The organism is Actinoplanes sp. NPDC023714, assembly GCF_040639855.1.
In the GTDB taxonomy this organism is placed as follows: Bacteria; Actinomycetota; Actinomycetes; order Mycobacteriales; family Micromonosporaceae; genus Actinoplanes.
The window spans coordinates 91,613-148,272 of record NZ_JBFAAR010000004.1 but is presented as its reverse complement, the minus strand read 5'-3'; the positions used below and the strand labels follow the sequence as shown (position 1 = coordinate 148,272).

The window sequence follows — 56,660 nt, the reverse complement described above, 5'->3', positions numbered from 1 at the left end:
GAGCACCAGCGCGGCGATCAGGCCCACCGCCATGGCGAGGTATCGCGCGGGGCGCAGCTCGGCGTGGAACCGCCGGCCGCGGGCGACCCTCTCGGCGTCGAGCCGGCCGAGCGCGTCGAGCTGGTCGGCCCGGGGCGCCGGGGCCCGCCGCCACGGCACGCGGGCGTAGGCGAGGGCGGCCAGGGCGACGAGCAGCACGGCGAGCGCGACGACCGCCCACTGTCTCGGCGTCATCATTCGATCCTAGTCATGATCACGCAACGTGCTTGCGGACCATGACCGGCGGGGGCGGGGTCTCCAGCAGCTCCACCTCGAACCCGGCCAGCTCGAACGTCTCGATCGCCCGCAACTCGCCTGGTGTCAGGTCGGCGAGGCCGTCCGGAGTGTCGATCAACGCGCTGACGAGACATCCGTTGCACTCGTCAGTGCGTTCGGCGCAACGACCGCAATCAATGATCATACGGTCACGCTAAGCGAGGGGTATGACAGTTTTACGTCCGCGCGAGCCTTCGCAGCAGGGAATCCGCTCCCATCGGGTACGCACCGTGCCGCCGCACCCCGTCGGCGACCTCCCGGTCGGAGGAGACCACGACGACCGGCCGGCCGGGCGGCTCGGCCCGCACCAGCTGGCGGATCAGCTCGTCGGCGGTCATCCCCTTGCGGGAGAAGAGGACCCGTACCCCGCGCGGCGCCGGCGGCAGGCCGTGCACCCGCTCGGCGCCGTCGAAGACCACGGTGATCTCGTCGCCGGTCTGCGCCGCGATGCCGCCGAGCCCGGTGATCAGCCGCTTGCGCTGCTGCTCCAGGGACATGTCGGCGAAGCCGCGCTTGGTCACGTTGTAGCCGTCCACGACCAGGTGGGCGCGGGGCAGCGCGAGCAGCTGGTCGAGCCGGCCCGGGTCGTCGGTGTCCTGGGCGCGGGCCCGGGACCGCTCGGGCGCGCCGGGCCGGTCGGCCTCGGCGTCGGCCACGAAGTCGGCCGGGAGCTTGTCGGTCGGGCCGAGCGCGAGCTCGCGGCGCAAGCCCGAGGCGGCCTGGCCGATCGTCTCGAGGAGCAGCCAGAGCCGGGCGTCGTCGACCGCACGCGCGTCCTTGACCGCCTGCTTGCCGGTGGCGGCCGCGGCCTCGGCGTCGGCCAGCCGGCTCCGCAGCCGGCGTACCTCGGTCTCGTGGTCCTGGGCGGCGCGCGCGGCGCGGCCCTTCTCGGTGGCGAGCAGGTCGGCCGCCCGTTTCTGGGCGGCCTGCGCCTCGCGCAGCGCCTTGCCCGCGGACCGGGCCTCCTCGCGCACCTGGCCCAGCTCCTCGCGGACCCGGGCGAGCTCGTCGCGCAGCTTGTCGGCCTCGACCCGGGCCACCGTCCGGTCGTGCTCGGCGCGGACGGCGCGCTGCTCGGCGGCGCGCACCTGCTCGGCGATCGCGGCGTTGTCGGCCTCGGCGCGGACCGCGTCGCCGGCCGCCTCGATGAGGTCGCGCCAGCCGTCCGGCCGGGCCAGGTAGGCCAGCGCCGCCACCTCGACCGGCTCCGCGGCGGCCGGGGCGACCCCGCTGGTCACGGCGGCGCCGAGGTCACCGGCCTCGTCGATGATCCGGGCGCCGATCCGCTGCCGGAACAGCGGGTCGGCGACGAGCTGGGCGGCGATGTCACGCCCGCCGAGGCGGGCCCGCCGGTTCGGCGCGAAGCGGGCCACCCGGCGCAGCGGCACCGGAACCTCGTCGGCCGGGAGACCGGGCAGCGCGGCCGCCGCGAGCACCATGATCCGCTGCCGGACCGCCTCGGGCAGCACCGGCTCAGGCACGAAGTCTTCGGGCCTGTCGTCGGGTACCTGCGGGGCGGACATCTCCCCATTCTCACACCGGGCAAGACCGATTGGCCTCCGGAGAAGAAGTGATCTTTTCAAACGGGCTTGTCATACCCCCCGGCTAAGGTGTCCGCCCGTGACACAACCGGCCTACGTGCAGGGCACTCTGGACACGCTGCTGACCGCCGACGGATCGGTCGACCCCGCGGCCGTGTCCCTCGCGGACACCACGTTCGTGGTGCTCGACCTGGAGACCACCGGAGGCGCCCCGGACGGCGCCGGCATCACCGAGATCGGCGCGGTCAAGGTGCGGTCCGGCGAGCGGCTCGGCGAGTTCGCGACGCTGGTCAACCCCGGTGTCCCGCTGCCGCCGTTCATCACCGTCCTGACCGGCATCACCGAGGCGATGCTGCGGCCCGCGCCGCCGATCGAGACGGTGCTGCCGGCCCTGCTCGAGTTCCTCCGCGGCGCGGTCCTGGTGGCCCACAACGCGCCCTACGACGTCGGCTTCCTCAAGGCCGCCTGCGCCCGCCACGGCTACCCCTGGCCGCAGATCCGGGTGCTCGACACGGCGGCCCTGGCCCGCCGGGCGCTGACCAAGGACGAGGTGCCCAACCGCAAACTCGGCACGCTGGCCCGGTTCTTCCGCTCGTCCGTGGAGCCGAACCACCGGGCGCTCGACGACGCGAAGGCCACGGTCGACGTGCTGCACGGCCTGATCGAGCGGCTCGGCAGCTTCCGGGTGCACACGCTGGGCGACGCCGTCGAGTTCGCGAAGGCGGTGACCCCGGCCCAGCGCCGGCAGAGACACCTGGCCGACGGCCTGCCGCACGTGCCGGGGGTCTACCTGTTCCGCGCCGCCGACGACCGCCCGCTCTACGTCGGCACGTCGAAGGACATCGCCACCCGGGTCCGGAGCTACTTCACGGCCGCCGAGAAACGCGCCCGGATCTCCGAGATGCTCACCGCCGCGGTCCGGGTCGAGGCGGTCGAGTGCGCCCACTCGCTCGAGGCCGAGGTCCGGGAGCTGCGGCTGATCGCGTCACACGCTCCGCCGTACAATCGAAGGTCGAAATATCCGGAACGGGTGGTCTGGCTCAAATTGACGGCGGAGGCCTATCCCCGTCTCTCGGTGGTGCGCCGGTTCGCTGAGGACGGTGCGACGTACCTCGGGCCCTTCTCCTCCCGCCGGACCGCCGAGCTCGCCGCCGCGGGCGTCTATGACGCCGTTCCCCTGCGCCAGTGCAACCACAAGCTCTCGCTCAAGACCAAGACGCCGGCCTGCGCGCTGGCCGAGCTGGGGAGATGCCCGGCACCCTGCGAGCACGAGATCAGCCCCCATGCGTACGACGTGACCGCCGCCCTCCCGTTCCGCACGGCCACCTCGGGCGATCCCGGCCCGGTCATCGACGCCCTGATGTCCCGGATCGACGTGCTGTCCGGCGGCCAGCGCTATGAGGAGGCCGCGACCGTCCGGTCCCGCCTGGTGGCCCTGCTGCGCGCCCTCATCCGGATGCAGAAGCTGGAGGCGCTCACCCGGATGAGCGAGGTGGTGGCGGCCCGCCGCGACGACAAGGGGGGCTGGGAGATCGCGGTGGTGCGGCACGGCCGGCTCGCCGCGGCGGCCACCTCGCCGCCCCGGGTGCACCCCCGGCCCACCCTCGACATGGCGCGGATGACGGCCGAGACGGTCCTTCCCGGACCGGGCCCGGTGCACGCCGCGTCGGCCGAGGAGACCGAGCGGATCCTGGCGTGGCTGGAACGCCCCGACACCCGCTTGGTGGAAACCGTCGGCGACTGGGTGTCACCGGTTCGTGGCGCCGCGCGTTTCTCCGCACTCCTCACCAGGGCCGAGACCGCATCTTCGGCATAAGACTCGTCCGTTCGCCTATCGGTAACTGACCGTTCGGATGACGCTCGCTCGCTTAGGCTGTAAGGCACGCGCGACCCTCGTGGTGATTCACCTCATTTGGCGGCTTGATGCCTTTGGCGATCAGCCGCCTCGGTGCTTCGCTATCGGGGACGGGCTTACACGATCGGTGAGGGGGTGTCCGGGTGGACGTCGACGCCGGCCACGGCGCCGCTCTGGGGCGTGCCTTGCCGACCACGCCCTTCACCCGGCGGTTGCGCTCGATCTTCAGCTTCCAGAGCAACGACGACGATCCGGTCGCCACGCTCACCCGGACCCACCGCAGCATCCACCCCTCGGCCGACGTGGCGGTGGTCCGCCGCAGCTACGCGATCGCCGAGAGCATGCACCGCGGGCAGTTCCGGAAATCCGGCGATCCCTACATCACCCATCCGCTCGCCGTCGCGCAGATCTGCGCCGAGCTCGGCATGGACACCACGACGATCGTCGCGGCGCTGCTGCACGACACGGTCGAGGACACCAGCTACACGCTCGAGGCGCTGCACGGCGACTTCGGCCCCGAGGTGACCCACCTGGTCGACGGGGTGACCAAGTTCGACAAGGCCTACTACGGCAAGGCCGCCGAGGGCGAGACGATCCGCAAGATGATCGTCGCGGCCGGCAAGGACGTCCGGGTCCTCGTCATCAAGCTGGCCGACCGGCTGCACAACATGCGCACCCTCGACGCCCGCTCCCCCGCCTCCCGGGCCCGCATCGCCACGGCCACGCTCGACGTGCTCGTCCCGCTCTGCGACCGGCTCGGCATCCAGGCCCTCAAGCGCGACCTCGACGACGTGGTGCTCTTCCACCTCGAGCCGGACTCCTACGCGCGGATCGACGAGCACGTGAAGAACCGTCCCGGCTGGGACGAATACCTCGCCGACGTCTCCGCGAAGGCGCGCACCGCGCTGCGCCGCTCCCGGGTGGACGCCGTGGTGACCCCGCGCCCCCGGCACTACTACTCGATCTGGAAGGACACCGTGGCCGGCGGCCACAGCGTCCCGCTCGACCTGCCCCGCATCGCGGTCGTGGTGGACGGTCCCGACACCGACTGTTACGCCGCCCTCGGCGCGATCCACGGCCGGTGGCGCCCGGTGGCCGGCCGGTTCAAGGACTTCATCGCCTCGCCGAAGAACAACCTCTACCGGTCGCTGCACACCACCGTGGTGGGCCCCGAGGGCAAGCTCGTCGAGGTGCTGATCCGCACCGAGACGATGCACCGCTACTCGGAGTACGGCGTCGCCACCAGCTACCGATATCCCAAGGTGGCCGACGAGCCACCCGGCGCCGACCAGCTCACCTGGCTCAAACGCGTACTCGACTGGCAGCAGGACACCACCGACGCGGCCCAGTTCCTCGACTCGCTCCGATGTGATCTCGCCGAGGGTCAGATCACGGTCTTCGCCCACGGCGAGGCGCACGAGCTGCCCAGCGGCTCCACCCCGGTCGACGTGGCCTACGAGTTGAGTCCGATGAAGGGCGACCAGTGTCTGGCCGCGACCATCAACGGACGCCTCGCCCCCCTCAGCTCCCCCCTCCGCGACGGTGACGTCGTCGAGATCTTCTCCGACACCGACGCGCAGGTCGAGACCGAGTCCAACGCGCCCCGCGGCCCCCGCCGGGAGTGGCTCGGCTTCGTCAAGTCCAGCCAGGCCCAGATGCAGATCAACCGGTACTTCGACGAGAAGAACGAGCCGGGCATCAGCATCGCCGACAAGGTCCGCCTCGGCCGCGCCACCATCGGGCTCACCCTCCGCAAGCACGACCGCGGCCTCGCCAGCGAGGTGCCGCTGCGCCGCCTCGCCGAGGAACTCGGCTACCCCGACCTGGAAACCCTCCTCGTGGCGGTCTGCGAGCGCAGCCTCGAACCGGACGCCGTGGTCGAACAGCTGATCGCCCTCGTGGACCATCCGGATTAGTCCCCGTTAGCCTTACCGGCGTGAAAACTCCTCGGCAACTGCGCGGCCTCGCCTATCAGGTGTTCTACGGGCTGCCGTTGCCGGTCCGCCGGCAGCTCGCCCGGGCGCTCTCCCCGAAATACCTGGTCGGCGCCGTCACGATCATCCGCGACGCGGAGGCGGAGGCGCCGGGCCGCCTCCTGCTGCTGCGGCAGCCGCCGGGCCGCGGGTGGGGCCTTCCGGCCGGTCTGCTCAAGCGCCGCGAGCTGCCTGCGGCAGGTGCGGCGCGCGAGCTTTTCGAAGAAGCGGGCGTACGGGTGAAGCCCGGCGACCTGGCCCCGGGCAACCCGAACGCCGTCATCCACCCGAACGGCGGCGTGGTCGACACCGTCTTCTTCGGCGCGGTCCCGGCGTCGAGCACCCCGCTCGTCGTGGACGGCGGCGAAGTCCTCGAAGCACGCTGGTTCCCGGTCGACGACCTCCCGAAGCTGACCTGGCCGACCGAACGTCTGCTGGGCATCTACGGCATCGGCCCGCGCGCCGGCGAGCTGCCGCCGTCGGTGCCGGCCTCGGATTCGTACGGTCCCCCCAGGGAAGGTGCCCGGTGAGCGTCGACGTCTGCGGTGTCGTCCTGGCCGCCGGTGAGGGCCAGCGCCTGCGCCCGCTCACCGAGCTCATCCCGAAAGCCCTCTGCCCGGTCGGCAACCTGCCCCTGCTCGACCACGCCCTGCGCCGGCTCGCCGGGGCCGGCCTGACCGGTCCCGATCGGGTCGCGGTGAACGCGGCGTACCTCGCCGAGCAGGTGGTCGCCCACGTCGGCGACCGCACCCACCTCTCGGTGGAGCCGGACGGCCCGCTCGGCACCTCCGGCGGCGTGGCCCGGATGAAGGACTGGATCGCCGGCCGGGGCGCGCTCGTCGGCAACGCCGACGCCTACCTGGTCGACCCGTTCCGGGACCCGGGCAAGGACATCGCCGCGCTGCTGGAGGGCTGGTCCGGCGAGACCGTACGAATGCTGACCCTGCCCTGCCGCGACGGCGAGAAAGGCGGCTTCAGCGGCCGCCGCTTCGCCGGTTTCTCCCTGCTGCCGTGGCGCTGGATCGCACCACTGGCCGACGTGGACAGCAACCTCGTGCGCACCGTGTGGCGCCCCGCCGAGGCGGCCGGCGAACTCGAGCTCATCGACTACGAAGGGTTCTACCTGGACACCGGCACCCCGGCCGACTACCTGGCCGCCAACCTGCACGCGGCCGCCGGCACCGCCCTGATCGCCGAGTCCGCCACGGTGACCGGCACAGCCACCAGCTCGGTCGTCGGTGCGGGCGCCCAGATCCACGGCACGGTCACCGACTGCGTGATCTGGCCGGGCGCCACCGTAGCCGCCCACGAATCCCTCACCGGCGTGATCAGAGCCCACAACGGCCTGACAGTCCCCGCCCTCTAACCCTCCGCAGCCCGGCCTCCCCGCCCTCCCCCGCCCCACTTTCCGCGATCTTGTGAAACAGGGCAGTCCCGCCCCTGCACAGATCATCAAGATCGGCGGGAGAGGGCACAGGAAGGCCGACCCCGCCCCGCTCCCCCGCGATCTTGTGAAACAGCACAGCCCCGCTCCCGCACAGATCACCAAGATCGGCGACGGGAGGCAGGGGAGCGCACACCCCCACCCCGCCCCCTCGCGATCTTGTGAGACGGGACAGCCCCGCCCCTGCACGGATCATCAAGATCGGCGACAGGAGGGCACCGGAGCGCCCACCCACACCCCACTCCACCGCGATCTTGTGAAATAGCGCAGCCCCGCCCCCGCACGGATCATCAAGATCGGCGGGAGGGGGCGCGGGAATCTGGGAGCGCGAGCCGCGTGAGCTGCGTGGGTGCGCGGGGTGGGGGTCAGTCGGCGTCGGGGAGGCCGATGGCGAAAGCGTCTTCTAGGTCGTGCTTGGAATAGGCTCGGAAGGCCACGTAGGTTTCGGTGTTGACTACGCCGGTGGTCTTCGAGATCTTGCCGGCGATGACTTCGGCGATGTCGTCGAAGCGGGGCACGCGGACGATGGCGATGAGGTCCGCGCCGCCGGCCACCGAGTAGACCTCGCTGACCCCCTCGAGCGCGGCGAGGGCCTCGGCCACCTCGGGGATCGAGTCGGTGGCGCAGTCGATGTGGACGATCGCGGTGTTCACCTGCGGGCTCCTCAACGTTGAGCGAAAACCAGTGCCGCCATGCTATCCACGGCGGCGGGCGGTGCTTCCCCTCGTACCCGAGACCCTCGTACCCGAGAAGGAAGCGCAAGCGAAAAGCCCGCCGCAACCAGCGACGGGCTTCTCACAGTGATCGTGCGACCTAGCGGCCGGACTTGATCTCTTCCTTCTTGACCGGGCCGCCCACTGCCGGAGACACCGGGGTCTCGGCGGGCTTCTCGACCGGGTAGAAGAAGCCCTTCACCGCGGGCGCCAGGGCACCGAGGCGGTTCATCTTCTTCGGTACGACCCAGCCGGCGTACTCGAGCGGGACCGGGTGGCCGTGCTCGTCGACCGGGCCGAGCGGCTGGTGCACCTCGACGAACTGGCCGTTCGGCAGGCGCTTGATGATGCCGGTCTCCACGCCGTGCGCCAGGACCTGGCGGTCGTGCTGCTGGAGGCCCAGGCAGATCCGGACCGCGATGTAGTAGGCGAGCGGCGGCAGCAGCACCAGGCCGATGCGGCCGCCCCAGGTCATCGCGTTCAGGCTGATGTGGAACTTGTCGGCGATGACGTCGTTGCCGCCGGAGATGGTGGCGATCAGGAAGAACGTCAGCGCCATCATGCCGATGCCGACGCGCTCCGGGTTGTCCCGGGGACGCTCGAGCAGGTGGTGGGTGCGCTTGTCCTTGGTCTTGCGCGCTTCCAGCCACGGCCACGCCATCGGGAGGGTGAACAGCGCGCCGAGACCGACCACCGCGGGCCAGAACATCGGCGGGATGCTGTAGCCGTTCCCGATCGGGATGTAGATCTGCCAGTTCGGCATGAGACGGACCAGGCCGTCCATGAACATGACGTAGAAGTCGGGCTGCGAGGCCGAGGAGACCTCGGACGCCCGGTAGGGGCCGAACAGCCAGATCGGGTTGATCTGGAAGAGGCCGGCCATCAGCGCGATGACGCCGAAGACGGCCATGAAGAAGCCGCCCTGCTTCATCGCGTAGCGCGGGAACATCCGCTCGCCGACCACGTTGTCGTTGGTCCGCATCGGGCCCGGCCACTGCGTGTGCTTCTGCTTGAAGACGATGCCCAGGTGAGCGGCGATCAGGCCGAGCAGGATGCCCGGGATGATCAGCACGTGGGCGATGTAGAACCGGCCGATGATCAGCTCGCCCGGGAACTCGCCGCCGAAGATGGCGGCGGAGAGCCAGGTGCCGATGACCGGGAGGGTCAGCATGATCGCCGAGGCGATGCGGAGACCGGTGCCGGAGAGGCCGTCGTCCGGGAGCGAGTAGCCGGTGAAGCCGGCGAAGAACCCGAGCAGGAACAGCAGGACGCCGATGACCCAGTTGATCTCACGGGGCTTGCGGTAAGCGCCCGTGAAGAACACGCGGGCCATGTGCACGATGATCGACGCCATGAAGAGCAGCGCCGCCCAGTGGTGCATTTGGCGCATGAAGAGACCACCGCGCACCTCGAACGACAGGTGCAGCGACGACGCGTAGGCGGCCGACATCTCGGTGCCGCGCAGGCCCAGGTAGGACCCTTCGTACGCGATCTCCTTCATCGACGGGTCGAAGAAGAGCGTCAGGAACGTGCCGCTCAGCAGCAGCACGATGAACGAGAAGAGCGCGATCTCGCCGAGCAGGAACGACCAGTGGTCGGGGAAGACCTTGTTCAGCAGGGCGCGCAGCGGGGTCGCCGCCTGGAACCGGTCGTCGACGCCCTTGGCGAAGGTGACCGGAGCCTCGGCGAGGTCCATCTTTCGGCGCTTCACGGCCGCTCCCAGAAGTCAGGTCCGACGGTGTCCTTGAAGTCGGACGCTGCCACGAAGAAACCTTCCTCGTCCACTGTAAGCGGCAGCATCGGCAGACGCCGAGTCGCGGGCCCGAAGACCGGCTGCGCGTTGTCGGTGATGAGGAACTGCGACTGGTGGCACGGGCACAGCAGACGGTTCGTCTGCTGCTCGTAGAGGCTCGCCGGGCAGCCGGCGTGCGTGCAGATCTTGGAGTACGCCACGAAGTTGCCCCACATGGAGCCGACGTTGCGGCCGTTGCTGTCGGCGTCGGCGTTCGCGCGGGTCACCTCGGCGTCGTCGGCGCGGAGGTGGATGAGCAGCGTCGGCGAGTCGGCCCAGTGGTTGGTCGCGCCACCCGGGATGCCCGGGTAGACGGTCATCTGGCCGCCGGTGCTGACGTCCTCCGGGCGGATCGGGCTGCCGTCCTCACGGGTGAGGCGCACCAGCTCGCCGCCGTTGTTGCCGGGGTTGAAGCCGGTCGTGTACATCATCGGCAGGTCGCCCTTGTGCGGGTCCTCGATGAGGCCGCCGACCAGTGGCGCGGCGACCGCGAGGCCGACCGGGGCGAGGCCGAGGGCGATCGCGCCCTTGAGCAGCGGGCGGCGCTGCACCCCGAGCTCGTCGGCGACGAACAGCGCGGTCTGACCGGTGATCAGCCGCTCGTCGTCCGGGGACGGGTGGCTGTGCCGCTGCTGGATCGAGAGCTCGTGCGGCAGCAGCTTCTTGGCCCAGGCCAGGATGCCGAAGCCGAGCGCCAGCAGGCCGAGGCCGAGGCTGATGCCGAGGATCGGCGTGTAGTAGTCGCTCATCGTGTGGCCGAGCTCGAACTCCCACGGCCAGACGATGTAGAAGACCACGAACGCCAGGGTCAGGATCCCGGAGATCGCGAACAGCAGGGCGATGTTGCGGACGACCCGCTTCTCCGCCTTGGAGTTCTGCCCGTGGAACTGGGACTCGTACGTGACGATCTCGATGTCGTCGCGGCGGAGCCCCTCCTTCACGATGTCGAATCGCGACAGGTGCGGGTCGTTCACGTCGACCGGCGGGGTGCCGGCGTCGCCCGCGTGATGCACAGTCGTCATGACTTCCCCGCAATCCAGAGCGACGTGAAGACCAGGAGGACGATGCCGACCAGGAAGATCGCCACGCCTTCCGTCGACGGGCCGTAGCGACCGAGGTTGAACAGGCCGCCCGGGTCCTTGTCCTGCTGGAGCTGCTGCGTGATGTAGGTGATGATGGAGCGCTTCTCGTCCGGCGTGAGCTGATTGTCGCCGAAGACCGGCATGTTCTGCGGACCGGTCAGCATGGCCGCGTAGATCTGCTCGGCCGTCGCGTCGTGCAGGCTCGGGGCGAACTTGCCGGACGACAGGGCGCCACCGCCACCGCCGAAGCCGTGGCAGGAGGTGCAGTTGATCCGGAACAGCTCACCGCCGCGGGCCAGCGACTCCGGGTTGGTCTCGAGGTTGTCCACCAGCGGACCCTCGGGGATCTCCGGACCGCCACCCAGCTCCTGGATGTACTGCGCGATCTGCTTGGTCTGGTCCTCGTCGAACTGCGGCTTCTTCTGCTCCGCCTGGGCTTCCTGGCGCGTCATCGGCATGCGGCCGGTGCTGACCTGGAACTCGACGGAAGCGGAACCGACGCCGATCAGGCTCGGGCCGCGGTCCTCGACACCCTGGCCGTCCCGCCCGTGGCAGGAGATGCAGGAGTTGTCGAAGAGAGCCTTGCCCTCCTGAGCGGCAGCGGAGAGCTGGACGTTGTCCTCGGCGAACGCGCCGGGGGTGAAGGCGGTGTACACGCCTCCGGCGAGTGCCAGGGCCGCGATCATGCGAACCGCTGCACCGAGCCGCCGGCGTGCCCGGCTCGGCGCACTGCGCCTCCGGGAGAACACCCGGGCACGCCTGCGGGCGGGGGTGTCAGAAGTCATCTGCTATGTCCCTCTGGGTTTTGTTGAGATCCTCGCCGTCGGCGCTGGGTCTCACTGCAGCCAATAGATCATGGCGAACAGCGCGATCCACACGATGTCCACGAAGTGCCAGTAGTACGAGACGACGATTGCCGACGTCGCCTGCGCCGGAGTGAACCGGCCCATCGTCGTACGGATCATGTAGATGATGAACGCGATCAGGCCACCGGTCACGTGCAGACCGTGGAACCCGGTGGTCAGGTAGAACATCGAGCCGTACCCGTCACCGTTGAGCGTGACCCCGTCGTGGACCAGGTGGCGGTACTCGTTCGCCTGCCCGAGGACGAAGATCAAGCCCATCACGAAGGTGATGGTGAACCAGCGCCGCAGCGCGAACACGTCACCCTTCTCCGCCGCGAAGACCCCCAGCTGGCAGGTGACCGAGGAGAGAACCAGGATCACCGTGAACGTGGTGGCGTATGGGATGTTGAGCGCCTCGGTGTGCTTCTCCCACATGCTGTAGTCCGCAGCGCGGATGGAGAAGTACATCGCGAACAACGCCGCGAAGAACATGAGCTCGCTGGAGAGCCACACGATGGTCCCGACGCTGACCATGTTCGGTCGGGTCAGCGAGTGGATCCGGCTCTTGTCGATGGCTGCCGCTGTCACGGCCTCATTATTCATCCGAACAAGGTCCAAGGTCCCCCGGGGTCCCCAAACCGGCACTGTGTACAGCCCGGAATATTCTGTGACCAGCGGGTAGGTCTAGCTTCGAGGGGTGCGTCTCGACGAAATAGCCCCACTCGCGGCCTCCGGCGGGGATACTGGACTCCCGCCTTTCAGCCCGGCGGCCATCTTCACCCAGTTCAACCCGATCAGCCTGATCGCTCTGGGGTTGGTGGTCTCGGCGGCGCTGTACTGCTATGCCGTGTGGCGCCTGCGTCAGCGTGGTGACCACTGGCCGGCCGGGCGGACCGCGGCCTTCGTCGCCGGTGGACTCGGGTCCATCGCGGCGGTGTCGGTGACCGGCATCGAGGCGTACGACACGACCTTGATCTCGGTGCACATGGTCCAGCACATGGTGCTCTCCATGGTCGGGCCGATCTTCCTGGCCCTGGGCGCGCCGACCACGCTGGCCCTGCGGGTCCTGCACGGGAAGCCCCGAAAGACGGTGCTGGCGATCCTGCACAGCCGGTACGTCCGGGTGCTGACGTTCCCCCTGGTCGCGTTCGGACTCTTCATCGCGAACCCGTTCGTCCTCTACTTCACCGGCGCGTACCGGCTGACCCTCGAGCACGTCTGGGTCCACGAGTTCGTGCACCTGCACTTCATCGTGACCGGCTGCCTCTTCTTCTGGCCGCTGCTCGGCCTCGACCCGCTGCCGAACCGCTGGCCCTACCCGGCCCGCGCGCTGCTCATGGTGCTGTCCGTGCCGTTCCACACGGTGCTCGGTCTGACGATCATGCAGAGCAAGGAGCTGCTGGGCGGCGACTGGTACCCCAACCTGGGCCTGACCTGGATGGATCCGTACGCCGACCAGGTCACCGCCGGCGGCATCCTCTGGGCCGGCGGCGAGATCGTCAGCGTCACGATGCTCGGCATCCTGGTGGTCCAGTGGGTCCGGCAGTCGGAGCGCGAGGCCAAGCGGATCGACCGGGCGCTGGACCGCGAGGAGGCCCTGGCCGCGGCCGAGCGGACCGCGCAGCGACCGGACCCGGACACTCGATAACAGATTCGGTACGATCTGCGGGACCTGAGACGTGAGGTGGGGCACAAGATGAGCGAGTACACCGTTCTGCTCTACAGCGACGACGCCGCCGTGCGAGACCGGATCCGGCTCGCCATCGGCACGCGGCCCGCCGCCGACCTGAAAGTCGAGTTCGCGGACGCCTCCTCCTGGGAGGAGTGCCGCCGGCTGCTCGACGACTACGAGATCGATCTCATGGTGCTCGACGGCGAGGCGACTCCGGCCGGCGGCATCGGCATCGCCCGGCAGGCCAAGGACGAATACCTCACTCCCCCGCCCACCTGCGTCGTGATCGCCCGGGCCGCCGACCGGTGGCTGGCGGCGTACGCGCAGGTCGACGCGACCCTGCTGGCCCCGCTCGACCCGGTGACCACCGGGCAGACCGTGGCCGGCCTGCTCCGCGCCCGCCGCGCCGGGGCGATCCCGCTCGGCACCCAGGCTCAGTAAACCCCCTAACCGAAAGGGCCCCGCCATGGCCGCACGTACCTGGCCCAACCTGACGAGTGCTCTGCTGCGCGGCGAGGAGCTCGCCACCGCGGACACCGCCTGGGCCATGGGCGAGATCATGGCGGGCAACGCGACCCCGGTGCAGGTGGCCGGGTTCGCGATCGCACTGCGCGCCAAGGGCGAGACGCCCGCCGAGCTGGCCGGCCTGGTCGAGGCCATGCTGGCCAGCGCCACGCTGGTGGAGCTGCCGGAGAAGGTGCGCAACAGCGCCGTGGACGTGGTCGGCACCGGCGGCGACCGGGCCAACACCGTCAACATCTCGACGATGGCGGCGATCGTGACGGCGGCGGCCGGGGTGACCGTGGTGAAGCACGGCAACCGGTCGGCGTCCTCCACGACCGGCACGGCCGACCTGCTGGAGCACTTCGGCCTCCCGCTCGACCTCGGCCCGGCCGGGGTGGCCCGGACCGTCTCCGAGGCCGGCATCGGGTTCTGCTTCGCGGCCCGCTACCACCCGGGCATGCGGCACGCCGCGGTGACCCGGCGTGAGCTGGGCGTCCCGACCTTCTTCAACGTGCTCGGCCCGCTCACCAACCCGGCTCGCCCGACGGCGGCCGCGGTCGGCTGCTTCGACCCGCGGATGGCGCCGGTGATGGCCGAGGTCTTCGCCCGGCGCGGCGACTCGGCGCTGGTGATGCGCGGCGAGGACGGCCTGGACGAGTTCACCACGGCCGCGCCGACCCGGGTCTGGGTGGCGAAGAACGGCGAGGTGGAGGAGCTCCTCGTGGACGCGACCGAGCTGGGCCTGCCGCGCAGCGCGCCGGACGCCCTGCGCGGTGGCGACGCGGCGTTCAACGCCGACGTGGCCCGCCGGACGTTCGCCGGCGAGACCGGCGCGGTCCGGGACGCCGTCGTGCTCAACGCGGCGGCCGCGCTCGCGGCGCAGAGCGGCTTCCCCGGCGACTTCAGGGACACGCTGCGGGCCGGAATAGCCCGGGCCCAGGACACGATCGACTCCGGCGCCGTGACGGCCCAGCTGGACCGCTGGGTGGCCGCGGCGCAGGCGGCCAAGGCCGCCGAATAAATGAAAATCCGCAACACGCCGAGGCGCAACAATCGGAAATGTCCGAAATGCATGACATCGTCTGAATGACATTCGGGTAATACAGCTCCAAGGCAAAGGCGGAAGGAGACTCCCGTGCGCGAACGTGAACTCCGCTGCGTCATCTGCGACGGCGACATGCTCTTCGAGGTGCCGCCCTGCGACGACGGGCACGAGGACTGTCCCGAGCTGGTCTGCACCCGCTGCGGCGCGGCCGAGGTGGTCGCCCCGATCGTCGTCCACCTCTGGTCCTCGAAGAGCCACAAGATCGCACCCGAGCAACGCCGGGCGGCGTAAAGCGAAAAGGCCCGCTCCCCCTGAGGGGAGCGGGCCTTTCAGCGTCAGCTCAGTGGTGCGACGACTCCGGGTGCCGCGTGCCCGAGTAGTACTCGAACAGCATGCCGCAGGCCGTGAAGATCACGCAGATCAAGCCGAAGGCCAGCAGCCACCACATCCAGAAGACCAGGCCGAGGCCGGCGATCGACGCGGAGAGCGCGATGCCGAACGGCCAGTAGCTGCCCGGGCTGAAGAAGCCGACCTCGCCGGCGCCCTCGGCGATCTCGCCGTCCTCCCGGTCCTCCGGACGCAGATCGATGCGGCGGGCGACGAACCAGAAGAAGCCCGCGCACATCAGGCAGAGCAGCCCGGAGAGGATCAGCGCGACGACGCCGACCCACTCGACGCCGCCGGCGTACGCCGAGCCGCTGCTGACCGCGCCGTCAGTGGCCGTCGCGTGCGTGTAGAAGCCGTAGACCGTGGCCGCTCCGAAGAGGAAGACCGCGACGCCGGCGAAGATCTTGTATTCGGTACGCATGCCGGACCCCTACTTCCCCGCCGCGACGGAATCGGACTGGTTCCAGCTGTGCGTCTGCCGCCGGGTGTTGAACGGCGACGTGGTGGTCGCGTACGACTCCGCACCGGTGAAGCCGATCGCGGCCATCGCCTCCTGCGTCGAGGCGCCGCCCTTCTTCGACTCCAGGAACGTGTTGAACTTGTCCTCGGAGACCGTGACCAGCTCGAAGTTCATGAAGGCGTGGTACGTGCCGCAGAGCTCCGCGCACCGGCCGACGTACCGGCCCTCCTTGTCGAGGGTGACCTCGAAGACGTTGCGCACGCTGCCCGGGAACACGTCCCGCTTGAACAGCATCTCCGGCACCCAGAACGAGTGGATGACGTCCTTGCTGGTCTCCTCGAAGCGGATCTTCTGACCCACCGGCAGGACCAGGATCGGGATGACGTCCGAGGAACCGACCGTCGAGGCGACCGTGTTCGCATCGGCGCCCATGCCGTCGCGGTAGTTGAACTGCCAGTTCCACTTGAAGGCCACGACCTCGACGACCTGGTCGGGGTTCTTCGACAGCTTGTCCACGCTGGTCTGCACGATCGCGGTGTAGTAGAACAGCACCGCGACGATCAGGACCGGTGTGACCGTGTAGAGGATCTCCATCGGCATGTTGAACCGGGTCTGCACGGGCAGCTCGTCGCCACGCTTGCGGTACCGGATCACACACCAGAAGATCAGACCCCACACCCCGATGCCGACGGCGAGTGCCGCGATCACCGACGCGATCCAGAGGTCGTACATCTCGTGCGCCTGCAGGCTGATGCCGTTGCTCGGCCATCCGAAGTGGCCGAACGCGTCTCCCCAGTCCTGCAGCGAGCAACCCGAGAGCAGCGCCAGCAGCGTCGCACCGCCGAGACCCAGCCCGGCCGCTCGGCCTACTGCCCGCGGCCGTGTGGCCGAACTCCTTGCGCCCACCTGCTTCTGCCTCCTTAGCAGTTGCCGCCTGCCGAAACCGGACACCTGGCGGCAAGGCTCACCGACGGTCGCACACTACTCGACCAAGACCGGACCGCCCGCCACCGGGGGGCCGACGGGGGCCGGAAAGCAAACTCCCGGACAACCGGACGATACCGTTCCCTGTGTGGATTACACAGGCGATCCGGCCGCGCAGCCGGTCTACCTGGACGCCGCGAGCGCGGCGCCGCTCCATCCGATCGCTCGGGAGGCCCTGCTGGCGGCCCTCGCGGACGGATGGGCCGACCCCGCGCGGCTCTACGCGGCCGGGCGTCGGGCCCAGCAGCTGCACGAGGCGGCCTCCGCGGTGGTCGCGGAGATCTTGAGCGTACGGGTGGACGAGCTCTCCTTCTGGCATTCCGGCACTTCCGCCGTCCAGGCCGCTGTCCTGGGTGGTCTGAAGGGTCGCCGGCGAGCCGGGTCCACCCTGGTCCGCTCGGCGATCGAGCACTCCTCGGTGGTCCTCGCCGCCCCGGAGGCCGTCGAGGTGGGTGTGGACCGTCTCGGCCGGCTGGATCTGGCCGCCTGGGGACAGGCCGTGTCGGCGCCCGGCGTGGCCCTGGCGAGCCTGATCAGCGCCAGTCACGAGGTGGGGACCGTGCAGCCGGTCGAGGAGGCCGCCGCCCGCTGCGCCGAGGCGGGCGTGCCGCTGTTCGTGGACGCGGCCCAGACGGTGGGCCGGTCCCCCGTACCCCCGGGGTGGTCTCTTCTCAGTGCGAGCGCGCACAAATGGGGAGGCCCGCCCGGCGTGGGAGTGCTGGTGGTCCGCAAGGGTGTGCGGTGGATCTCACCGCATCCACAAGATGATCTTTATCGCCCGAGGCCCCAGGGGGCCTTGAATCTTCCTGCGGTGGTTGCGGCCGCGGCGAGCCTGCGGGCCGTCGTGGCCGAGGCCGAGACCGAGAGGGTACGTCTGACCGCACTGGTGGACAGGATTCGCACGACCGTGGCCGCGACCGTGCCGGACGTGGAGATCGTCGGGGACCCGGACCGGCGGCTGCCCCACCTGGTGACGTTCAGCTGCCTCTACGTGGACGGCGAGGCGCTGCTGCACGCCCTGGACCGGCGCGGCTTCGCGGTCTCCTCGGGCTCCTCCTGCACGTCCTCGACGCTGCGGCCCAGCCACGTGCTGGAGGCGATGGGCGTGCTCAGCCACGGCAACGTCCGGGTGTCGCTGCACCGGGACACCACGTCCGCTGATGTCGACCGGTTCCTCGCGGTGCTGCCCGGCCTGGTCGCGGACATCAGGAAGGAGGCCGGGTTCTGATCACCCTCGACTGCCTCGGCCAGCGCTGCCCGCTACCCGTGATCAAACTGGCGAAGGCCATCCCCGGCGTGCCGGTCGGCGAGATCGTGCGGGTGCTCGCCGACGACCCGGCCGCGGCCAACGACATCCCCGCCTGGTGCCGCATGAAGGGCCAGGAGTTCGTCGCCGCCCACGACCACCAGTTCGACGTCCGCCGTATCACCTGAGCCCCCAGTCCGCGTGTTGAGTTACGGCGCAAACCGGACCCCAACTCAACACGCAAGCCCGGCCCCCCACCCACGTGTTGAGTTCCGGCGCAAACCGAACCCCAACTCAACACGCGAGGTTGGACCCCCACCCACGTGTTGAGTTCCGGCGCAAACCGGACCCCAACTCAACACGCGAGTTGGACCCCGGCCTGCGTGGGGAGTTGCGGCGCGAAGCGGACCCGAACTCAACACGCGGCGTGGGCGGTCACCTGAGGTAGCTGATCACCTGGGGAACCGGCTCCTTGGCCAGGTAGGTGTCGACGACCAGGCGCGGGCCGAGGTAGGGCTCGTACTCGGCCTGGCGCTCCAGGACCCGCACCCAGTCGGGTACGCCGTCGTGGTCGCGGGACGCAAAGCGCGCCTCGACCCGGCGGCGGTGCTCCGCGTCGTCGCCGCAGACCACCTCGACCACGCGCAGCGGGACGTCCATCCGCTCGGCCAGGTCGACCCAGAGCTCCCGGGCCGACTTGACCGGGTTGACCGCGTCGATGATCACGCTGTGGCCGATCTTGAGCTGCTCCTCGGCGAGCGCGGCCACCACGCCGTAGGCGGCGTAGCCGGGCCGGTGCTCCTGGACGCCGTAGCGCTGGAGCGTGAAGTCGACGGTGTCGACGGCGAGCACCGCCGCCGGCAGCTCGGTGGCGACCTGCGCGGCGAGGGTGCTCTTGCCGACGCCGGGCAGGCCGGCGAAGACCGCGAGAACCATGTGGTTGTTCCTGACTCGTTACTTCGGCAGGTGGGCCGCGACCTCGGCGGCGGCCTCTTCGCCGTACGCCGCGGCGAAGCGCGCGGTGAAGCCGGCGGCCTTGATGTCGTATTCCTGGGTGCCGACCGTCTCCAGCACCAGCGCCGCCACCAGCGAGCCGATCTGCGCCGAGCGCTCCAGGCTCAGGCCCCAGTGCACCCCGGCGAAGAAGCCGGCCCGGAAGCCGTCGCCGACGCCGGTCGGGTCCTCGCCGGTCACGTCCGGGACGACCGGCACGTGGATCCGCTCGATCCCCCGGCCGGTGATCTCGACGCCGTCCTTGCCGAGCGTGGTGACCCGGATCTTGACCTCGTCGAGGACCTGCTCGGAGGTGAGGCCGGCCTTGGTCTCCAGGAGCGAGCGCTCGTACTCGTTCGTCATCAGGTATTCCGCGCCGCGGATCAGGCTCAGCACGTCCGAGCCGTCCATCCGGGCGAGCTGCTGCGACGGGTCGGCCACGAACGCGTAGCCCCGGGCCCGGCACTCCTGCGAGTGGCGGATCATCGCGGCCGGGTCGTTCGCGCCGACCAGGACCAGGTCGAGGCCGCCGGCCCGCTCGTTCACCGGGGCCAGCTCGATGTTGCGGGCCTCGGCCATCGCGCCCGCGTAGAACGAGGCGATCTGGTTGAGGTCGTCGTCGGTGGTGCAGACGAACCGGGCGGTGTGCGCCACGTCGCTCACGTGCACCGAGTCGCAGTCGACGCCGTGCCGCTCGAGCCAGGACCGGTAGTCGGCGAAGTCGGCGCCGACCGCGCCCACCAGGATCGGCCGCAGACCCAGCTTGGCCATCCCGAACGCGATGTTCGGCGCGACCCCGCCGCGACGCACCACGAGGTCGTCGACGAGGAAGGACAGGGAGACCTTGTGCAGCTGGTCGGCGATCAGCTGGTCGGCGAACCGGCCCGGGAAGTGCATCAGGTGGTCGGTGGCGATCGAGCCGGTGACGGCGATCTTCATTTCGGCCCTCGGGGATAGGAAACAGGGGGCGTTACGTCCTGAGACTACCGGCCGATGAACCGCGACAGGCCGCCCCGTGAACGGGACGGCCTGTCGATCGATGCTTTTTAGTGGAACGAGTCGCCGCAGGCGCAGGAGTTCTGCGCGTTCGGGTTGTCGATCGTGAAGCCCTGCGCGTCGATGCGGTCCGCGAAGTCGATGGTCGCGCCCGCGAGGTACGGCGCGGACATCCGGTCCACGACGACCTCGACGCCGCCGAAGTCGTTCACGACGTCGCCGTCGAGGGAACGCTCGTCGAAGAAGAGCTGGTAGCGCAGGCCGGAGCAGCCACCGGGCTGTACGGCGATGCGCAGGCGCAGGTCGTCGCGCCCTTCCTGCTCGATCAGGGCCTTGACCTTCACCGCGGCGACGTCGGTGAGGGTGACGCCGGTCGGGGCGGTCGCCTCGGTCGACTCGGTGTGCGCTTCAGTGGTCACTAGTAACTCCCTGCCAGGTCAGAACGCGGTCTTGCCTGGGTTTTCCGCTGCGGGATGGCTCAGGCATGTGCCGTACAGGCCAACGCTAACCCTTCTTCCCGAGATTCCCAATCCAGGAGGGGTGAGGATCACCGGCTCCACTGGGCGGCCAGCGCGGCGGAGAGTTCACGCAGGCCACGAGCGGGTTCGGCGAGGGCCTGCTCGACCGAGCCGAAATGCTCGACGAGCGTATGCGTCTCGGTCACCCCGGCCGCCGCGGCCTCCCGGTGCCCGGTCTCGTTGCGCCCGGCGAGCACCACGCACGGCAGCCCGCGGTCCCGGGCGCCGGCCGCGATCCCGGCGACCACCTTGCCGCGCAGCGACTGGTGGTCGAAGGAGCCCTCCCCGGTGATCACCAGATCGGCCGCGTCGAGCTCGGCGTCCAGGCCGATCAGATTCGTGACCAGGTTGATACCCGAGGTCACCCGGCCGCCGAGGGCGATCAGCGCGGCGCCGAGGCCGCCCGCCGCGCCGCCGCCCGGCTCCTCGCGCAGGCCGGTCCGCCCGAACGCCTTCTCCAGCACCCCGGCGAAGTGGTCGAGCGCCGCGTCCAGGCGCAGCACGTCCTCCCGGGAGGCACCCTTCTGCGGCCCGAAGACGTTGCTGGCGCCGTGCAGCCCGGTCAGCGGATTGTCGACGTCGGTCGCGGCGACCAGGCTCACCTGCCGCAGCCGGGGCTCGCCGGCCAGGCCGGCCGCGGTGATCAGTGGGCTGCCGCCGTAGGGCAGGGCGTTGCCGGCCGCGTCGACCGGGCCGGCCCCGAGCGCGGCCAGCATGCCGGCGCCGGCGTCGTTCACGGCCGAGCCGCCGAGGCCGACCACGACCTCCCGGGCGCCGGCCTCCACGGCCGCCGTCAGGAGCAGGCCGAGGCCGTAGGAGGTGGTGGTCTTCGGATCGCGCTCACCCGTCGCCAGGAGATGCAGACCGCACGCTTGTGCGCTCTCGACGTACGCGATCTGATCTTTCAAAAGGATCTCGCCTTGGGCCGGCCGGCCGAGCGGGTCGACGGTCCGCACCGGAATGCGCCTGCCCGCAAGCGCGGTGGCGAGGACCTCGACGAAACCGGGGCCGCCGTCGGCGAGGGGGCGGCGGACGAGCACGTCATCGGGGACGGACCAGCCCTCGGCGACAGCATCGGCGACGGCGGGGGCGGAAAGGGTGCCGGCGAACTTGTCCGGACAGATCAGTACGCGCACCCCGCGAGTGTGGCAGCACACCCCGTCCGGGCGCAGCTTCTGTACGGGGGCCTGTGTAACGATGATGAACGTGACGTCGACCTGGACCGAACCTCAGAACACCCCGCTGGCCCTCCTGCTGCTCGGCAAGGGCACCGATCCGGCCAGCGAGCGCGGCGTGGACTGCCCCGGAGACCTGCCCGCCCCGAGCGACCCCGACCTGGTGGCCCGCGCCCGCACCGCCAAGGAGGCGCTCGGCGACCGGGTGTTCGTTCTCGGCCACCACTACCAGCGCGACGAGGTGATCCAGTTCGCCGACGTCACCGGTGACTCGTTCAAGCTCGCCCAGCAGGCCGCGGCCCGCCCGGACGCCGAGTTCATCGTGTTCTGCGGTGTGCACTTCATGGCCGAGAGTGCTGACATCCTCACCAGCAAGGACCAGCGCGTGATCCTTCCGGACCTGGCGGCCGGCTGCTCGATGGCCGACATGGCCGTCCTCGGCCAGGTGGAGACCGCCTGGGAGCACTTCCAGGACCTCGGCATCACCGACCAGATCGTGCCGGTGACCTACATGAACTCGTCGGCCGACATCAAGGGCTTCGTCGGCCGCAACAAGGGCGTGGTCTGCACCTCGTCCAACGCGAAGCGGGCCCTTGACTGGTCGTTCGAGCAGGGCTCGAAGGTCTTCTTCCTGCCCGACCAGCACCTCGGCCGGAACACCGCCGTGCTGGAGATGGGCTTCGACCTCGACGACTGCGTGCTCTACGACCCGCACAAGCCGAAGGGCGGCCTCACCGACGAGCAACTGCGGAACGCCCGGATGATCCTGTGGCGGGGGCACTGCTCGGTGCACGGCCGGTTCACCCTGGACAGCGTCCGCGAGGTGCGCGAGCGGGTCCCCGGCGTCAACGTGCTGGTCCACCCGGAGTGCCGGCACGAGGTGGTCCGGGCCGCCGACTACGTCGGCTCGACCGAATACATCATCAAGGCCCTCGAGGCGGCGCCGGCCGGTTCGGCGTGGGCGGTGGGCACCGAGCTCAACCTCGTACGCCGGCTCGCGCTCGCCCACCCGGACAAGCAGATCATGTTCCTCGACCGGGCGGTCTGCTACTGCTCGACGATGAACCGCATCGACCTGCCGCACCTCGTCTGGACGCTCGAGGAGCTCGTCGCCGGCCGGGTCCCGAACGTCATCACGGTGGACGAGAAGACCGCGCACGAGGCCCGTGTGGCGCTCGACCAGATGCTCGCCCTGCCGTAACTCTGGGTAGTCAAATGAATCCACCCGTCCGGTGGATTTCTTAACGCTGCCTCAGCGAACAGCATTTGACGGCGTTTCGCGTGCCTCTACGACTGGCGCGCTTGTCACTCAGCGCTATGCTTCCCCGGTTGCAGAATCGGGTACCCCCGCCCACGCTCTGCCCCCTCGTTCACCGGGCGGCCCACCGCCCACCGGCTGGAGGTTACGTTGACCGACGATGTCCTGATCGTGCACGGCGGTACGCCGCTGCAAGGTCAGATCCGGGTCCGTGGCGCCAAGAATCTCGTTTCCAAGGCGATGGTCGCCGCCCTGCTGGGCGAGACACCGAGCCACCTGTACGACGTACCGGGCATCCGGGACGTCGAGGTCGTCCGCGGCCTCCTCGAGCTGCACGGTGTGAAGGTCACCGACGGCACCGAGGACGGCGAGCTGGTGATGGACCCCACGAACGTGGAGAGCGCCAGCACCGACGAGATCAACGTCCACGCCGGCTCCAGCCGGATCCCGATCCTGTTCTGCGGGCCGCTGCTGCACCGGCTCGGTCACGCGTTCATCCCGGATCTGGGTGGCTGCCACATCGGCCCGCGGCCGATCGACTTCCACATCAAGTCGCTGCGCGAGTTCGGCGCGGTCGTCGACAAGACCCCCGAGGGCATGCACCTGAGCGCCCCGAACGGTCTGCACGGCGCCAAGCTGGAGCTGCCGTACCCGAGCGTCGGCGCCACCGAGCAGGTCCTGCTCACCGCGGTCCGCGCCGAGGGCGTCACCGAGCTGCGCAACGCGGCCATCGAACCGGAGATCATCGATCTCATCTGCATCCTGCAGAAGATGGGCGCCATCATCAAGGTGCACACCGACCGGGTCATCGAGATCCACGGCGTGCCGAAGCTCTACGGCTACGAGCACAAGCCGATCCCGGACCGGATCGAGGCCGCCAGCTGGGCCGCCGCCGCGCTCGCCACCCGCGGCGAGATCGAGGTGGTCGGCGCCCGCCAGGCCGACATGATGACGTTCCTGAACGTCTACCGCTCCATCGGCGGCGAGCTGAAGATCACCGACGACCGGATCGCCCGCCCGGGCGTGACCGGCGCCGAGGGCGGCATCAAGTTCTGGCACCCGGGCGGCGAGCTCAAGGCCGTCGCGCTGGAGACCGACGTGCACCCCGGCTTCATGACCGACTGGCAGCAGCCGCTCGTCGTCGCGCTCACCCAGGCCCGCGGCATTTCGATCATGCACGAGACGGTGTACGAGCAGCGGCTCGGCTACACCGACGCGCTCAACCAGATGGGCGCGACCATCCAGGTCTACCGGGACTGCCTCGGCGGGACCCCGTGCCGCTTCGGCCGCCGCAACTTCATGCACTCCGCGGTCATCGCCGGCCCGTCCAAGCTGCACGCCGCCGACCTGCGCATCCCCGACCTGCGGGCCGGTTTCGCGCACCTCATCGCGGCGCTGGCCGCCGAGGGCACCTCGCGCGTCTACGGCGTCAACCTCATCAAGCGCGGCTACGAGGACTTCGAAGCCAAGCTGGCCGCTCTCGGCGCCCACGTCGAGCGTCCCTGAGCTGCATCTTTGTCACGATCAACGGCGCGGTGTGCTGCACACCGCGCCGTTTGGCTACGCTGCTGACGTGTCCCCGCTGTTTCGCCGCAAGCCAGAAGAAGCCGCCCCCACCGAGGTGGAGGCGGTGACGACCGATGCCGAGAACCGGCCCAGGAGCTACACGCCCAGCAAGAAAGAACTGGGTGTGGTCACGCCGAAGCGGGCCGCCGTCGGCCGCCGCGTGCAGGACAAGGCCCCGGAGAACCGCAAAGAGGCCTACAAGCAGATGCGCGAGCGTCAGCGGGCCGAGCGCGCCGAGGCCAACGAGGGCATGCGCAACGGCGACGAGCGCTACCTGCTCGCCCGCGACCGCGGCCCGGAGCGTTCCCTGGTCCGCGACATCGTCGACTCCCGCCGGACGGTGGGCTCGTGGTTCATCGCCGGCGCCGTGGTGGTGCTGATCGGCTCCTCGGTCCCGAACCGGACCATCCAGAACATCAGCACGCTGATCTGGGCGCTCCTCGCCCTCGCCGTGATGGTGGACAGCATCCTGATCGCGCGCAAAATCAAGAAGCTGGTCAAGGAGCGGTTCCCGCAGACCACGCAGCGGATGGGGTCGTTGTATCTCTACGGCATCATGCGCGGTCTGACGTTCCGCCGGATGCGGATTCCGAAGTCGAAGGTCGAATACGGGGATCGTATTTAGCTCGCCCTCTGGGCGGTTTTGGGGCCGGGATGGCCCACTCCGGGCGGTCAGGCTTGATCCCTGCGTGGTCCATCCCGGCCCCAAAACCTTGCGTGCGTCAGGGGACTCCGGCCAGTCTGAGCAGGGCTGTTGAGGCCGCTGCGGATAGAACGACCGCTACGAAAGGGGCCTTTCGCCAGGCCAGGAGGGCTCCTATGAGCACTCCTGCGGGGCGGGCCGGCCCGGCTAATTCGCTGCCTGCTGTCAGGGCGGCTGTTGCCGCCAGGGCTGTGAGCAGGGCGGCGGCTGCCATCGGCAGGAGGCGTTGCAGGTTGTCGGAGAGTTCCAGGCGTTCGCGCAGGAGGACGCCGCTCAGGCGGATGGCGTAGGTGCCGAGCCCCAGCGTCAGGATCGCGGCTATCAGCATCGGGACTCCTCGCGCTCCTTGGTGGCCGGGCTGGTCAGGAAGCGGGATGGGAAGAGCAGGATCAGCAGGCCCAGCAGGGCGCAGAGGACCGGTAGGCCTGCCGGCAGCAGCGGAGTGAGGGCTACCGCTATGAGGGCTCCGGTCAGCGCCACGAGGCGGGTTCGGCGGTCTCTCAGGGACGGCAGGATGAGGGCTATCAGGGCTGCCGGGAAAGCGGCGTCCAGGCCCAGCGCGTCCGGGTCGCCGGTGGCGCCGCCCAGGAGGACGCCCAGGGCGGTTCCGATGTTCCAGGTGACGAAGAGGGTCGTGCCCACCAGCCAGTAGATGCGGCGGCGCTGCTGCGGGTCGGGCTCGGCCAGGGCGAAGGCGGTGGCCTCGTCGGTCATGATGTGGCTGCCGACGAGACGGTCGCGCCATCGGCCGCCGATGGTGTCGGCTATGGCCAGGCCGAAGGGCAGGTGGCGGGCGTTCAGGAGCAGGCCGGCCAGGACCGCGGCGATCGGGTTGCCCGCCGCGATCAGGCCGGCCGCCAGGAATTGGGAGCCGCCCGCGAACACGATCGTCGACATGGCGATCGGCGCCCAGGGCGGCAGGCCGTACGCGATGGAGATGGCGCCGAACGAAGCGCCCACCGCGACCATGGCCGCGCCCAGCGCACCCACATCGCGCAGCGTTCGTTTCAACGTACTCATGTTCGCTACGATGAACGAGCGCGAAGCGTTCGTCAAACCGAACAACCCGTCCGATGGAGCGAACATGCAGCAGCCGGCACCGCCGCTGGCCGTCATCGCGGCCGCCCTGCGCCGGGAGAGGGACCGCGCCGGGATCTCCCTGACCGAGCTGGCGCGCCGGGCCGGGCTGGCGAAGTCGACGCTCTCCCAGCTCGAGGCCGGCACCGGCAATCCGAGCATCGAGACGCTGTGGGCGCTCGGGGTGGCGCTCGACGTGCCGTTCAGCAGGCTGGTCGAGCCGCCGGCGTCACCGGTCCGCGTCATCCGCGCCGGCGAGGGACCCCGGCTGCGGTCGGATCACGCCGAGTTCGTGGCGACGCTGCTGGCGACCGGCAGCCCGCAGACGCGGCGGGACATCTACGTCATGGAGCTGGAGCCGGGCGAGCCGCGGGAGGCCGAGGCGCACATCCCGGGCAGCGTCGAGCACATCGTGGTCTCGCAGGGCCGCATCCGCACCGGACCGGTCGACGAGCCGGTCGAGCTCGGCCCCGGGGACTACGTGACGTTCCCCGGGGACGTGCCACATCGGTACGAGGCCCTGGAGCCCGCGTGGGCCGTACTGATCATGGAGCACCGCTAGATCAGAAGGGCACGCCACCCTTCCAGACCGCGATCGGCTCGACGGTCATCGTCTTCGGGAACGCGGTCGCCGACGTGTCCACTCCCCCGGCCACCGCGACGTTGACGATCAGGAACTGGGACTGGGCGAACGGCCAGCGGCGACCGGAGGCCACCGCGTCCGACGCCCACAACGTCATGGTCGGGCGGCGGTCCACGTAGAACCGGACCACATCGGCGTCGAAGTAGACGCCGTACCGGTGCGGCGCCGCGTCCAGGGAGACGCCGAGGTCGACGGTCGCGCCGCCCTCGCCCCAGCCGTACGGCATGTCCACCGCCGCGTTCCCGGCCGACGGCATGTGGGCCGAGGTGCGGGCCAGTGTCGGCTGCGCCCCGGTGCCCTCGAAGACGTCCAGCTCACCGCAGGCCGGCCAGCCCACCGTGCGCTTCGAGACGCCCATCATCCAGAACGCGGGCCAGACGCCGGCGCCGACCGGCGCGGTGATCGAGGACTCCACGTAGGAGCCGGACGGGACCGCGAGCCTGCCGTCGGTGGTGAGCCGTCCGCTGGTGAGCGTGCCGTCCGCCGCCCGCCGCACGGTGATCTCGAGCCGGCCGGCGTCGTCGACCCGGTCGTTGCCGGCGGTGTAGGTCTGCACCTCACCGTTGCCCCACCCGCCGGCGCCGAGGTCGTGGTTCCACACCGCGGGGTCGCCGAACCCGATCACCCGGGCCGGGTCGCCGGTGACGCGGGCCGGCTCGCGGACCGTGACCGGCCGCACGCTCACCCCGGTGACCTGCGCCGTGAACGCCGAGCCGGCCGGCAGCCCGAGGTAGAAGGCGGTGTCGGCGGATCCGGCCGCGGTGGCCACGAACGTCCGGGTGATCAGCCGCCACCCGGAGCCGGTGGGGCTGACGTATTCGGCGACCGGCGCCGGCCGGCTCTGCTGCGCGCCGTTGCCGAGCAGGATGCCGTACCGGCGGCCGGCGCCCGCGGTGTCCCGGAGCCAGGCGGACATCCGGTAGGTGCGGCCGGCCGTGAAGGACGAGGTCGGCGACTGGAGCTTGACCAGCGCGTACGCCCACCTGCCGGAGGCCGCCGGCCGGCTCAGCTGCACGCCCGTCGACGCGGGCGCGCCCTTCAGCCCGGTCAGCCGGGTCACCCGGACCGCGCCGGCCTCACCGACCGCGCTCCACCCGGTCAGGCCGGACGCGGCGGAGCCGTTGAGCACCGCCTCCGGAGAAACCGAAGGAGAGGAGGGGGCCGCCAGGGCGGGGACCGGGGTGGCCAGGGTCAGGGCACCGAGGGCGGCGGCGAGACAGCGCCGGAGGATTCGCACGGACTCGGACATCGGCCCGCCGGCCCGGCAGTCCAGCAAAGGACCCGAACTGCTACCCGCCGGTGTAGAGCCGGGACACCACGTCCTCGATGTCCGGTTCCAGCACCGACAGGTCGCGCACCCCGACCGCGCCGACGAGACCCGCCACGGCCGTGCCCGCGCTCGCCGACTCCAGCGCGAACGTCACCCGGTGGCCGCCCGCCTCGACCGACGTGACGACCGCCCCCGGCAGGGTGAATCCGTCCGGCAGGGGCCGATCCAGATCGGCGACGAGGCTGCGCCGCGAGCCGTAGCGGGCGTGCAGCGCCTCGATCGACCCGTCGTGCACCACCCGGCCGTGGTCGATCACGACGAGCCGTTCGCAGAGTCGCTCGATGTCGGCGAGGTCGTGCGTGGTCAGCACCAGCGTGACGTCCCCGCTCGCGCCGAGCTCGGCCAGGAACTGCCGGACCGCCTGCTTCGAGACGACGTCCAGCCCGATCGTCGGCTCGTCCAGGAACAGCACCTCCGGCCCGTGCAGCAGCGCGGCCGTCAGCTCGCCGCGCATCCGCTGGCCGAGCGAGAGCTGACGTACCGGGGTGTCCAGGAACTCGTCGAGGCCGAGCAGCGAGCGGCACCGCCTCAACCGGGCCGCGTGATCGGCGGCGGGCACCCGGTAGATGTGCCGGAGCAGCGCGAACGACTCCCGCAGCGGCAGATCCCACCAGAGCTGGGAGCGCTGGCCGAAGACCACCCCGATTCGCAGCGCCAGCCGGGTGCGCTGCGGGACCGGCGTGAGGCCGCAGACCTCGACCGTGCCGGAGGTGGGCATCAGCACGCCGGTGAGCATCTTCAGCGTGGTCGACTTCCCGGCGCCGTTCGGCCCGATGTAGCCGACCATCTCGCCGCGGCCGATCGTGAGGCTCACGCCGTCCACGGCACTGACGATCCGTTTCTCCCGCCGGAAGCGCCCCGCTTTCACCCGTACCGAAAAGGTCTTCTGAAGATCTTGAACTCGAATCATGATCCGGTGCTCCGGTAGTGGCGGACGCCGGCACGCCAGACGACGGCGGCGATGGCTGCCGCGACGAGCGCGACCAGCGGCGAGAGATAGCCGGCCCAGGCCGGCAGACCCAGGGGATCGGTCCGGCCGAGGAGCGCCAGCGCCGGCTGATAGGCGACGAAGGCGAAACCCATCGCGTACGCGAAAAGGCCGCGGAACACCGGGCCGAAGACCGTGATCGGGTACGAGGTGAAGTCGCGCCCGCCATAGGTGAAGGCGGCACCGACCTCCCCCGAGTCGACCCACCAGAACGCGAGCGTGGCACTGATCACGAAGAACGCGCCGAAGAACGCGGCCGCCGCGAGCGGGGTCAGCACGACCAGCACGATCCGGGCCGGTGTCCAGTCGATGTCGTTGATCGCGATCGCGCCGCCCAGCACGGCGAACCCGAACACCACCCGCAGCGCCTTCCGCAACGGCAGATCCATGAGCAGGAGCTGCGGCAGCGCCGGCAGCGGGCGGACCAGCACGGCGTCGAGCGTCCCGGCCCGCACGTACACCTTGAGCCGGTCCACGTTGCCGACCAGCATGTCGGCGAGCGCGAACCCGGCCGAGCTGAGCCCGGCCGTCAGCACCGCCTCCTCCAGGGTGAATCCGCCGACCCGCGGCGCCGACCCGAACAGCACCAGCACCGTGATCACGTCGAAGACGGTGGCGCCCATGTTGCCGAACAACTCGACCAGGAAGGAGGCGCGGTAGGAGGTGACCGAGCGGAACTGGGCCTTGAAGAGCTCGACGTACGGGGTCCTATCCACCCTGCACCACCAGCTTGCGCTCGGCGCGGCGCTGCACCGCCGCGGCCAGCGCGAGCGTGGCCACCGCCCAGAACAGCTGCACGACGACCAGCCCCGCCTGCAGCGCCGGCGGATCCCGCTCGGCGATCACATCGAGCGGCGCCTGGAGCAGGCTCGGCAGCGGCGTGGCCAGCCAGAGCGTCACGGTCATCCACTCCGGCAGCAGCCGCAACGGGAAGTAGAGGCCGCCCAGAACGCCCGAACCCAGCGTCCAGAGCATGATCGGCCCGCGGGCGTCCTGCAGCCAGTACGCGGTCGCATTCACGACATAACGACAGGCGAAGCAGACGACCACGGCGAGGATCACGGAGAGCGCGAAGAGGGGGATGGTCTGCCAGCGCGCCGGCGTGTGCAGGGGGAAGAAGATCGCGCCGGCCAGTACCGGTGGAGTGAACCGGGTGAGCATCGCGTACAGTCCCCGGCCCAGGTCGGCGGCGAGAAAGCCGGTGACCGGGGACACCGGACGTAACAGGTCGGCCGCGATGTCACCGGTCCGGATCCGCTCCGCGAGCTCCGTCCAGCCCCAGATTCCGATCACGGCAAGTAGCCCCTGACCCACCCAGACGTACGTGGCGAGCTGTTCCGCGTCGTAGCCGCCCGGCCCCGCCCCGGCGACCCCCTCCGCCACCGCCAGCAGCACATAACAGCGGAGGAAGCCGAAGACGATGTTCGTGAACGATCCGGCTATGGTGGCTTGCCGGTAGGTGGACCACCTCCGGAAACCCGACCCGACAAGCACACCGAAAGTAGTGGCCGAGCTGCGGAACGGACCTATTCGAGAGATCGTCAGCACCCTGGCGTCGATCCGGCTCACGCCGTTAATCTCCTCTCGGAACCCCCCGCGGTGGAGCCGGGCGACTCTAACCCGGTCCCCGGCGAGCCACGGCACGATTTTTTGGACAAGGTGGAGTACGCCGTGACGGAGAGTTGCCAACTGCCGGGCCGCTCGCTGGGCCCCCTCTTGGGCGCTCTCTTGGGCGCTCGATGAACGGTTGGAGCTCCCGCCCGGGCCCGGACAGCTGGGACGACGAACCGGCCTGGGTCTACGAGATCACCTGGGAGTGGGAGCCGCTCGCGGGCCAGCGCTACCCGGGCGACCCGGGGCGCAGGCGGGCCGTGCATACGCCGGTCTATGAGGCTTCGTCACCTTCGTCCGGTTCGCCCATCTCGCCGGTCAGCGCTGGTCCGGTCAGTTCCGGCCCGGTCAGCGCGGGTCCGGTCAGTTCTGGTCCGGTCAGTTCTGGTCCGGTCAGTTCCGGCCCGGTCAGCGCTGCCCCGTTCAACTCCGCCCCGTTCGGCTCCGCGCCGATCAGCTCCGCACCGGTCAGTCCCGGCGCCGACGGGCGCGGCCGAGGCCGCGCCACGGTGGGTGCCGCGCCGGTGCCGGCGCCGTCGTGGCCCGAGGACCAGCGAGCGTACGAGGACCAGCGCCCGCCCCGCGACGAACCGTCCTGGAACCGCCCTCGGCCCGGGGAGCAGGGTCGCGGGGTGCCGGTGTACGGGCAGCCGTCCGGTCCCGGCCGCCAGCCCGGTCCTGGGCAGCCCGTTCCTGGGCATCAGTCCGTTCCTGGGCATGTTGGCCCTGGGCACCAGGCCGTTCCTGGGCATGCTGGTCCTGGGCACCAGTCCGTTCCTGGGCAGCCTGGTCCTGGGCAGCAGGCTGGTCCTGGGCAGGCTGGTCCTGGGCAGGCTGGGGCTGGGCAGGCTGGTCCTGGGCACTACGGTCCCGGGCAGGGCGGTCCTGGGCAGCCGGGCCAGTACGGTTCCGCTCGCCCTTCCGGCGCCGCCCCCGGCCGCGCAGGCGTGCCGGTATCCCCCGGCCACCCGCAGGGCATGCCCGCCGCCCCCATCTCCCCCGGCCATTCCGGTAGGCCACCGGCCGGACGTGCTCCCCAGCAACCGGCCGCCGACCAGTGGGGCCGCGGTCCCGTGCCACCGCAGGGCTACAACGCCCGCCCCGGCTACCAGCCCGGCGCGGCCCCTCCCGGCCAGCACACTCCCGGCCACAACCCTGTCCAGGGATCACACACGCCCGGCCAGCACACTCCTGGTCAGCACGCTCCTGGTCAGCACGCCCCTGGTCAGCACGCGGCCGGTCAGCACCATCTCGGTCAGCAGGGTCCGGTGCCGCCTGGTCCGATGCCGCCGAACGTTCCCGGCCGCGCCCCGCTGCCTCCGCAGCACTCCGGCGGTCCGGGTATGCCGCCGCCGGCTCGTTTCGCCGGCCCGGTACCGCCCGGCGCTCCCGGTGGACATCCGCGCGGTCCCCAGGACCCCGACTTCCGCGATTCTGGTCTCCAAGGCCGCCGTCCCGTACCCGAGCAGCAGGCTCCCTGGTCCGGTAACGCGCCCGAACAGGCCCGCCCCGATCAGCAGGGTCCCTGGTCCGGTGCCGACGGTCGTCCCCCGGTCGATCAGGGTCGTTCCGAGCAGCGGAATCCGTGGTCCGGGCCCGAACAGCAGGGTCCCTGGTCGAGCGGTGACGCGCGCCCGGCGCCCGGTCCGGTATCGCCGGCCGGCGGCGCCTACGGCAGTGCCCGCCCGGCGCCGCCCGAGGCGTTCCCGGCGCGGCCGGAGGATCGGCGTGGGCCTCGCGAAGGTCGTACCCCGGAGGCGCCTTTCGATCTGCGCCCGGTACCGCAGGAGCGCAACGCCCCGGCACCCTCGCGTCCGGCGCCGCAGCCCACCCGGATGACGCCGCAGCAGCCGGTCATGCCGCCCGCTGCGATGTACCCGCACGGCCCCCAGCCCGTCTCCGGCCCCGGCACCACCCCGGCCCACCCGGTGTCGGGCCCCGCCGCCACCCCCACGCACCCGGTGTCGGGCCCGGCCGTTCCCGGCGCCCACCCTGTGCATCCGGTGTCCGGCGTCGCCGGCTCCGCTGCCGCGCCTGTGCACCCGGTGCCGGACCCCGGTGTCCTGCCTGTGCAGCCGGTTTCGGGCACGGCCGCACCTGGCGTGTACCCGGTCTCCGGCACGCCCGCGCCCGGCGTGGCTCCCGTCTCCGGACTCGGGGTCGGCGGCGAGAGTGTCGCTGCCGAACCTCGTCCCGCGGCTCACTCACGGCCCGATGAGGTTGCTGACGAGGAGAGTTCGGCGCGGGGGCGGCACGCCAGTGGGGTCACCGCCGGTTATCCCACCATCAGCGAGCCCGCGCCCGCCGTCGACGAGGAGCCGCACGGGCTCGGGTGGTTGTTGTCGCAGAGCGGGTACGGCGGTACCACTCCCGTCATCGAACCCGGAGCCGAAGAGGCCGTCGCGGCCGAGCCGGTCGCTGAGGTGCGGCCGCAAGGGTGGTTCGCGCCTGCCGTCGAGGCCGACGACGAGCCGGAGCCCGAGGACGAGCCGGAGGTCGAGGACGAGCCGGAGGTCGAGGACGAGCCGGAGGTCGAGGACGAGCCTGTTGTGGTCGAGGCCGTCGTTGACGAGCCGGTTGAGGACGTGGCCGTCGTTGAGGAACCGGTCCTGGTCGAGCCGATCGTGATCGAGCGGATTCTGGTGGAGCCGGAAACGGTCGAGCCGGTTGAGGACGAGGTCGTCGAGGCCGAAGTCGTTGCCGACGAGACCGTCGTGGACGAGCCCGTCGCTGAGGAGCCGGTCGAGGACGAACCGGTCGCTGCAGACGAACCGGTCGCTGAGGAAGAGCCTGCCGCTGAGGACGCGGAGCCGGCTGCCGAGGTCGACGAGCCTGCCGCTGAGGTTGAAGAACCTGAGTTCGATCAGGCGTTCGCTGACTTCCAGGCTTATGCGGATACGTCTCGGGAGCAGGTTGAGGAGCCTGAGTTCGACAAGGCGTTCGCGGACTTCCAGGCCTATGCCGACACTGCGGCCGCCGAGCCCGCGGAAGAGCCCGCGGACGAAGCCGAGGAAGAGCCCGCAGACGAGACCGAGGAAGAGGTCACGGAAGAGGCTGCGGAAGAAAGCGAGCACGAAGACGAGGCTGCGGAAGAGCCCGAACCAGAGCCCGAGCCCGCGCCCCTCGTCATCGCCACCTCGCTCGCCGCGACCGTGCCCGACGACGACAGCGCGCCCGTTGAAGCGCTGACCGCCACGACGACCCCAACCAGCGAGTCCGTCTCCCCGGTGACCGAGAACGAGCAGGATGCCTCTTCCGTGGAGGGTTCGGCTCGGTTGTCCGTACCCGAAAGCGCCCCTGTTCGTCAGCGGCGGGATCAGAGGGCTTCTGCGGATCGGCGGCGGGCGGATCCTGAGGAGATTCTGGCGTCCTATTCGTGGACCTTTGATCCTCAGACACTGCGTGAGCAGGTGGATGACCCGGATCGGCTGTGGGATCTCGCCGATCGGCTCACGGACCGGCTGGAGTTCGCGGAGCGGGACAATGTGCGGGCCGGGCTGCTGGGGCTGCGTGCGGTCGTGTCGCGTGTGCTCGGTGAGCTGGACGACGCGCTCGCCGATGCTCGTGAGGCGATGACGCACGCCGAAGCCAGCGGAGAGTTGCGTCCGATTTCGATCGCCAAGGCTCGGCTGGCTCAGGTGTTGCAGTGGCGGGGTGAGTTCGCCGAGGCGGACCGGCTCTACGCGCAGGCCGAGTCGGTGGAGCTGCCGTCCCGGACGCGCGCCGAGATCCTCGAGCTGGCCGGCCGGTCGGCGTTCGAGCAGGGGCGTCATCTGGAGGCCGTGAACCACTTCGAGCGGGCCCTGGACGTGCGCCAGGGCGGCGATCCGGAGCTGGTGGAGCGGATCGAGCTGGCCCTCGACACGATCGGGCGCAAGGCCATCGACGGCGGCTGGGGTCCGTATCCGCGCACCCGCGACGAGCTGCTCGGCCTTCCGGCCTCGCCGATGCCTCTGATCGACGAGGGCACAAACCTCTGGGGGTACGCCGCCGCGGTCGAGCCCCGCTACGCGGAGGTCACGCCGTTCACCGAGGGCGTGGCGTGGGTGCGCCGCCCCGACGAGACCGGCTGGGAACTGATCGACACCACTGGCGACCGACAAATCGGAAATGTCGGGTATGTCGCCGTCACGCCCTTCAGTGACGGCCTGGCCTGGGTCACCAAGGGTGACGGCGGCTGGATCCTGATCGACAGGCGGGACCGGATCGTGGCGCAAACCTCCTACGAGGAGGCGAAACCCTTCCGGGGCGGCCTCGCGCTGATCCGCCAGGGCGGCCTGTGGGGCGCCGTCGACAGGCAGGGCCGGATCGCGGTGCCGCCGCGCTGGCAGGCCTTCACCACGACGCTGCACATCGGCGGCGCGGTGGACGGCTTCAGCGACGAGGGCCTCGCCGTGGTCGAGAGCGACGGCAAGCGGGGCGTCGTGGACCGGACCGGGCGGGTCGTGATCGAACCGGCGTACGCGGACCTCGTGATCCACCCGTCGGCGTTCCTGGTGGCCGACGATCGCGGTAGGTGGGGTGCGGTGACCCGCAAGGGCGAGCCGCTGATCCTGCACATCCACCCGGACCGGGCCGCGGCCGCGGCAGCGATCGACGAGGAACCGCGACCGGTCCTTTAATAAGAAGTCCTGTAGAACAGGGAGATGAAACACCGTCATCTCGGCCGCTCCGGCCTGCTGGTCAGCGAGATCGCCTACGGCAACTGGATCACCCACGGCTCCCAGGTCGAGGAGGACGCCGCGCTCGCCTGCGTGCGCGCGGCCCTCGACGAGGGGATCACCACGTTCGACACGGCGGACGTCTACGCCGGCACCCGCGCCGAGGAGGTGCTGGGCCGGGCGCTGAAGGGCGAGCGCCGCGAAGGCCTGGAGATCTTCACGAAGGTCTACTGGCGCACCGGGCCGGGCGCGAACGACAGCGGCCTGTCCCGCAAGCACATCATGGAGTCGATCGACGGCTCTTTGAAAAGACTAGGGACCGGGTACGTCGACCTCTACCAGGCGCACCGCTACGACCACCACACGCCGCTCGAGGAGACCATGGAGGCGTTCGCCGACGTGGTCCGCCAGGGCAAGGCGCTCTACATCGGCGTCTCGGAGTGGAGCGCCGAGCAGATCCGCGCGGCCAAGCCGCTCGCCGACGAGCTGCGGATCCGCCTCGTGTCGAACCAGCCGCAGTACTCGATGCTGTGGCGGGTCATCGAGGCCGAGGTGGTGCCGGCCTCGGTCGAGCTGGGTCTCGGCCAGATCGTCTGGTCACCGCTCGCGCAGGGTGTGCTGACCGGCAAGTACAAGCCGGGTCAGCAGCCGCCGTCCGGGTCGCGGGCCACCGACGAGAAGTCCGGCGCCGGGTTCATCGCCCGCTGGCTGGAGGACGACGTCCTGACCCGGGTGCAGCAGCTGCAGCCGCTCGCCGACCAGGCCGGGCTCACCCTGGCCCAGCTCGGCGTCGCCTGGGTGCTGCAGAACCCGAACGTCTCGGCGGCGATCATCGGGGCGTCCCGGCCCGAGCAGGTCCGGGACAACGTGAAGGCCTCCGGGGTGGAGCTGGACGCCGGCCTGTTGAAGGCGATCGACGAGATCGTGGACCCGGTGGTGACCCGCGACCCGTCGCTGACGTCCAGCCCCGCGAACCGGCCTTAACTACTCCAGAACCTCATCAGGTCGAATCCGAGGGCGTAGAGCCACGGATCCACGTTGATCAGCCCGGCCAGCCAGTTCACCAGGTCGTAGAAGTACTCGCCCACCCGCGTCTGCCACAACAGCAGGAACAGCAGGAGGAAGCCCCACGGGGCGACGAGGTTCCACGCGCGCTGGTAGGCCGGGCTCATCCACGGCGCGATGATGCTGCCGCCGTCGAGGCCCGGAACCGGCAGGAAGTTCAGCACGCTCGCCGTCACCTGGAGGAACGCGATCAGGGCGAGCGCCGCCCAGAACTCCAGATGGTCGGCGCCGGACAGGCTGTATTGCCCACTGACCGTCGGGGACAGCTCCGGGGCCAGCCCGGCCAGGAACGGCACCGCCACGATCAGCGCGAGGACCACGTTGGTCAGCGGGCCGGCCGCGCTGATCAGCGAGTCCTTGAGCCGGCTGCGGATGTATCGGTGGTCGACCCAGACCGCGCCGCCGGGAAGGCCGATGCCGCCGAGGATCACCACGATCACCGGCAGCACGATGGAGAGCAGCGGGTGGGTGTACTTCAGCGGGTTGAGCCGCAGGTATCCCCGTTCCGCCACGCTCAGGTCGCCGGAGAAGTAGCCGGTGACCGCGTGTGCGTACTCGTGCAGGCAGAGCGAGATGATCCAGCCCGAGATCACGAAGAGGAAGACGTCGAGCTTGACGTTCCCGAATCGGGTCCAGGTCATGAAGCCGCTCACCGCGAAGACCGCGACGATCCCGACGAAGACCGGGCTCGGCACGAAAGCGTTGCGCGGCGCCCGGGTGTAGACCGGTTCGTATGTCACGTCAGTCCGCCGGCAACAGGCTCATCTGATAGTCGACCCGGTCGTCCTCGACCAGCACGACAGTGGTGACCCCGGCGCTCTGCAGCTCACGCCACTCCTGCCCGATCCACGACTCGGCGTCGGCCTGGCTGCTGAACGTCTCGGCCGGTCCTTCGACGGGCTTGCCGTCGACGTCCTCGTACCGCCAACTCCACGGCATTGAGCCGCCCCCTCACGTAGTCCGTCGGTGGGCTTCCACCCTACGGCGTAACGGCGTGCGGACCGGCTCTAAGGTACGGGGCATGTCCGAAGATCGGTGGAACACGGTCCTGGTGCTCGGCGGGATCCGCTCCGGCAAATCCGCGTTCGCCGAATCCCTGGTGGCAGACGCGCCGTCGGTTCGGTACGTCGCCACCGCGGTAGGCGGCGAGGACGACCCGGAATGGCTCGCGCGGATCGATGCGCATCAGCGTCGCCGGCCGCAGTCGTGGTCGACCGAGGAGACCGGCGCCGACCCGGCCCGGCTCACCGCCCTGCTCACCGAGGCGAAGCCGGACGAGACGCTGCTCGTCGACGACCTCGGCGGGTGGGTCGCGGCGGTGCTCGACCCGGCGCGCCAGCCCAACGACGACGAGGCCGACGTGGCGGCGCTCGCCGAGGCGGTGCGCGGCACCGAGGCGCGCGTCGTGCTCGTCAGCCCCGAGGTGGGGTTGTCGCTCGTGCCGGTCACCCCGGTCGGGCGGGCGTTCGCCGACGCGCTCGGTGTGACGAACCAGGCACTGGCCGGAGCATGCGACGGCGTCGCGCTCGTGGTGGCCGGCCAGGCGACCTGGCTCAAGAAGGAACCGCCCGCGCCCCGCCCGGAGCCGAGCCCGGCCCCGGCGATGCCGTCGACGCCCCCGCCGCCGCCCGCCGCGATGCCGGAGCCGACCGTGGTGGCCCCGCAGGTGGAAGAGCCCGCGCAGGAGGCGGATCAGACCACTCCCCTCGCCTCGGTCCTGGCCGGCGCCACCACCGCGCTCCCCCTCGTCTCCTCCGGCCTCACCGAGATCGCCCCGGGCATGGACCTCCCCCTGCCCAGCAGCGAGACCGGTCCGGAGGCCCGCGAGCGCCTCGCCACCATCGACCTCCCCGGCGCCGGCCTGGGCGCGTTCGCCGAGGCGGTCGAGTTCGCGGCGGCCACCCAGGACACCGTCACCCCGCGCCCGTGGACCGCGGTGCGGCTCATGCTGATCGCCGGCGACCACGCGGGCGGCGCGGCGACCGGCGCCGACCCGTCCGACCTGGAGCGCCGGATCGCCGACGCCGAGCGGGGCGGCGGCCTGCTGGGCCGGCTCGCTGGCGAGGCCGGCGCGGACATCTCGGTGCTGCGCGCCGGCGAGTCGGCCGCCATGGAGGACGGCCCGGTCACCGACGACGAGACCGTCGCGGCCGCGCTGCGCCGGGGCTGGCAGCTCGCCGACGCCGCCGCCGACGCGGGCCGGGACGCGATCCTGCTGGCCGGCCTCGGCGCCGGCCTCGAGGCGGTCGCCACCGCCGTGCTGGCGGCCACGACCGGCGCCGAGCCGGTCGCCATGCTGCCGCGGGTGCTGGTGCCGGGCGGCCGGTACGACGACCACGCCTGGATGGTGCGCTGCGCGGCCATCCGGGACGCGCTGCACCGCATCCGCCAGGAGCCGCGCGGGGCCACCGACATCCTGCGCGAGCTGGGCGGCCCGGACCTGGCCGTGGCGACCGGCGTGCTGCTCGGCGCGGCGGCCCGCCGGATCCCGGTGCTGCTGGACGGCCCGCTCGGCATCGCGGCCGGCCTGGTGGCGCGGGACCTGGCGTCGCAGACCCGGCACTGGTGCCTGCTGCCCGAGGCGGGCACGCTCGCGCTGGTGCGGCAGGGCGCCGACGTCCTCGGCCTCACCCCGGTCCTGAGCACCGGGCTGGACCTCGGCGAGGGCGCGAACGCCCTGGCCGTGCTGCCGGCCCTGCGCACCGCGATCGGCCTGGCCTCGGCGCTCCCGGTGCACCCGGGAATGCTGGCCGAGCAGAGCGTCGCCGACGACGTTGTTTGACGGGCTCCGGCTGGCGGTCTCCACCCTGACCGTCCTGCCGGTGCGGGCCGGTCGCTGGGACCGGCACACGGCGGCCGTGGCGATGTCCCTGGCGCCGCTGGTGGGCGTGCTGCTGGGGGCGATCCTGGCGGCCGTGGGCGAGGGTCTGCGGCAGCTCGGATCGCCCGCGCTCGCCGTCGGCGCCGTCACGGTGACGGCGGCGGCACTGCTGACCCGCGGCCTGCATCTGGACGGCCTGGCCGACACGGTGGACGCGCTCGGCTCCTACCGGTCCGGCGCGGACGCCCTGGACATCATGAAGAAGTCGGACATCGGCCCGTTCGGCGTGGCGGCCATCGCCGCGACGCTGCTGATCCAGGCCGCCACCCTCACCGCTGCGGCGCCGCTCATGGTGATCACGGCGTGGGCCACCGGCCGTCTCGCCATCACGATCGCCTGCCGCCAGGGCGTTGCCGCCGCCCGGCCCGAGGGTCTCGGCGCCATGGTGGCCTCGACCGTGCCCCTGCCGATCGTGCTGACCGCCGCGGCCCTGGTGGCGGCCCTGGCCGCTGCCGCGACACCGGGCCGTCCGTGGCAGGGGCCGGTCGCCGTCGCCTGCGCGAGCTTCGCGGTGGTCCTTCTGGTGCGCCATTGCGTACGTCGGTTCGGCGGCATCACCGGCGACGTCCTGGGCGCGGCAGCCGAGACAGCGACGACAGTGACCCTGCTGGCGCTGACCCTCAACCCCTGACCCCGCACGCACAGCGCACCCCGACGTTGCGTGTTGAGCCGGGGCGCGAACCGAACCCGAACTCAACACACACAGCGCACCCCGACGTTACGTGTTGAATCGGGGTGCGGATCGAACCCGAACTCAACACACTGTGGGGCCGCCCTGGGACGTCAGCGGACCGACGGCGTCACGAACGGCAGCTTCACCAGCTTGGCCTCGACCCGGCGGCCCCGGATGTCGACCTCGACCGGGTCGCCCTCGCGGAGACCGGCGGCGGTGTCGACGAGGGCCAGCGCGATGCCGACCTTCCTGGTCGGGGAGAACGTGCCGCTCGTCGTCTCGCCGACCCGGTTCTCCCCCTCGTACACATGCATGTGACCACGCGGGATCCCGCGCCCGGTGATCTCCAATCCCCGGAGCTGGCGCCGGGGTCCGGCGGCCTTCTCGGCGAGAAGCGCGTCGCGGCCCCAGAACGCCGGCTTGTCCCAGCCGACCGCCCATCCGGAGCGCGCCTGCACCGGCGAGATGTCCAGGGAGAGCTCCTGGCCGTGCAGCGGGTAACCCATCTCGGTCCGCAGGGTGTCCCGGGCGCCGAGGCCGCAGGGGCGCACCCCGGCCTCGATCAGCGCGTCCCAGACCGCCCCGGCGTCGTCCCACCCGACCACGAGCTCGTAGCCGTGCTCACCGGTGTACCCGGTCCGGCAGACGATCAGCTCGGCGCCGTTCACGGTGGCTCCGTCGAACGACATGTAGTCGTGCCCGGTCGGCAGACCGAGCTTCGTCAGCACCTCGGCCGAGCGCGGGCCCTGCACGGCGAGGACCGCGTGCGACCGGTGCTCGTCGGTCACGGTGATCCCGTCCGGCGCGGCGGCGGTCAGGCGGCGGACCACCTCGGCCGTGTTCGCCGCGTTCGGGATGAGGAAGACGTGGTCGTCGCCGTAGAGGTAGGCGATCAGGTCGTCCACCACGCCGCCGGACTCGTCGCAGCAGAGCGTGTACTGCGCCTGGCCGGGACGGATGCGCCCGAGGTCGTTGGTGAGGCAGGAGTTCACGAAGGCGGCCGCCCCGGCGCCGCGCACCCGGGCCTTGCCGAGGTGCGAGACGTCGAACACGCCGACGCCCTCGCGGACAGCCGCGTGCTCGCGCAGGACTCCGCCGCCGGCGTACTCGATCGGCATGTCCCAGCCTCCGAAGGAGGCGAACTTCGCCCCCAGCGCGGCGTGGCGTTCGTGCAGCGGGGAGTGCAGAAGCTCGGCAGACATGAGACTCAACTTACCGGTGACCTTGGTGGTGGTTAGAGTCGCGGGGACAGCACTTGCTTTCCCACCAGCCGGGAGCGCGCCCACCGGTAGCGCACCGGCCCCACGAGTCCCGGAGTGCCCGAGTGACCCAGCCCAGCCTCAGCCTGGTCGACACCGACCCGGCCGAATTGGCGGTCGATGCCATCGTCATCGGCCTGCACAGCCAGCCCGACGAGGACGGCGCGCTGCTGCCCGCCGCCGGCGCCGAGAGCATCGCCGCGGCGTTCGACGGCAAGCTGACCGCGACGCTGGCTCTGCTCGGCGCGAGCGGCGCGCCCGGTGAGGTGACCAAGCTCGCCACGCTCGGCACGGTGTCCGCGCCCCTGCTCGTCGCGGTCGGCCTCGGCAACGAGCCGACCGGCCCCGCCCCCGATCTGGAGACCCTGCGCCGTGGCGCGGGCGCCGCGGTCCGCGCGCTGGCCGGCAGCCGTACCGTCGCCCTGGCCCTGCCGTCCGCCGACGACGCGGACGCCGCCCCGGTGCTGCGCGCCGTCCTGGAGGGCGCGCTGCTCGGCGGCTACCGGTTCGCCGGTTACAAGACGAAGCCGCAGAAGGGCCGCCGCGACCCGGTCGCCGACCTGCAGCTGCACGTGCCGGACGCGGCCGACGAGACCGCGCGGGCCGAGGTCCGCCGCGCCGAGGTGGTGGCCCGCGCCGTCCGCCTCACCCGCGACTGGGTCAACGAGCCGCCGAACGTGCTGCGCCCGGCCGACTTCGCCGACCGCGTCGCCGCGGCCGCCGAGGGCACCGGCCTGGAGGTCGAGGTGCTCGACTTCGAGCAGCTCAAGGCCGGCGGGTACGGCGGCATCGTCGCGGTCGGCCAGGGCTCGGAGGCCCCGCCGCGCCTGGTCAAGCTCAGCTACACGCCGGAGGGCGTGACCGACCCGAAGCGCGTCGCGCTGGTCGGCAAGGGCATCACCTTCGACACCGGCGGCGTCAGCATCAAGCCGGCCGCCGGCATGTGGGAGATGAAGTCCGACATGGCCGGTGCGGCAGCGGTCGGCGCCACGATGCTGGCGATCGCCGCGCTGAAGCCGGGCGTCGCGGTCTCCGGGTACCTCGCTATCGCCGAGAACATGCCGTCCGGTTCGGCGTACCGCCCGGGCGACGTCATCACCATGTTCAACGGCAAGCGGGTCGAGGTGTTCAACACCGACGCCGAGGGCCGGATGGTGCTCGGCGACGCGATGGCGCGGGCCTGCGCCGACGGCACCGACTACCTCTTCGAGGCGTCCACCCTGACCGGTGGGCAGGTCATCTCGCTCGGCAAGCGGATCGCCGGCCTGATGGGCTCGGACGAGGCCACCGCGCTGGTCGAGGCGGCCGGCGCCGTGGTCGGCGAGCCGGCCTGGCGGATGCCGCTGCCGGACGACGTCCGCAAGGGCATGGAGTCGGAGATCGCCGACATCTGCCAGACCAACGCGAACCTGGACCGGGCCGGGCACATGCTGCAGGGCGGCGTGTTCCTGCGGGAGTTCGTGGCCGAGGGGGTCGAGTGGGCGCACATCGACATCGCCGGCCCGAGTTACCACACCGGCGAGGCGAACGGGTACTGGACCAAGGGCGGCACCGGCGTTCCGGTGCGGACCTTCCTCCAGCTCATCGACAACCTCTAGGCGCGTTTCTGGCGCTCGTTGTAGTCGCGCATGCGTTGCGGGTAGCCCATCAGCTTGACGTCGTAGATCGGCAGCGAGAGCTGGTGGGCGAACCGCCGCGCGACCTCGGGCGACTCGATGCGGCGGCGGGTCCACTCGCCGTCGTGTGCGACAAGCAACAGCGTGGTCTCGGTCACTGTGGTCTGCGGTTCGATGAATGCCTCAACACCGCGCTTCGACCTCACGAATTGCGTAAGATGATCCAGATCGGCCTGGTCAACCCGCCGGCTGCTGGGGCCACCGGACTTCCCGCGTCGCCGAAACCAAGCCACTACGCCTCCCTGCTCGCAATCCGTCAAGCGTACGGCGACGCGCCGAGTTCAGGGGCACCTGACTGCATTGACCGGGTCCGCAAGTGACAAGATGTCGGTGACGGGACTGTGACCGTTTCCATTGTGTGACCCACACGGAGACGATGCGACCACTGGAGTCAACGTGAGCCAGCCCAACGGCGGAACCTTCGACATCGTCATTCTCGGCGCCGGCAGCGGTGGGTACGCGGCCGCGTTGCGTGCGGCGGAACTCGACCTCAAGGTGGCCTTGATCGACAAGGCCGAACTGGGCGGGACCTGCCTGCACCGCGGATGCATCCCGACCAAGGCGCTGCTGCACGCCGCCGAGATCGCCGACCAGACCCGCGAGAGCGAGCAGTTCGGCGTCAAGGCCGACCTCGTCGGCATCGACATGGCCGGGGTCAACTCGTACAAGGACGGCGTGGTCAGCCGCCTCTACAAGGGCCTGACCGGTCTGCTCACCCACAACAAGAACATCACGGTGGTGCAGGGCGAGGGCAAGCTCGTCGGCAAGGACACCGTGGAGGTGAACGGCCAGCGCTACACCGGCCGCAACATCATCCTCGCGACCGGCTCCTACTCGCGCACCCTGCCCGGCCTCGACGTCGACGGCACCCGGGTGATCACCAGCGAGCACGGCCTCAAGATGGACCGCGTCCCGTCCTCGGCCATCGTGCTGGGCGGCGGCGTGATCGGCGTCGAGTTCGCCAGCGTCTGGAAGTCGTTCGGCGCCGACGTCACGATCATCGAGGCCCTGCCCCGCCTGGTCGCCGCGGAGGACGAGGAGATCTCGAAGCAGGTCGAGCGCGCGTTCCGCAAGCGGAAGATCAACTTCAAGGTCGGCAAGCCGTTCGAGAAGGTCGAGAAGACCGACAACGGCGTCAAGGTGACCATCGCCGGCGGCGAGACCCTCGAGGCCGAGGTGCTGCTGGTCGCGGTCGGCCGCGGCCCGGTCACCGCGAACCTCGGCTACGAGCAGCAGGGCATCACGCTCGACCGCGGCTTCGTGATCGTCAACGAGCGGCTGCACACCGGCGTCGGCAACATCTACGCCGTCGGCGACATCGTCCCCGGCCTCCAGCTCGCGCACCGCGGCTTCCAGCAGGGCATCTTCGTCGCCGAGGAGATCGCCGGCCAGAACCCGGCCGTGATCGACGAGGCCGGCATCCCGCGGGTCACCTACTCCGACCCCGAGGTCGCTTCGATGGGTCTCACCGAGGCGAAGGCCAAGGAGAAGTACGGCGCGGACAAGGTCTCGACGTACAACTACAACCTCGGCGGCAACGGCAAGAGCCAGATCCTCAAGACCGCGGGCTTCGTGAAGCTGGTCCGGGTCAACGAGGGCCCGGTGGTCGGCGTCCACATGGTCGGCGCCCGGATGGGTGAGCTCGTCGGCGAGGCGCAGCTCATCTACAACTGGGAGGCCTTCCCGGAGGAGGTCGCCCAGCTCGTACACGCCCACCCGACGCAGAACGAGGCGCTGGGCGAGGCCTTCCTCGCGCTCGCGGGCAAGCCCCTGCACGCGCACAGCTGATTCCAGCGATCCGATCGTTCTTAAGGAGTTTGGGGAAAAATGCCGGTATCGGTAACCATGCCGCGGCTGGGTGAGAGCGTCACCGAGGGCACCGTCACGCGCTGGCTCAAGCAGGAGGGCGAGCGCGTCGAAGCCGACGAGCCGCTGCTCGAGGTCTCCACCGACAAGGTCGACACCGAGATCCCGTCGCCCGCCGCGGGCGTGCTGTCCCGGATCGTGGTCGGCGAGGACGAGACCGCCGAGGTCGGCAGCGAGCTCGCCGTCATCGCCGGTGACGGCGAGGACGCCGGTTCGTCGGAGCCCGCGCCCGCCCAGGAACAGCCCGCCCAGCAGCAGCCCGCCCAGCAGCAGGAGGAGCAGGCCGAGGAGCCCGAGCCCGCCGCGCTGAACACGCCGTCGACCGAGAAGCCGGTCGAGGAGGAGACCCCCGCGCCGCAGACCGCGTCCGCCGGTTCGGGCGAGGGCACTGAGGTCAAGCTGCCCGCGCTCGGTGAGAGCGTCACCGAGGGCACCGTGACCCGCTGGCTCAAGCAGGTCGGCGAGACCGTCGAGGCCGACGAGCCGCTGCTCGAGGTCTCCACCGACAAGGTCGACACCGAGATCCCGTCGCCGGTCGCCGGCACGGTCCTCGAGATCAAGGTCGCCGAGGACGAGACCGCCGAGGTCGGCGCCGTGCTCGCCGTCATCGGCAGCGGCGCTCCCGCCAAGCAGGAGGCGCCCGCGCCGAAGCCGGAGCCCAAGCCCGAGCCGAAGCAGGAGGCCCCCAAGCAGGAGGCCCCGAAGCAGGAGGCCCCGGCTCCGCAGCCGCGGATCGAGTCGGCTCCGGCCCCGCAGATCGGCGAGTCCTACGCGACCCCGTCGCCCGCGGCCGAGACGAAGCAGCCCGCGGCCTCGTCGCAGCCGGCCGCTCCGTCTCAGCCGGCCGCCCCGGCCGCCGAGACGGTCAAGTCGAACGGCGCCGGCGACGCCGGTTACGTCACGCCGCTGGTCCGCAAGCTGGCCGCCGAGAAGGGCGTGGACCTGTCCAGCCTGACCGGCACCGGCGTCGGCGGCCGCATCCGCAAGCAGGACGTGCTGGACGCCGCCGAGAAGGCGGCCGCCGCCAAGGCCGCCCCGGCTCCGGCCGCGGCGCCCGCCACCGCTGCTCCGGCTGCGAAGGCCGCCCCGAAGGCCGAGCCGAGCCCGCTGCGCGGCCGCACCGAGAAGCTCACCCGCATCCGGGCCACCATCGCCCGGCGCATGGTCGAGTCGCTCCAGGTCTCGGCGCAGCTCACCACGGTGGTCGAGGTGGACGTCACCAAGATCGCCAACCTGCGGAACAAGGCGAAGGCCGACTTCCAGGCCAAGCACGGCGTGAAGCTCACCTTCCTGCCGTTCTTCGCCCTGGCCACGGTCGAGGCGCTGCAGCAGCACCCGGTCGTCAACTCCTCGATCGACGTCGAGGCCGGCACGGTCACCTACCACGGCGCCGAGCACCTCGGCATCGCGGTGGACGCGCCGAAGGGCCTGGTCGTCCCGGTCATCAAGGACGCCGGCGACCTGAACCTCGGCGGTCTGGCCAAGCGGATCGCGGACCTCGCGGACCGCACCCGCAACAACAAGATCGGGCCGGACGAGATCGGCGGCGGCACGTTCACGCTGACCAACACCGGCAGCCGGGGCGCGCTCTTCGACACCCCGATCATCAACCAGCCGCAGGTCGGCATCCTCGGCCTCGGCGCGGTCGTGAAGCGCCCGGTCATCGTCAACGACCCCGAGCTCGGCGAGATCATCGCGCCGCGCTCGATGGTCTACCTGGCCCTCAGCTACGACCACCGGATCGTGGACGGCGCCGACGCCGCCCGCTTCCTCGGCACGCTGAAGGAGCGGCTGGAGGCCGGCCACTTCGAGGCGGAGCTCGGTCTGTAAGCACAGCGGTATCGAGAACGGGGCACGCCGAAAAGGCGTGCCCCGTTCCGTTTGTCAGCACGGGATCTCCGGGAAAGAATCGGTACATGCGGATCGTCATGTCCGGCGCCTCGGGCTTCCTCGGCACCCGGCTCACGGACCGGCTGCGCCAGAGCGGCCACGACGTCACCCGGCTGGTGCGCCGCCCGGCGTCCGGCCCGGGCGAGGCCACCTGGGACCCGGATCAGGGCCGGCTCGACGCCGCCGTGCTGGCCGGCGCGGACGCGGTGATCAACCTGTCCGGCGCGAACGTCGGCGACCACCGCTGGACCGCCCGCTACAAGCGGGTGCTGCGCGCCAGCCGGCTGAACACCACCGACACCATCGCCCGGACCCTCAAGCAGCTCCCCGAGGCCGACCGGCCACGCGCCCTGCTCCAGTCCTCCGGCGTGGGGTGGTACGGCGACACCGGCGAGCAGGCCGTCACCGAGGAGGCGCCGGCCGGCACCACGTTCCTGGCCGACCTGTGCCGGGTGTGGGAGGCCGCGGCCCGGCCGGCCGAGGACGCCGGCGTGCGCGTGGTGCTGCTGCGCACCGCCCCGGCGATCGACGCCTCGGGTTCCCTGGTCAAGCCGCTGCTGCTGCCGTTCAAGCTGGGCGCCGGCGCCCGGATCGGCGGCGGCCGGCAGTGGATGGCGTGGGTGGCCCTCGCCGACTGGCTGAACGCCGCGGAGTTCCTGCTCGAGCGAGAGGACGTGGCCGGCCCGGTCAACGTGGTCGCGCCGAACCCGGTGCGCAACGCCGACTTCACCCAGGCCCTGGCGCGCGAGCTGAACCGGCCGGCGCTGCTCGCGATCCCCGGGCCGGTGCTCGACCTGGCGATCGGCGAGCTGGCCGGGGAGGCGCAGCGCAGCCAGCGGGTGCTGCCGGGGGTGCTGTCCGGCGCCGGCTTCGCCTGGGCCTACCCGACGATCGGCGCGGCGCTGGCCGCCTCCTTCGGCGGCGGCCACGCGACGGTTCCCTAAAGCCCGTTCGGCGGCGGTCACGCGACGGTTCCCTAAAGCCCGTTCGGCGGCGGTCACGCGACGGTTCCCTGAAGCCCGTTCGGCGGCGGTCACGCAACGGTTCCCTGAGATTTGGCCGTGAAGGCGCTGTGGGCCCCCGGATGCCAGGCGCGCTCTTGCTAACCTGCGCCTGATGTCCGTCGCCGCCCCCGCACCCGCAGCCTCCGCCGACCCGCCCGCGAATCCGGTCTCCGCACGACCGGGATCCCGGCCGTGGCGCGCCCACCTCACCGTCGCGCTGATCGCGCTGGCCCTCGCCGTCTACGTGACGAGCGGGCTGTGGCGCGACCCGTACCGGCACGTCCTCGCGGACAACGTCGGCGACCAGGCGTGGTTCGAATGGCTGCTGGGCTACGGCGTCTACATGCTGGGCAACGGCTCGGATCCGTACTTCACGCACATGATGAACGCGCCGCTCGGCGTGAACCTCGCGGCGAACACGTCGATCACGGTCTACACGGTGCTCTTCGCGCCGCTGACCCACCTGGCCGGCCCCCAGGTCACCTTCGTGACCATCCTCACCCTGAACCTCGCCGGCTCGGCCTTCGCCTGGTACCTGTTCTTCCGCCGCTGGCTCGCCGTGTCGCCGTTCGCGGCCGGCCTCGCCGGCATGTTCTGCGGGTTCGCGCCCGGCTTCGTGGCGCACGCGAACGGCCACCTGAACTGGTCGGCCGGCTGGGTCGCGCCGTTCGTGCTCTGGCGGGTCATGAAGCTGCGCGAGGAGGGCCGCTGGCTGCGCAACGGCCTGCTGCTCGGCCTCGCGCTCGCGATCGGCTTCTCGGTGGCGCCGGAGGGCCTGTTCTACGTCGCGATCGCGAGCGGCATCTTCATCGGCGTGTGGTCGTGCGCCAGGGCGGTACGGCACGAGGCCCTCGCGGCGCTAGGAACGGTCGTGAAGGCGCTCGGGGTGGCCGCCGTGGTCGCCGGGGCGCTGCTGGCGTACCCGCTCTACATGCACTTCGCCGGCCCGCAGACGTTCTCCGGCACCGGCTTCAACCAGCGCTACTTCGTCGAGGACGTGGCCGCGTACTTCTCGTATGCGAGCCGGTCGGTGGCCGCCCTCTTCGGCCTCGGCTCCGACCTGGGGCCGAACGCCACCGAGGAGACGTCCTTCTTCGGCGTACCCATGATGATCTTGATGGTCGTCGCGTTCGTGATCCTCTGGAAGCGCGCGGACCCGGGCCGCCGCGCCACCCTGCGGGCCGTCGGCGTGACCGGGCTGGCCTTCATGATCCTGTCGTGGGGACCGCGGTTCAACTGGGGCGGCGCCGAGACGCCCATCCCGCTCCCCTACGCCGGCCTCGCCTACCTGCCGCTCTTCGACTCGGCGCTGCCGCTGCGGTTCGCGCTCGCCCTGGTCGGCGTCTTCGGCATCCTGCTGGCATTCCTGGTAGACAAAATCCCGACATTTCCGAAAAATCGGAAAATCACCATCGCAGGCGCCCTCGCCGTCAGCCTCGTCCCGATCCTCCCACTCCCCCTGCGGATCCAGGAGCGCTCGGCCGAGCCCGACTTCATCGCGAACGGCACCTGGCAGCAGTACGTCAGCGAGAACGGCGTGCTCACCGCGCTGCCGTTCGCCCTCAACGTGCACGCCGACGGGCAGCGCTGGCAGGCCTACACGATGGCCCGCGGCGGCGCCCAGTTCCGCATCCCGGACGGCTACTTCCTCGGCCCGATGACCACGGGTGAGGCCGGGAAGAAGGAGATGGGGCGGATCGGCGCCCCGCCGCAGGCCACCGACTGGCTGTTCACCCGGGCCGCGCTCTACGGCTACGTGCCGCGCCTCACCAACGCCGACCGGGACCGTGCCCGCTCCGACTTCGCCTACTGGGGCGTCGAGGCGGTCTTCCTGGCCGACGAGATCACCGGCTCGGACCACAAGACGCTGTTCCGCCAGGCCGTGCTGACCGCCGCGACCGACCTGCTCGGCGAGCCGGAACGGGTCGACGACGTGCTCCTGTGGCGGATCCGCCCAGGGGTCGACCCGGTCGATCAGTGAGTAGTCTGAAGGCTGTGACTACTGATGTGCTGACCGTCCTCCGCCCCGGCCTGGTCGACTACGTCGAGGCGTGGGAGGAGCAGAAACGCGTGCACGAGGCGGTCGCCGACGGTTCCCGGCCGGACACGATCCTGCTGCTGGAGCACCCGAGCGTCTTCACCGCGGGCAAGCGCACCGAGCCCGCCGACCGGCCCTTCGACGGCACCCCCGTCGTCGACGTCGACCGCGGCGGCAAGATCACTTGGCACGGTCCGGGTCAGATCGTCGGCTACCCGATCATCAAGCTGCCCGATCCCGTCGACGTGGTGGCCTACGTGCGCCGCGTCGAGCAGATGCTGATCGACGTCTGCGCCGAGTTCGGGGTGACCGCCGAGCGCGTCGACGGCCGCAGCGGCGCCTGGATCAAAGCGACCGACGGCGGTCTCGACCGGAAGATCGCGCAGATCGGCATCCGGGTGGCCCGGGGCGTGACGCTGCACGGCTTCGCGCTGAACTGCGACTGCGACCTGTCCAACTTCAACCGCTTCATCCCCTGCGGCATCCGCGACGCCGGCGTGACGTCGCTGAGCGCCGAGGTCGGCCGCCCGGTGCCGGTCGCCGAGGTCATGCCGGTGGTCGAGCGACACCTGAAGACGCTGTTCTGATGGCGCTCTACCGTAATTCCCAGGACAAACGCGTCTTCGTGCCGACCAAGAGCGGCGGGGTGGTGCTCAATTTCGGTCACCCGATCGCTTGGACGATCCTGGTCTGCACCACGATCGTCCCGTTCGCCATCGTCGCGGTGGTGACCATCGCGGTGTTCCTCTGAAGAGCCTTTCATGGGTACGAGGGGAAGCCTCCCCTCGTACCCATGATGGTTTTGATCTAGGGCGCGAGCCGCTGCAGGTCCCGGGGGAACGCCGTCACCTCGCGGACGTTGACGGCGCCGACCAGTCGTGCCACCAGCCGTTCCAGGCCGATCGCCCACCCGCCGTGCGGCGGCATGCCGTAGCGGAATCCGTCGAGGTAGCCGCGGTACGGCTCGATCGGCTCACCGGCCCGCCCGAGCGCCTCCACATAGTCCTCGTAGCGGTGCAGCCGCTGCCCGCCGGTGACGATCTCGAGGCCCTTGAACAGCAGGTCGAAGCCGTTCGAGTGGACCGGGTCCGGCGACGGATGCGTGTAGAACGGCCGCTTCCGCATCGGATATCCGGTCACGTAGACGAACGCGGACCCGTGCTCGCGCAGCGCCCACTCGCCGAGGGCCCGCTCGTGCGCCGGCGCCAGGTCGGGCTCGTCCTCGGGCGCGCCGGCGATCCGCAGCGCCTCGGTGAAGTGCACCGCCGGGATCTCGGCCGGCACCTCCGGCGTCACGAACCCGGTCCGGGCGGTGACCTCGGCGAACATGCCGTTCAGCGTTCCCGTGAGGGCGCGCATGACGTCCCGGTGGTCTTCGATGAAACCCATCTCGGCGTCGAGTGAGGTGTACTGCGCGAGGTGCCGCGCCGTGTCGCTCGGCTCGGCCCGGAACACCGGACCGACCTCGAAGACCCGCTCGAAGACGCCGACCATGAGCTGTTTGAAGAACTGCGGCGACTGGGCGAGGTAGGCCGGCCGTCCGAAGTAGTCGAGCTGGAAGACGTTCGCCCCGGACTCGGTCGCCGACTCCACGATCTTCGGCGTCTGGATCTCGACGAACCGCTGCTCCTCCAGCGCCTTCCGGAAGCCTGCGGTGGCGGCCGCGGCGATCCTGAGGTTCAGCGCGCGGGCCGGGTGCCGCAGCGCCAGGGCGGCGTGGTCGAGCTGGGTGTTCAGGCCCGCGCTCAGCACGGGCCGATGCATTTCGAAGGGCAGGGGTACGTCGACCCCGCTGAGAACCCTGATCTCGGGCGACGTCAGCTCGACCTGGCCGGTTGCGGTCACGATGCCGGTGACCTCGACGACGGAGCCCTCCGGGATCTCGATCGCCTCGGTGGTCACGACCTGGCTGAGCCCTTCGACGTCCCGGACGATCAGGAACGTCACGCTCTTGAGCCGGCGTACACGATGGACCCAACCGGCAATCCGGACTTTTTCGCCTTTATGCTCTTTTAGCTGGATAGAGAGGATGCGTTGCATGGCTGTGGACCTCCTCTGTGACTGCAACGCGGCCCCAGGGAGGTGCGGGCGAGCGGGATCCTCGCGGTACCACCGCACCTTCACGCTTTTCGCAAGCGCCTCTTGTCGTGCTCGGCTCCGGGGCGTCACTCCCATCACTGCCGTGACGGGCAGGTTAACGGAGTGCTTCCCGCGCTCGCACGCCATTTACCGGGCACTGGTGAGCGCCGTCACACAAACGCCCACGTGAGCCTCGTCGCCCACGCGATACGCCCGGCGCTCTCCGGCGTAACCTCGGGGTTGTGACTATTGCTCCCGAGGGCCGCCGCATGCTGCGCATCGAGGCGCGCAACGCCGAAACTCCCATCGAGCGGAAGCCGCCGTGGATCAAAGTCAAGGCGAAGATGGGCCCTGAATACACGCAGATGCGTGGTCTGGTCCAGAAAGAGGGTCTGCACACGGTCTGCCAGGAGGCCGGCTGTCCCAACATCTACGAGTGCTGGGAAGACCGCGAAGCCACCTTCCTCATCGGTGGCGACCAGTGCACCCGCCGCTGCGACTTCTGCCAGATCGACACCGGCAAGCCCGCCGAGTTCGACGCCGACGAGCCCCGCCGGGTCGGCGAGTCCGTCGCCACGATGGGCCTGCGCTACGCCACGGTCACCGGCGTCGCCCGCGACGACCTGCCCGACGGCGGAGCCTGGCTCTACGCCGAAACCGTCCGGCAGATCCACAAGCTTCAGCCGGGCTGCGGCGTCGAGCTGCTGATCCCCGACTTCAACGCCGAGCCCGCGCAGCTCGCCGAGGTCTTCGGCGCCACGCCCGAGGTCCTCGCGCACAACGTCGAGACGGTCCCGCGCATCTTCAAGCGCATCCGCCCCGGCTTCCGCTACGAGCGCTCCCTCGACGTGATCACGCAGGCCCGCGCGGCCGGCCTGGTCACCAAGAGCAACCTGATCCTGGGCATGGGCGAGGAGCGCGCCGAGATCTCCGCCGCCCTCCGCGACCTGCACGCGGCCGGCTGCGAGCTCATCACCATCACGCAATACCTGCGTCCCACCCCGCGCCACCACCCGGTCGAGCGCTGGGTGAAGCCGGAGGAGTTCGTCGAACTCCGCGAGGAGGCCGAGCAGATCGGTTTCGCCGGCGTGATGTCCGGCCCGCTGGTCCGCTCCTCCTACCGGGCCGGCCGCCTCTACAAGCAGGCCCTGGAAGCCCGGGGCTGATCTGTCAACGACAGCAACCCACGACCTTCACCGGCCGTGGGTTGCTGTCGTTCTCACTTCTTCTTGGACTTCTTGTCCTTCTTGTCCTTCTTCGCGGAGCCCGTCCCGGCCCCGGCTGTTTCCGGCGCCACCATCGGCATGAGCATCTTCCAGAAGATCAGCACCATGGGCGCGACCCAGGCCCACCACGGCACGCCGCTCCCGGCCCCGAACACGTTCTCAACCACCTGATAGCTCACATCAAGAGCAGATTCCACGACAGGCCTCCGAGCGATAGAAGGATCGCCGGTGAGGATCGACGCGGTCCCGCCGCACTTGAGAAATCCGGGGCGGCGAGGCTCTTGAGGCCGCTCTCCCCCGCACCCACCAGGAGTCTTCGCTGGATCCAGCGGGCGAGGGCCTGCGCGGTCAGCGCCGACCGGCCGACCTGCACCCCGGCACGGCCAGAACCGACACGGAGAACGCCCATTGAGTCGACCTTCGCCACCGTCCGGGACCGCACCAAGGCCACCGAAGGCCCGGGCTCAGAGGCAGCCGGGCTCGCGATAGCGTTCGCTCAACAGCGGTGGCGGACGGTCAACGCACCCCACCCGGTCGCCGGCACCCGCTTCGCGGCGAACTCGTCGAACGAACCGAGAGGGCCGCGGCGTGAACAGGCCGACCACACGATCTGGCCTTTCACGTGGAAGGCACTCACCTCGTCGACGCCCTGACCCGGCGAGCGCCCCAGCACGGCTGGACCCTGCTGTTCCCGGACCGCCATCCGAACGCCGGCGGCCCGAACCACCACGCCGCCTACCTGGAGAACTCCGACGGCTTCGAGGTCGAACTCGTCTCACCACCCCTCAGACCAGGCCCAGCCGACGCCCCACAACCGCCGCCTCCACCCGATTCCCCACTTCCAGCTTCGCCAGAATCCGCGAAACGTGCACACTCGCCGTCTTGGGCGAGATGAACAACTCCCGAGCGATCCCGCTGTTGCTCAACCCCTCGGCCACGAGCCGCAACACCTCCAGCTCGCGAACCGTCAGCAGCTCCGACGACCCCGCCCCGGGCCGGACCCCCAGCCGCCGCCCCAGCACCTCCGCCTCACCGAGGAGCGGCCCCGCCCCCAGCCGTTCCCCGATCTCCACGGCCTCCGCGAGCGCCTCCCCCGCCGCCCCGCGGTCGCCGGCCGACGCCTCGGCGTACGCCAGCAGCGCCCGGGCCAGCTGATAGGGCTGCCCGTCACGGCGCCACGCGTCGACAGCCGCCCGCCACGCCCCCACCCCACCGTCGAGCAGAGCGGTGACCTCACGAGCGCACGCCCGCTCGGCCGGGTAGCGGGCCGGCAGCGACCCGGCGATCTCCCGGATCGACTCGCGCAGCGGCTCGTCGGCGATCCGGGCGGCCGCGACCAGCAGGGGCCACCCGTAGCGCGGCCGCTCGAACACTCCGGGATCCCGGACGGCGGTCCGCGCGAAGGGCAGGGCGACCGAGGCGTCGGCGAGGAGGCGCAGCTCGAGCAGCGTCACCCGGGCCTCGGCGCTGAGGAACGGCTTCGTGAGGAAGCCCACGGCCCGGCCGGCCAGCGCCGCCGCGCCGGGGTGCCCGCGGGCGAGCCGGATCCGGGAGCGCAACCGCAGCCACGGCAGGGCGAGAACGCCGGGCGGGTCCTGCCGGGCGGCCTCGGCGAGCCGGGCGTCGGCCTCGTCCCACCGGCCGAGGGCCATCAGCGCCTCGGCGTGGTTGGCGAGGAGGTAGACCCCCGTCGTGCGGCTCACCCCGACCCGGTCGGCGTCCGGGATGCCCTCGAGGGCGGCGGCCGCCGAATCCGCGTAGGCCCCCATCTCGAACAGCGAGTCGGAGATGTTGACCAGGCCGTGTGCGAAGTTCGGCGCGTCGCCGGCGGCGCGGGCCCGCTCGACGGCCCGGCGCATGGCCGGCAGCCCTTCCTCGGCGCTGAGCCGCCCGCCGCACACCTTCCCGAAGATGATGTCGGCGGTCAGCTGGGCGGCCTCGTCGCCGAACGCCTGGGCGGCGTCCTTGACCTCCTGCGCGATCCGCCCCGCCTCGTCGCCGTCGACGGCCGACATCTGGTAGGCCACGTCGCCGAGCAGTTCGAGCCAGGCCATGTCATGTGGCGCGGACCGCAGCAGCCGGAGCGCCTCCCGGGTCTCCGCGGCGCCGTCGCTCTTGCCGGCGTTGCGCAGCAGCTTGCCCCGGCGGATCAGCAGCCGGGCGGCCCGCAGCGGCTCGGCCTCGGCGTCGAGGTCGGCGAGCGCCGCGCGGGTGAGGCTGAGCGCCCGCATGTGGTCACCGGAGTCGATCGCGACGAGCGCCGCCTCCTCCAGCAGATCGAGGTGGGTGGTGCCGAGACGGTCGGCCGCGTCCGGCACCTGCTCCCAGAGCTCCAGCACGCGGTCGAGCAGGCGGGCCTGTTCCGCGTACGCATATCGGCAGCTCGCCGACTCGGCAGCGCGACGCGCGGCAACCAGCGCGCGCGGATGATCGTGCGCGGCGTGCCAGTGATGGGCGATCTCGGCGGGCGCGCGGTCGGGCGCGACCAGGTGGGGTTCCGCCTCGACGGCCTCGGCGTAGCGTGCGTGCAGCCGGGCGTGCTCCCCGGGCAGCAGGTCGTCGTGGATGGCCTCGCGGACCAGGGCGTGGCGGAACTCGTAGCCACCGGACGGATCGAACACGATCAGCTGGGCCGCCACCGTGGCCCGGAGCGCGGACTCGAGCGCCGCCTCGTCCATCCCGGCGACCCGGGCGATCAGCTCGTGGCCGAACTGGTTGCCGCCCACCGCACCCACCCGCAGCACCCGCTGAGCCCCGTCGGGCAGCTGGTCGACCCGGGAGAGCAGCAGGTCGCGCAGCGTCTCCGGGATGTCGCCGCCGCCCGGGTCGGCGGAGGAGGCGAACTGCTCGATGAAGAACGGGATGCCCTGCGCCCGCTCGCAGACGGCGTCGACGGTGGGCGCGTCGGGCTCGGCGCCGAGGAGGTGGCCGAGCAGCTCGGCGGTGCCGTCGCGGTCGAGCCGGTCGACCTCGAGCCGGTGCACGCCGCGGACCCGGTCGAGCTCGGCCAGGAACGGCCGCAGCGGATGGCCGCGGTGCAGCTCGTCGGTCCGGTAGGTGACGATGACCAGCAGCCGCTGGACCCGGACGGAGCGCAGAAGGTAGCCGATGAGATCGCGGGTCGAGCGGTCGGCCCAGTGCAGATCCTCGATCATGAGGATGACCGGCTGCTCCTCGGCGAGCCGGGCGAAGAGCGCGCCGACCAGCTCGAACAGCAGACCCCGGCGGGCCTCGGCGAGGTCGGGCGGCGGGCCGAGCTCGGGCAGCAGCCGGGCGAACTCGGACTCCCTGCCGGCGAACACCCCGGAGCCCTCGCGGCGGGCCAGCTCGCGCAGCGCCGCGGCGAACGGCGCGAACGGCAGGCCCTCCTCGCCGAGCTCCAGGCATTGCCCGTGGAGCACGCGGACCGGCTCGCCGTCGAGCGAGCGGCAGAACTCCTCGACGAGCCGGGTCTTGCCGACGCCGGCCTCGCCGCCGACCAGCACGGCCGACGGCTCGGCGCCGCGAACCCTCTTGAGCGCGTCGTGCAGCGTCGCCAGGTCGGCCTCCCGGCCGACCAGAACCGTGCTGGACGCGCTCACCGTCATGGATCCGAGCATGCCACGGGGGTGCGACAGGATTTCGCC

General features: G+C 71.0%; 55 protein-coding genes and 1 pseudogene (1 of these 56 cut by a window edge). 27 read left to right on the top strand and 29 right to left on the bottom strand.

The window, feature by feature from the left end:
* From AB0G10_RS20000 to AB0G10_RS19990, 3 genes are all read right to left on the bottom strand, one after another.
* A protein-coding gene (locus AB0G10_RS20000) for a M48 family metallopeptidase (RefSeq protein ID WP_360923447.1) crosses the window boundary here: on the bottom strand, window positions 1-234 show its 5' portion. It extends 1,011 nt beyond the left edge of the window; only the first 234 of its 1,245 coding nucleotides appear in the window; it begins with the start codon at window positions 232-234; its stop codon lies beyond the left edge, outside the window.
* Between the two features lie 19 nt (window positions 235-253).
* Entirely contained in the window at window positions 254-394 is a 141-nt protein-coding gene (locus AB0G10_RS19995) for a hypothetical protein (protein WP_360923444.1), read from the bottom strand.
* Between the two features lie 97 nt (window positions 395-491).
* Window positions 492-1,838, bottom strand: a complete 1,347-nt coding sequence (locus tag AB0G10_RS19990; RefSeq protein ID WP_360923441.1) for an NYN domain-containing protein — start codon at window positions 1,836-1,838, stop codon at window positions 492-494.
* A gap of 97 nt (window positions 1,839-1,935) precedes the next feature.
* Between AB0G10_RS19990 and AB0G10_RS19985 the strand changes: the two genes are divergently transcribed.
* The 4 genes from AB0G10_RS19985 to AB0G10_RS19970 all read left to right on the top strand — a co-directional run bounded on the left by AB0G10_RS19985 (window position 1,936) and on the right by AB0G10_RS19970 (window position 7,050).
* Entirely contained in the window at window positions 1,936-3,672 is a 1,737-nt protein-coding gene (locus AB0G10_RS19985; RefSeq protein ID WP_360923438.1) for a DEDD exonuclease domain-containing protein, read from the top strand.
* A 182-nt stretch (window positions 3,673-3,854) separates the two neighbouring features.
* Window positions 3,855-5,627 (top strand): HD domain-containing protein, encoded by a 1,773-nt coding sequence (locus AB0G10_RS19980; RefSeq protein WP_360923435.1) that lies wholly within the window; start codon window positions 3,855-3,857, stop codon window positions 5,625-5,627.
* Window positions 5,628-5,647: 20 nt separating this feature from the next.
* On the top strand, window positions 5,648-6,214 hold the full coding sequence (locus AB0G10_RS19975; RefSeq protein ID WP_360923432.1) for an NUDIX domain-containing protein: 567 nt from the start codon (window positions 5,648-5,650) through the stop codon (window positions 6,212-6,214).
* Window positions 6,211-7,050 (top strand): sugar phosphate nucleotidyltransferase, encoded by an 840-nt coding sequence (locus AB0G10_RS19970; RefSeq protein WP_360923429.1) that lies wholly within the window; start codon window positions 6,211-6,213, stop codon window positions 7,048-7,050. The genes AB0G10_RS19975 and AB0G10_RS19970 overlap by 4 nt, the downstream gene beginning before the upstream one ends.
* Window positions 7,051-7,493: 443 nt before the next feature.
* Here the strand turns inward: AB0G10_RS19970 and AB0G10_RS19965 are convergent, their stop codons facing one another.
* The 5 genes from AB0G10_RS19965 to AB0G10_RS19945 form a co-directional block, all read right to left on the bottom strand.
* Complete coding sequence (locus AB0G10_RS19965) at window positions 7,494-7,781, bottom strand: Lrp/AsnC ligand binding domain-containing protein (RefSeq protein ID WP_360923426.1); 288 nt, start codon at window positions 7,779-7,781, stop codon at window positions 7,494-7,496.
* A 160-nt stretch (window positions 7,782-7,941) separates the two neighbouring features.
* Window positions 7,942-9,552: a ubiquinol-cytochrome c reductase cytochrome b subunit gene (locus AB0G10_RS19960; RefSeq protein ID WP_360923423.1), complete on the bottom strand. Its 1,611-nt coding sequence runs from the start codon at window positions 9,550-9,552 to the stop codon at window positions 7,942-7,944.
* The gene (locus AB0G10_RS19955; RefSeq protein WP_360923420.1) at window positions 9,549-10,655 is read right to left on the bottom strand and encodes a Rieske 2Fe-2S domain-containing protein; all 1,107 of its coding nucleotides are present in this window, start codon (window positions 10,653-10,655) and stop codon (window positions 9,549-9,551) included. The genes AB0G10_RS19960 and AB0G10_RS19955 overlap by 4 nt, the downstream gene beginning before the upstream one ends.
* Window positions 10,652-11,500 carry a c-type cytochrome gene (locus tag AB0G10_RS19950; protein WP_360923417.1) on the bottom strand — a complete coding sequence of 283 codons (849 nt, stop codon included), beginning with the start codon at window positions 11,498-11,500 and terminating at the stop codon, window positions 10,652-10,654. Before AB0G10_RS19950 ends, AB0G10_RS19955 begins: the two co-directional genes overlap by 4 nt.
* 51 nt (window positions 11,501-11,551) lie before the next feature.
* Entirely contained in the window at window positions 11,552-12,148 is a 597-nt protein-coding gene (locus AB0G10_RS19945; RefSeq protein WP_111648858.1) for a heme-copper oxidase subunit III, read from the bottom strand.
* A 109-nt stretch (window positions 12,149-12,257) separates the two neighbouring features.
* On the opposite strand from AB0G10_RS19945, the gene AB0G10_RS19940 reads away from it, so the two are divergent.
* From AB0G10_RS19940 to AB0G10_RS19925, 4 genes are all read left to right on the top strand, one after another.
* Entirely contained in the window at window positions 12,258-13,208 is a 951-nt protein-coding gene (locus tag AB0G10_RS19940; protein WP_360923414.1) for a cytochrome c oxidase assembly protein, read from the top strand.
* Window positions 13,209-13,256: 48 nt separating this feature from the next.
* A complete protein-coding gene (locus tag AB0G10_RS19935; RefSeq protein WP_360923411.1) occupies window positions 13,257-13,673 on the top strand; it encodes a hypothetical protein in 417 nt (138 codons plus the stop codon).
* A 25-nt stretch (window positions 13,674-13,698) separates the two neighbouring features.
* Complete coding sequence (trpD, locus tag AB0G10_RS19930; protein ID WP_360923408.1) at window positions 13,699-14,757, top strand: anthranilate phosphoribosyltransferase; 1,059 nt, start codon at window positions 13,699-13,701, stop codon at window positions 14,755-14,757.
* Between the two features lie 114 nt (window positions 14,758-14,871).
* A complete protein-coding gene (locus tag AB0G10_RS19925; RefSeq protein ID WP_360923405.1) occupies window positions 14,872-15,072 on the top strand; it encodes a hypothetical protein in 201 nt (66 codons plus the stop codon).
* 49 nt (window positions 15,073-15,121) lie between these two features.
* On the opposite strand, the gene AB0G10_RS19920 is transcribed toward AB0G10_RS19925, so the two are convergent.
* Both AB0G10_RS19920 and coxB read right to left on the bottom strand, forming a co-directional pair.
* Complete coding sequence (locus AB0G10_RS19920; protein WP_360923402.1) at window positions 15,122-15,589, bottom strand: cytochrome c oxidase subunit 4; 468 nt, start codon at window positions 15,587-15,589, stop codon at window positions 15,122-15,124.
* A gap of 9 nt (window positions 15,590-15,598) precedes the next feature.
* Window positions 15,599-16,534, bottom strand: coding sequence for a cytochrome c oxidase subunit II (gene coxB, locus AB0G10_RS19915; protein WP_360923399.1), 936 nt, complete (start codon window positions 16,532-16,534; stop codon window positions 15,599-15,601).
* Between the two features lie 166 nt (window positions 16,535-16,700).
* Here coxB and AB0G10_RS19910 point away from each other — a divergent pair, with 166 nt between their 5' ends.
* Together AB0G10_RS19910 and AB0G10_RS19905 are read left to right on the top strand one after the other, a co-directional pair.
* The gene (locus tag AB0G10_RS19910; protein WP_360923396.1) at window positions 16,701-17,840 is read left to right on the top strand and encodes an aminotransferase class V-fold PLP-dependent enzyme; all 1,140 of its coding nucleotides are present in this window, start codon (window positions 16,701-16,703) and stop codon (window positions 17,838-17,840) included.
* Complete coding sequence (locus AB0G10_RS19905) at window positions 17,837-18,046, top strand: sulfurtransferase TusA family protein (RefSeq protein ID WP_360924947.1); 210 nt, start codon at window positions 17,837-17,839, stop codon at window positions 18,044-18,046. The genes AB0G10_RS19910 and AB0G10_RS19905 overlap by 4 nt, the downstream gene beginning before the upstream one ends.
* A 247-nt stretch (window positions 18,047-18,293) precedes the next feature.
* On the opposite strand, the gene AB0G10_RS19900 is transcribed toward AB0G10_RS19905, so the two are convergent.
* From AB0G10_RS19900 to AB0G10_RS19885, 4 genes are all read right to left on the bottom strand, one after another.
* The gene (locus tag AB0G10_RS19900) at window positions 18,294-18,794 is read right to left on the bottom strand and encodes an ATP-binding protein (RefSeq protein ID WP_360923393.1); all 501 of its coding nucleotides are present in this window, start codon (window positions 18,792-18,794) and stop codon (window positions 18,294-18,296) included.
* Window positions 18,795-18,812: 18 nt separating this feature from the next.
* Window positions 18,813-19,790 carry a carbohydrate kinase family protein gene (locus tag AB0G10_RS19895; protein WP_360923390.1) on the bottom strand — a complete coding sequence of 326 codons (978 nt, stop codon included), beginning with the start codon at window positions 19,788-19,790 and terminating at the stop codon, window positions 18,813-18,815.
* A 107-nt stretch (window positions 19,791-19,897) separates the two neighbouring features.
* Window positions 19,898-20,266, bottom strand: coding sequence for an iron-sulfur cluster insertion protein ErpA (gene erpA / locus AB0G10_RS19890; RefSeq protein WP_014441527.1), 369 nt, complete (start codon window positions 20,264-20,266; stop codon window positions 19,898-19,900).
* Window positions 20,267-20,394: 128 nt separating this feature from the next.
* On the bottom strand, window positions 20,395-21,501 hold the full coding sequence (locus tag AB0G10_RS19885) for a glycerate kinase (RefSeq protein WP_360923387.1): 1,107 nt from the start codon (window positions 21,499-21,501) through the stop codon (window positions 20,395-20,397).
* Between the two features lie 61 nt (window positions 21,502-21,562).
* Between AB0G10_RS19885 and nadA the strand changes: the two genes are divergently transcribed.
* The 3 genes from nadA to AB0G10_RS19870 all read left to right on the top strand — a co-directional run bounded on the left by nadA (window position 21,563) and on the right by AB0G10_RS19870 (window position 24,989).
* A complete protein-coding gene (nadA, locus tag AB0G10_RS19880) occupies window positions 21,563-22,741 on the top strand; it encodes a quinolinate synthase NadA (RefSeq protein ID WP_360923384.1) in 1,179 nt (392 codons plus the stop codon).
* A 207-nt stretch (window positions 22,742-22,948) separates the two neighbouring features.
* On the top strand, window positions 22,949-24,304 hold the full coding sequence (gene murA, locus AB0G10_RS19875; RefSeq protein WP_360923381.1) for a UDP-N-acetylglucosamine 1-carboxyvinyltransferase: 1,356 nt from the start codon (window positions 22,949-22,951) through the stop codon (window positions 24,302-24,304).
* A 67-nt stretch (window positions 24,305-24,371) separates the two neighbouring features.
* Window positions 24,372-24,989 (top strand): DUF3043 domain-containing protein, encoded by a 618-nt coding sequence (locus tag AB0G10_RS19870; protein ID WP_360924944.1) that lies wholly within the window; start codon window positions 24,372-24,374, stop codon window positions 24,987-24,989.
* A gap of 97 nt (window positions 24,990-25,086) precedes the next feature.
* On the opposite strand, the gene AB0G10_RS19865 is transcribed toward AB0G10_RS19870, so the two are convergent.
* Entirely contained in the window at window positions 25,087-25,395 is a 309-nt protein-coding gene (locus AB0G10_RS19865; protein ID WP_360923378.1) for an AzlD domain-containing protein, read from the bottom strand.
* Complete coding sequence (locus AB0G10_RS19860) at window positions 25,389-26,087, bottom strand: AzlC family ABC transporter permease (RefSeq protein WP_360923375.1); 699 nt, start codon at window positions 26,085-26,087, stop codon at window positions 25,389-25,391. Before AB0G10_RS19860 ends, AB0G10_RS19865 begins: the two co-directional genes overlap by 7 nt.
* A 64-nt stretch (window positions 26,088-26,151) precedes the next feature.
* Here AB0G10_RS19860 and AB0G10_RS19855 point away from each other — a divergent pair, with 64 nt between their 5' ends.
* Window positions 26,152-26,706: an XRE family transcriptional regulator gene (locus tag AB0G10_RS19855; protein WP_360924941.1), complete on the top strand. Its 555-nt coding sequence runs from the start codon at window positions 26,152-26,154 to the stop codon at window positions 26,704-26,706.
* A gap of 1 nt (window position 26,707) precedes the next feature.
* Here the strand turns inward: AB0G10_RS19855 and AB0G10_RS19850 are convergent, their stop codons facing one another.
* From AB0G10_RS19850 to AB0G10_RS19825, 6 genes are all read right to left on the bottom strand, one after another.
* Window positions 26,708-28,024 carry a glycoside hydrolase family 16 protein gene (locus AB0G10_RS19850; protein WP_360923372.1) on the bottom strand — a complete coding sequence of 439 codons (1,317 nt, stop codon included), beginning with the start codon at window positions 28,022-28,024 and terminating at the stop codon, window positions 26,708-26,710.
* A 52-nt stretch (window positions 28,025-28,076) separates the two neighbouring features.
* Window positions 28,077-29,027: an ATP-binding cassette domain-containing protein gene (locus AB0G10_RS19845; RefSeq protein WP_360923369.1), complete on the bottom strand. Its 951-nt coding sequence runs from the start codon at window positions 29,025-29,027 to the stop codon at window positions 28,077-28,079.
* Window positions 29,024-29,821 carry an ABC-2 family transporter protein gene (locus tag AB0G10_RS19840; RefSeq protein ID WP_360923366.1) on the bottom strand — a complete coding sequence of 266 codons (798 nt, stop codon included), beginning with the start codon at window positions 29,819-29,821 and terminating at the stop codon, window positions 29,024-29,026. The genes AB0G10_RS19845 and AB0G10_RS19840 overlap by 4 nt, the downstream gene beginning before the upstream one ends.
* The gene (locus tag AB0G10_RS19835) at window positions 29,814-30,599 is read right to left on the bottom strand and encodes an ABC-2 family transporter protein (RefSeq protein ID WP_360923363.1); all 786 of its coding nucleotides are present in this window, start codon (window positions 30,597-30,599) and stop codon (window positions 29,814-29,816) included. Before AB0G10_RS19835 ends, AB0G10_RS19840 begins: the two co-directional genes overlap by 8 nt.
* Before the next feature lie 391 nt (window positions 30,600-30,990).
* Window positions 30,991-31,224: a hypothetical protein gene (locus tag AB0G10_RS19830; protein WP_360923360.1), complete on the bottom strand. Its 234-nt coding sequence runs from the start codon at window positions 31,222-31,224 to the stop codon at window positions 30,991-30,993.
* Between the two features lie 658 nt (window positions 31,225-31,882).
* Window positions 31,883-32,116, bottom strand: coding sequence for a hypothetical protein (locus tag AB0G10_RS19825; RefSeq protein WP_360923357.1), 234 nt, complete (start codon window positions 32,114-32,116; stop codon window positions 31,883-31,885).
* Window positions 32,117-32,551: 435 nt separating this feature from the next.
* On the opposite strand from AB0G10_RS19825, the gene AB0G10_RS19820 reads away from it, so the two are divergent.
* The gene (locus tag AB0G10_RS19820) at window positions 32,552-35,338 is read left to right on the top strand and encodes a WG repeat-containing protein (RefSeq protein WP_360923354.1); all 2,787 of its coding nucleotides are present in this window, start codon (window positions 32,552-32,554) and stop codon (window positions 35,336-35,338) included.
* Window positions 35,339-35,362: 24 nt separating this feature from the next.
* Window positions 35,363-36,361 carry an aldo/keto reductase family protein gene (locus tag AB0G10_RS19815; protein ID WP_360923351.1) on the top strand — a complete coding sequence of 333 codons (999 nt, stop codon included), beginning with the start codon at window positions 35,363-35,365 and terminating at the stop codon, window positions 36,359-36,361.
* On the opposite strand, the gene AB0G10_RS19810 is transcribed toward AB0G10_RS19815, so the two are convergent.
* Window positions 36,358-37,182, bottom strand: coding sequence for a site-2 protease family protein (locus AB0G10_RS19810; RefSeq protein WP_360923348.1), 825 nt, complete (start codon window positions 37,180-37,182; stop codon window positions 36,358-36,360). The genes AB0G10_RS19815 and AB0G10_RS19810 overlap by 4 nt on opposite strands.
* 1 nt (window position 37,183) lies before the next feature.
* A complete protein-coding gene (locus AB0G10_RS19805) occupies window positions 37,184-37,381 on the bottom strand; it encodes a hypothetical protein (protein WP_360923345.1) in 198 nt (65 codons plus the stop codon).
* A gap of 82 nt (window positions 37,382-37,463) precedes the next feature.
* Here AB0G10_RS19805 and AB0G10_RS19800 point away from each other — a divergent pair, with 82 nt between their 5' ends.
* The gene (locus tag AB0G10_RS19800) at window positions 37,464-39,224 is read left to right on the top strand and encodes a bifunctional adenosylcobinamide kinase/adenosylcobinamide-phosphate guanylyltransferase (protein ID WP_360923342.1); all 1,761 of its coding nucleotides are present in this window, start codon (window positions 37,464-37,466) and stop codon (window positions 39,222-39,224) included.
* Window positions 39,217-39,954, top strand: a complete 738-nt coding sequence (locus AB0G10_RS19795) for an adenosylcobinamide-GDP ribazoletransferase (protein WP_360923339.1) — start codon at window positions 39,217-39,219, stop codon at window positions 39,952-39,954. The genes AB0G10_RS19800 and AB0G10_RS19795 overlap by 8 nt, the downstream gene beginning before the upstream one ends.
* Before the next feature lie 152 nt (window positions 39,955-40,106).
* On the opposite strand, the gene gcvT is transcribed toward AB0G10_RS19795, so the two are convergent.
* Window positions 40,107-41,198: a glycine cleavage system aminomethyltransferase GcvT gene (gcvT, locus tag AB0G10_RS19790; protein ID WP_360923336.1), complete on the bottom strand. Its 1,092-nt coding sequence runs from the start codon at window positions 41,196-41,198 to the stop codon at window positions 40,107-40,109.
* A gap of 122 nt (window positions 41,199-41,320) precedes the next feature.
* Between gcvT and AB0G10_RS19785 the strand changes: the two genes are divergently transcribed.
* Entirely contained in the window at window positions 41,321-42,853 is a 1,533-nt protein-coding gene (locus AB0G10_RS19785) for a leucyl aminopeptidase (protein ID WP_360923333.1), read from the top strand.
* Here AB0G10_RS19785 and AB0G10_RS19780 read toward each other — a convergent pair.
* Complete coding sequence (locus AB0G10_RS19780) at window positions 42,850-43,164, bottom strand: hypothetical protein (protein ID WP_360923330.1); 315 nt, start codon at window positions 43,162-43,164, stop codon at window positions 42,850-42,852. The genes AB0G10_RS19785 and AB0G10_RS19780 overlap by 4 nt on opposite strands.
* A gap of 163 nt (window positions 43,165-43,327) precedes the next feature.
* Between AB0G10_RS19780 and lpdA the strand changes: the two genes are divergently transcribed.
* The 6 genes from lpdA (at window position 43,328) to AB0G10_RS19750 (ending at window position 50,480) form a co-directional block, all read left to right on the top strand.
* Window positions 43,328-44,719: a dihydrolipoyl dehydrogenase gene (lpdA, locus tag AB0G10_RS19775; protein ID WP_360923327.1), complete on the top strand. Its 1,392-nt coding sequence runs from the start codon at window positions 43,328-43,330 to the stop codon at window positions 44,717-44,719.
* 39 nt (window positions 44,720-44,758) lie between these two features.
* Window positions 44,759-46,627: a 2-oxoglutarate dehydrogenase, E2 component, dihydrolipoamide succinyltransferase gene (sucB, locus tag AB0G10_RS19770; protein ID WP_360923324.1), complete on the top strand. Its 1,869-nt coding sequence runs from the start codon at window positions 44,759-44,761 to the stop codon at window positions 46,625-46,627.
* Window positions 46,628-46,713: 86 nt separating this feature from the next.
* Entirely contained in the window at window positions 46,714-47,631 is a 918-nt protein-coding gene (locus AB0G10_RS19765) for a TIGR01777 family oxidoreductase (protein WP_360923321.1), read from the top strand.
* 172 nt (window positions 47,632-47,803) lie between these two features.
* Entirely contained in the window at window positions 47,804-49,672 is a 1,869-nt protein-coding gene (locus AB0G10_RS19760; RefSeq protein ID WP_360923318.1) for a DUF2079 domain-containing protein, read from the top strand.
* Between the two features lie 14 nt (window positions 49,673-49,686).
* Window positions 49,687-50,316 carry a lipoyl(octanoyl) transferase LipB gene (lipB, locus tag AB0G10_RS19755; protein ID WP_360923315.1) on the top strand — a complete coding sequence of 210 codons (630 nt, stop codon included), beginning with the start codon at window positions 49,687-49,689 and terminating at the stop codon, window positions 50,314-50,316.
* The gene (locus AB0G10_RS19750) at window positions 50,316-50,480 is read left to right on the top strand and encodes a peptide ABC transporter substrate-binding protein (RefSeq protein ID WP_360923312.1); all 165 of its coding nucleotides are present in this window, start codon (window positions 50,316-50,318) and stop codon (window positions 50,478-50,480) included. The genes lipB and AB0G10_RS19750 overlap by 1 nt, the downstream gene beginning before the upstream one ends.
* A 56-nt stretch (window positions 50,481-50,536) precedes the next feature.
* On the opposite strand, the gene aspS is transcribed toward AB0G10_RS19750, so the two are convergent.
* Window positions 50,537-51,769 (bottom strand): aspartate--tRNA(Asn) ligase, encoded by a 1,233-nt coding sequence (gene aspS / locus AB0G10_RS19745; protein WP_360923309.1) that lies wholly within the window; start codon window positions 51,767-51,769, stop codon window positions 50,537-50,539.
* 308 nt (window positions 51,770-52,077) lie between these two features.
* Here aspS and lipA point away from each other — a divergent pair, with 308 nt between their 5' ends.
* Window positions 52,078-52,974: a lipoyl synthase gene (gene lipA, locus AB0G10_RS19740; protein WP_360924938.1), complete on the top strand. Its 897-nt coding sequence runs from the start codon at window positions 52,078-52,080 to the stop codon at window positions 52,972-52,974.
* 53 nt (window positions 52,975-53,027) lie between these two features.
* Here the strand turns inward: lipA and AB0G10_RS19735 are convergent, their stop codons facing one another.
* A complete protein-coding gene (locus tag AB0G10_RS19735) occupies window positions 53,028-53,231 on the bottom strand; it encodes a hypothetical protein (RefSeq protein WP_360923307.1) in 204 nt (67 codons plus the stop codon).
* A 201-nt stretch (window positions 53,232-53,432) separates the two neighbouring features.
* Here AB0G10_RS19735 and AB0G10_RS19730 point away from each other — a divergent pair.
* A pseudogene (locus tag AB0G10_RS19730) lies at window positions 53,433-53,687 on the top strand (hypothetical protein); the annotation flags it as partial.
* A 132-nt stretch (window positions 53,688-53,819) separates the two neighbouring features.
* Here AB0G10_RS19730 and AB0G10_RS19725 read toward each other — a convergent pair.
* Window positions 53,820-56,621, bottom strand: coding sequence for an AAA family ATPase (locus AB0G10_RS19725; protein WP_360923304.1), 2,802 nt, complete (start codon window positions 56,619-56,621; stop codon window positions 53,820-53,822).
* Between the last annotated feature and the right edge of the window lie 39 nt (window positions 56,622-56,660).

Bases quoted from the DNA above. Each gene is read 5' to 3' on its own strand.
- AB0G10_RS19990 (WP_360923441.1), bottom strand. From the start codon at position 1,838: ATGTCCGCCCCGCAGGTACCCGACGACAGGCCCGAAGACTTCGTGCCT.
- AB0G10_RS19955 (WP_360923420.1), bottom strand. From the start codon at position 10,655: ATGACGACTGTGCATCACGCGGGCGACGCCGGCACCCCGCCGGTCGAC.
- AB0G10_RS19950 (WP_360923417.1), bottom strand. From the start codon at position 11,500: ATGACTTCTGACACCCCCGCCCGCAGGCGTGCCCGGGTGTTCTCCCGG.
- AB0G10_RS19935 (WP_360923411.1), top strand. From the start codon at position 13,257: ATGAGCGAGTACACCGTTCTGCTCTACAGCGACGACGCCGCCGTGCGA.
- trpD (WP_360923408.1), top strand. From the start codon at position 13,699: ATGGCCGCACGTACCTGGCCCAACCTGACGAGTGCTCTGCTGCGCGGC.
- AB0G10_RS19920 (WP_360923402.1), bottom strand. From the start codon at position 15,589: ATGCGTACCGAATACAAGATCTTCGCCGGCGTCGCGGTCTTCCTCTTC.
- AB0G10_RS19900 (WP_360923393.1), bottom strand. From the start codon at position 18,794: ATGGTTCTCGCGGTCTTCGCCGGCCTGCCCGGCGTCGGCAAGAGCACC.
- AB0G10_RS19895 (WP_360923390.1), bottom strand. From the start codon at position 19,790: ATGAAGATCGCCGTCACCGGCTCGATCGCCACCGACCACCTGATGCAC.
- nadA (WP_360923384.1), top strand. From the start codon at position 21,563: ATGATGAACGTGACGTCGACCTGGACCGAACCTCAGAACACCCCGCTG.
- AB0G10_RS19865 (WP_360923378.1), bottom strand. From the start codon at position 25,395: ATGCTGATAGCCGCGATCCTGACGCTGGGGCTCGGCACCTACGCCATC.
- AB0G10_RS19860 (WP_360923375.1), bottom strand. From the start codon at position 26,087: ATGAGTACGTTGAAACGAACGCTGCGCGATGTGGGTGCGCTGGGCGCG.
- AB0G10_RS19855 (WP_360924941.1), top strand. From the start codon at position 26,152: ATGCAGCAGCCGGCACCGCCGCTGGCCGTCATCGCGGCCGCCCTGCGC.
- AB0G10_RS19845 (WP_360923369.1), bottom strand. From the start codon at position 29,027: ATGATTCGAGTTCAAGATCTTCAGAAGACCTTTTCGGTACGGGTGAAA.
- AB0G10_RS19825 (WP_360923357.1), bottom strand. From the start codon at position 32,116: ATGTCCACCGGGAGCGCCGGGCGGTACCGGGCCGGCGAAACGAGCCGG.
- AB0G10_RS19820 (WP_360923354.1), top strand. From the start codon at position 32,552: ATGACGCCGCAGCAGCCGGTCATGCCGCCCGCTGCGATGTACCCGCAC.
- AB0G10_RS19815 (WP_360923351.1), top strand. From the start codon at position 35,363: ATGAAACACCGTCATCTCGGCCGCTCCGGCCTGCTGGTCAGCGAGATC.
- AB0G10_RS19805 (WP_360923345.1), bottom strand. From the start codon at position 37,381: ATGCCGTGGAGTTGGCGGTACGAGGACGTCGACGGCAAGCCCGTCGAA.
- AB0G10_RS19800 (WP_360923342.1), top strand. From the start codon at position 37,464: ATGTCCGAAGATCGGTGGAACACGGTCCTGGTGCTCGGCGGGATCCGC.
- gcvT (WP_360923336.1), bottom strand. From the start codon at position 41,198: ATGTCTGCCGAGCTTCTGCACTCCCCGCTGCACGAACGCCACGCCGCG.
- sucB (WP_360923324.1), top strand. From the start codon at position 44,759: ATGCCGGTATCGGTAACCATGCCGCGGCTGGGTGAGAGCGTCACCGAG.
- AB0G10_RS19765 (WP_360923321.1), top strand. From the start codon at position 46,714: ATGCGGATCGTCATGTCCGGCGCCTCGGGCTTCCTCGGCACCCGGCTC.
- AB0G10_RS19760 (WP_360923318.1), top strand. From the start codon at position 47,804: ATGTCCGTCGCCGCCCCCGCACCCGCAGCCTCCGCCGACCCGCCCGCG.
- AB0G10_RS19750 (WP_360923312.1), top strand. From the start codon at position 50,316: ATGGCGCTCTACCGTAATTCCCAGGACAAACGCGTCTTCGTGCCGACC.
- aspS (WP_360923309.1), bottom strand. From the start codon at position 51,769: ATGCAACGCATCCTCTCTATCCAGCTAAAAGAGCATAAAGGCGAAAAA.
- lipA (WP_360924938.1), top strand. From the start codon at position 52,078: ATGCTGCGCATCGAGGCGCGCAACGCCGAAACTCCCATCGAGCGGAAG.
- AB0G10_RS19725 (WP_360923304.1), bottom strand. From the start codon at position 56,621: ATGACGGTGAGCGCGTCCAGCACGGTTCTGGTCGGCCGGGAGGCCGAC.